The sequence below is a fragment of the Pseudoalteromonas sp. OANN1 genome (assembly GCF_024124685.1).
Classification (GTDB): Bacteria; Pseudomonadota; Gammaproteobacteria; order Enterobacterales; family Alteromonadaceae; genus Pseudoalteromonas; species Pseudoalteromonas piscicida.
This window is the reverse complement of record NZ_JAMXSE010000005.1, coordinates 173,015-230,685: the sequence shown is the minus strand read 5'-3', so window position 1 is coordinate 230,685 and position 57,671 is coordinate 173,015. Positions and strand designations below refer to the sequence as shown.

Genomic DNA, 57,671 nt, shown 5'->3' with positions numbered 1-57,671 from the left:
ACTCGCACTGGCTCAATTGCTGGTAAGGATCTACCACGCCTTGCTGATAAAATGCTTGAATTCTCGGGTCTTTCGACGTTTCTACCAAATGCTGAAAGCGATTTGGCCATGACATAATCTCGCCTTGCATATTACACCGCTACTTCATCATGGATTTGTTTTGATAGCGAAACTTTAAAAAGCTCTGTGCTTTGTCTAACACGCCAAAAGCTTCTTTAAGATTACGCTGTTCAAAATCAGAGAGTGTTTCAGGCGGCAAGCTGTTATCAGGCTTTTCGCCCTGCTCAATTTGCCATGCTTGATGGCGAATACGCATGATGGCAATATATTCAAGCGCAGCTTGCAAATCTAGCACCTTACCCTTTGGCAGTATATTTGCCTCATCAATATCTTCTAATCGCTCGAAGGAGTTTTGTTTTTTAGAACCAACGCCAAGGGCATGCACTCGAACCAAATCTGAAAGCGGTGCTGTGCCACGGCGCTTAATATTCATCGATCGTCTGTGCTCACCGTCTTGCTCAAGGACAAACCCATTAAAAAAGCCTAAAGGTGGCGTTCTTCTTAGCGCATTATGTGCCATCGCAGCCAAAAATTTAGGGGTGTTTTTGGCCTTTTTACTGATAAAAGCAGTGAGTTTCTCAGCCCATTTTGTTTCACCCCAGACGCCTTCCAGATCAAAGAAAATCGAACTATTCAGCAAAGCCTCAGGACTGGGGTTTTCTATCCAGTCTTCAAATTGTGCTAACCATTGACTGTAAGTTAGACGCCAAGCTGGGTTGCTTGCCATGATCCCACCATCGCAATATTTATAGCCGCAATTGGCTAGACCATCACACACAAACTTCGCCAACTTTTCGAAGTAAGGGCCATGCTCAGCGGGTTGATAACTGTCATCCAAGATCAGTGCATTATCCTGATCGGTCACAATTAATTGTTCATCCCGAGCCATTGAACCAAGGGCAATAAAGCAGTAAGGAATTGGTGGTGGACCTACTTTTGCTTCCGCAAGTTCGAGTAACTTGTGTTTAAACGTTTTACCTATAATCGACATCGCAGAACCAATCATGTGTGAATTGGCGTCTTCATTCACCATCCGAGTAAAAATTGCAGGAAGCTGTTTGGCGTAACTGCTCAAGTCTTCAACACTTTGCTGGTCCATTAGCCCTCTAACAAACAACAGGCTGCTTTGAGACTCATAGCGCAAAATATCGGATAGCGCGACCACTCCTATCGGTTTACGCTTATGAACAACGGGCAAATGATGCACATTGTCTCTTAGCATCAGCATCATGGCTTCGAAGACATAGGCATTGGAGTCAACGATAATAAGATCGGTCGACATAATCTCAGAGACTGGAGTTTGATAATTCAGCCCCTCTGCGACTACTTTTGTGCGAAGATCTCTGTCACTGATAAGGCCAACCACCTGACCATCATCTTCATCTGGATCTTCGACAACAGGTTTCTCGGGGTCATAGATAAGTAGTGATGACACATGCTCTTTTGCCATCACTTGAGCTGCCTGCTGTACCGTAGCGTTGCGTTCAACGTACACCACATCGCGTAGCAATAGTTTACGCACTTTGGCCGTGGTCAAATCATTGCTGTCGGCTTGCTCAGAAACCGTGATTTTTAGTCTAGCATTATCGTCAGCTTCAAAATAATCAGCAAACGCTTCATAAACGTCGCAATACTCATCAAAAATGCCAACGGGAATACAATACACCAGTGTATCTTCAAGGCTTTGAGCGCCAAAACGAACTTTACGATTCATCAATAACCCACGCTGGCCAAAGATCCCACCTGTGGAAATACGATTGTATAACTCACCTGAGCGCCGATAAAGCTCGACAGCACCAGATCGGATCACATACAGGTAAGTGATCTGCTCTCCATATTCCAAAATACCGCTGCCCTCTCGGTAGTAACCTACTTCGACTTGGCTTGCGAGTTTATGTAGTGCCTCTTGAGGCAAATCCGAAAACGGCGGGTAAGCTACTAAAAAATTGGCAATTTCCTGATGTTCAACTTCCATGGTTTTCCTTGATATAAAAAGGAATTTAACCCTATTGTGGGCAACGAGGGATAAATTTGCAATGAAAGTCGGTTTAACTAAGGCTGCAGCAATTGTTTTTTCCACTGCTCACCACTACGCTCATAAGACTCTCTAAGATGTAGCCGAGTCTCAGCAAAAGTGAGAAACTCTATGGAAATAGGGTTGATGCAATAGCCACCCCAATTTTCGGGTCTTGGAATTGGATTCGTGCTATATCTTAATTCCGCAATTCTTAATTTTTCAGTCAGATCACTTTGATCTCGCATAATTGCACTTTGGTTAAATGACGTTGTGGTTAGTTGAGCATCTCTAGAGCGCCCTTGCCAATATATATCCGCATCTCTATCTGAAATCTTCTTTGCTCTGCCAACAATACGGACCTGATACCCAACATGATCCCACCAAACTGTCATCGCGATGTTAGGAAGATTTTCTAAATGCTTGCCTTTCGCAGAATCGAAATATGAACAAAATACAAAGCCACCCTCATTAACCGCTTTCAAATCAACAAATCTACCTGTAGGAAACCCATTTTCATCAATTGTTGAGACACATACCGCATTGGGCTGATTTAATGGATTGTTTTTCAGAGCTTGCTGCCACCAAGATTCAAACTTTTCGAGTGGATTAATCATTATTATTATCCTGATTATTTTTCATCGGTTCCATAATGTCATTAATATCTACCACATTCCACGGCAAACCTTTTTGCCTGTAGATCCGCTTACCTTGCTTTGTATAATCACCAACATCATGCGGTAAGCGCTGACCAACTACAATACAACGTAATGTAACATCGCTATTGTTTACTAACTTATGAGGCTTACCACAGGCTCTGTATCCTATGAAATCGCCTTCACCAACACCAATTACCTCATCGCCAATGTACGCTTCAGCAGTGCCTTGCAATATATACACACATTCATCCTCGTGATAATGCATATGTGTTTCAGTCGAATCGAACCCCGGCTGGATTTCTATGATGTGAAAACCGAATCCTGTTATACCAGTTAAGTCTCCAAGTGATTTATTGAGCCTCTGCGCATTTGGGTTCAGAAAATGAACTCTTTTTTCCCCTTTTAATGCTTCGATTTCAGCTTTACTTACAATATATTTTTCCATTTCTTCAAACTCCTTATGTTGGGCTTAACCTAAAGGTATGTGTTTAAAGGATATTAGCTTAAATTACAGCAATTGAACTGCTTTCAATTACATCCATAATTTGACTTAGGTCACTTTAAAAACCAGCGAAACCGCCTCATACTAGTTATCTATAACTATTCGCAACAGGAACCGCACTCATGACTTATGAAGTCAATTTCGACGGCTTAGTAGGGCCAACACATAATTATGCCGGATTATCTTATGGTAATGTCGCGTCACTTTCTAACGCTACCAGCGTTTCTAATCCAAAAGAAGCGGCATTGCAAGGTCTTGAAAAGATGAAAGCAATGCATGATATCGGCCTAAAACAAGGGATATTTGCACCTCATGCACGCCCGAGTTTAGCTCCACTGCGCCGTGTTGGCTTTTCAGGCACCGATGCTCAAGTACTTGAAAAAGCGTATAAACACGATCCAATATTGCTTCGAGCTTGTTACTCTGCCTCTGCAATGTGGACGGCAAATGCGGCGACTGTGTCGCCTTCTGTTGATTCTAGCGATGGCAAAGTTCATTTCACAAGTGCCAATTTAAACTGCAAATTCCACCGTTCAATAGAGCCCGAAACCACCACGAATTTACTTCGTGCTATGTTCGCCAATGCGCAATATTTTGCACATCACCAGCATTTGCCTGAGCAGCCTTTTTTTGGCGATGAAGGTGCTGCGAACCACACTCGCCTCGCCGATAGCCATGGCAGTAAAGGTCTACAATTATTTGTGTACGGTTCAAGTGGCTTTAACAGCGATATAAAGGGTCCTACTAAATATCCTGCTCGGCAAACATTAGAAGCAAGTCAAGCGATTGCAAGGCTACATCAATTAGATGATAAGCAAGCAATTTTTATCCAGCAAAATCCAAATGTGATTGATCAAGGCGTGTTCCATAATGACGTCATTGCGGTGGGCAATGAGAATGTACTGTTTTGCCATGATCAAGCCTTTATTGATCAAACCTCCAGTCTAACTAAAATTAGACAAGCGTATATCGGCGAAAAGCCTTTGCATATTGTAGAAGTTCCGACGCATGCAGTGAGTGTTGAAGACGCAGTAAAAAGTTACCTATTTAATTCTCAATTGATCACTTTGCCATCAGGCGAGATAATGCTGGTTGCACCGGAGGAATGTGCGAAGAATGATAACGTTGCCGCGTATATCGAATATATGCTCGGTGCAAAAAATCCGATTTCGCAAGTACGCTTTTTTGACTTACGCCAAAGTATGCAAAATGGTGGTGGACCTGCATGTTTGCGATTACGTGTAGCACTCAATGAAGCTGAGCTAAAAGCGGTAAATCCAGAAGTGATGATGAGCGAAGACAAATTTATTCAACTAAGCGCGTGGGTCAATAAACATTATCGCGATAAAGTCACGGAGCAGGATTTAGCTGATCCGAGCCTACTGCAAGAGTCCTATGCTGCACTAGATGAACTCACCCAACTACTCAATCTTGGTAGCGTTTACGACTTCCAACGCGCCTAATTTCAAGTTTTGCTTGTCAAACTGCAATTAATCTGAGGTTTTAAGGGAGTGATTTCACTCCCTTACTTTTTAGCAAGTACATTAACCGCCCACGTCTCAAGCATACCGTCGCTATTTAGCGTTACTAAGGTGTCTGGGTTTGGGACATACATATCGACTACCGTTGCTCCCTCACTTTCAGTATGAATAGACCAAGTGCCTAATTCTTCCCCGCTCTCATAGCGCCAGATGGAGAGGTGAGATTTTGACGATGATGTCGCGAGTAAGCCTGAGTCAGAAATAAATTTAGCCTTTCTAAACATCTTAAAACGGGCCATATACTTTAGCTCACTGAGCTGTTTTCCAGACTCAAAGTCTAGTACATGTTGCGCATTCAACCCATCTGAGACGAATAAGTGCTTGCCATCATGACTCACTGTTAAACTGGTAACACGATGACTAAATTGATGCTCATATAAAGGTTCTGGTGAGGCAAATTGCCAAAGGGCAACCAACCCATCTTGCGCGCCTGTAACAAAATAGTCACCACTATTATCAAACGCCAAATGCTCTATCGGCCGAGTATGTGGCATAAAACGATTGTTTAACTTCGTGAATAGATCCGCCATATTGAGTGAGCCATCATCCATCGCAACAAGCAAACGCTGGTTGTTATGGGAAAGCGCTAAAGCAGAGATTGAAGCAAGTGGACTCACCCCTGCAAAAGGTACGTTCGTTATCAACTTTTGCTTTGGAACAGACCAAATTGAGATAAGGTTTTCACCTGCCACGATGAGCATTTCCTTATCATCTGACAATAAAACTTCTTTGACTGGTGTTTTTATTTTGTCTTTGGGTACTGAGAATATGACAGACTGATTGGCATTGTCATAAATATGGATTTCAGCATGACTGTCTAATGTTACGCTCCACTTTCCATCTTTAGAAAAGTGTCCAAGTATTATGCCATTTTGCGTCAACTGGCTTGTTACCCCTTTACTAATTTCAGGCTGCGATCCACACCCTACTAAAAATAAAGCGAACCAAGCTAGTGATATTAAACGAGACATCTTAAACCCTTAGCACATAATACATTTATTTCATTTACTGACTTTACATATCGGCCGTTAGCAGACAAACTTAACTTATTGTGAATAATTTTAGACTGCATATGATGTATTTTAGCATGACAAAGTCACTTATTAAGCAAACTTTCGTTGTCTTAGCCGCAATGATTTTACTCTCAGCGTGCGGCTCAGAGGATAATGTCAGTGGTGACAAGGACACTCCTGGATATGCCGCAACAATGTATTTTGACGCACTCTATAATAAAAAAGATCTAGACGCGGCAATGAAAATCGCCACTCCCCGTCACGCGCGTATCATGCGCTCTTACGGTACTGCGTCGCAATTCGCCAGAAATTTAGTGAATATGCAATACGATGAAGTCACCATAGAAGTTGATATGACCAATCAAAGTCTGCGCGAACAGTATGGCGACAGCGCAAAAATTAATTTAATTTTTACAGGTCAGCTCCACGGTGAGCAAGTAGACGACATGCGTAGTGTCAGTATGGTGCGCAAAAAAGGCAAATGGTACGTAGACAAGGTACTAGCCGACCCCTTTGCACGTTAACTCAAGAATAAGAAAGGAAAGCCCCGTTGTCGGGGCTTTTTTAACAAATTAGCCAATATCCTCTGTCACAACAAACTAGTTGGGCGCTTTCGCATCAACAGCAACAGCTTTTGCAACTAGCGTTTCAATACAAAAGATAGTTTCAGAACTCTTATCATCAATCACGTTGTCGTCCATTGCGATACTGAGTTTTTCATTCAATGTCTTACCCACCAGTTTCACGCTATTTTGTTTACACCACTTGCGATATTTTGCCATTAGTGGAGCATGCGCCTTTTCCAGTAAATAAGCATGCTCAACTGTATCTATCGCAGAGTGTTTTACCACGGCGCACAGATGGGAGATACGTTCACGGGTCGAGTTGTGATCAGAAACATTGCTACATACCTGCACCGCCAATTTATCGCTCGGCGCTTTGATCCAATTACCAACGGGAAACGCCAAACGTTTTAACAAAAATGCCAGAGGTGCTGCGGTAAAGTTATCGCAAAATGCATAAATAGCCTTACTTGCTTCGTTAAGACAGTGATCTAAGGCAAACTTTACCAGCGGTAAGTCCCCTTGTTGACGGCCATCATCTTCGTATTTTTTTAATGCACACGAGGCGATGTAAAGAAAGCTCAGGACATCTCCCAATTTTGCAGAGAGCATTTCTCTACGTTTTAGTGAACCGCCTAGCTTTAACATAGCAATATCACTATACACTGAGAGCGCTTGGCTCAACCATGTTAGACGTCGGTAATACGCCGCCACATCACCACTAACTGGCGCACGTTCGAAACGTGCTAGTGTGAAGCCATTAAAAAACGCCTTGAGCCCATTCACAGAGGTATGCTGCAAGTGTTTGCAAAGCACTTCATCAAACTCTTTCAAAGCGATTAATTGATCTTCTTGCTGTACGATACTCATTTCTTTCAGTATGAAAGGATGGCAACGCGTCGCACCTTGACCAAAAATCATCAAGCTTCGAGTTAAGATATTGGCGCCCTCAACGGTAATAGAAATCGGCATGCCCATGTAATTGTGAGCAAGATAGTTCATTTCCCCCATTTGAATGGCTTTACCGCCATGAATATCCATCGCATCATTCAATGCTACTCTTGCATGCTCTGTGAGGTGATACTTGGCAATCGCAGTGACTACCGAAGGGCTTTGCTTTAAATCAATTGCCAACGCAGTGGTTTGTCTCACCGCTTCAATTAGATAGCTATAGCCGTAAATTCTGGCTAACGCGCTTTGCACTCCTTCAAAGGCAGAGATGGGTACACCAAATTGACGACGGACACCGGCATAAGCCGAAGTCGTTCTGGCACTTAATTGAGCGGTTCCCGCGCTCAGTGCTGGCAAAGATATCCCCCGCCCAGCACTTAAACACGACACCAGCATGCGCCACCCTTTGCCGATACCCGCTTGTTCGCCTATCACCCAAGCCATTGGAATAAAAACATCTTCACCACTGGTTGTACCATTCATAAAGGCTTGCCCCAGCGGGTTATGTCGATCTCCTGTTTTTACGCCTTCATGTGTAGTCGGAATAAGTGCACAAGTGATCCCAAGCTCTACTTTATTTGAAAGCAATTGATCCGGGTCGTAAACCTTAAACGCAAGTCCTAATACATCAGCGACGGGCGCCAGCGTGATGTATCGTTTTTGCCAAGTTACCGCAAGTCCAATTTGCTTTTCTCCCTCAAATTCTCGCTCACACACAATCGCAAAGTCTTGAATGCTACCAGCATCGGATCCTGCCTCTGGCGAGGTCAATGCAAAACAAGGTAGCGCCTCACCCGAGGCAAGCTTTGGCAGCCAAGTATTCTGCTGATCATTGGTGCCGTAATGAAGCAGCAGCTCTGCAGGGCCTAAACTATTTGGCACCATCACGGTTACTGCAGTAGACAAACTACGGCTGGCTATTTTTGCAACGATGGTGGAGTTCGCCTGAGCACTAAATTCCCGACCACCAAAAGCCTTTGGAATAATAAAAGCAAAAAAACCCTTTTCTTTTAAAAATTGCCAAACTTCTTCAGGCAGGTCTTGAGCCTCAGATATTTTTTCTTCATCAAGCATTTTTAGCAGCGTATGTAATTCGTTATCTATAAATGCCTGTTCTTCATCGCTCAGCTTTGGCTTATCATTGCTCAACCACTTTCGCCAATTCGGCTTACCAGAAAACAACGCGCCATCCCACCAGATACTCCCTGCTTCCATCGCTTCTCGCTCGGTTTGGGAGAGTTCAGGTAATGACGTTTTGAAATAATTGAAGAGCGGTTTAGTGATCAACTTAACCCTGATATCACGGACACAAAATACCACCACAATTGCCAATATCACCAATAAAACTAAAGTCATATGCACTCCTTTTTGCAGGCTTCAAATACGGCCTTTTGATACAATTGACTGCCTTAATTATGGTTAATAATCACACTAACTCAACTTTTATCTACGCTCGCATCTCATTGTTTGTCCATCGCAAAATTGTCGTTTTAAAGTCGTCCTGCTATTATTCTTGCCACCACAGCAAAAAATGATGCTTTGCTGCGCATAAAAGCCGCGCTCAGTACGAATTAGTTGTTCATACAACTAATACTAATTGGATTAATTTACTTGCTGATTTTTAGCAATTAACCCAATTAGTGTAGCTGGCTATAGATACTAAAACGCCGTCTAGTGTTAAGTCGGCTCGTGTATTAATTAAAACAACAAGTGAACCCTATGAAACCAAGATTTAAGTTAAGTGTTGGCGCACTCATCGTTGCCAGTACTTTTGCACTCTCTGCCTGCAAATCCACTGAAACTACAAATAAAGCATTATCAGAAGCCGATGCAGTTGCATTTTTAGATAAGGCGTCAGAACAGCTGGTTGACCTTAACTTCCGCTCTAGCCGCTCAGCTTGGATTTATGCGAACTTTATTACTCACGACACAGCTTCACTTGCTGCAGACGTGAATGAGGAATACACCGCTGCGCTCGTGGAGCTTGCTAACCAAGCAGCACAATTTGATGGCTTGGCGTTAAGCGAAGATACCCGACGTAAGCTTGATAAATTGAAGTTAAACCTGACATTACCTGCACCAAAAGATGCTGACAAAACAGCGGAACTTGCAAAGCTCACTGCAGAGCTTGATGGTATGTACGGAAAGGGCAAATACTGTAAAGATGATGGCACTTGCCTAAGCCTTGGTGAAATGACGGCTAAGATGGCAAATAGTCGCGACTATGAAGAGCTTTTAGACATCTGGCAAGGTTGGCGTGAAGTGTCAAAGCCGATGCGTCCACTCTATGAAAAGCAAGTTGTACTTACCAACGAAGGTGCTAATGAGCTTGGCTACGCAGACACAGGCGCAATGTGGCGCAGTAAATACGACATGCCAGCGGACGACTTTGCAAAAGAACTTGACCGTACCTGGAACCAAGTAAAGCCGCTATACGATTCGCTTCACTGTCATGTTAGAGCTAAGCTTGGCGAGAAATACGGCGAAGATAAAGTACCTCAAGACCAGCCTATTCCAGCACACTTGCTTGGCAATATGTGGGCACAAAGCTGGGGCAATATCTATGACTTAGTCGCGCCAGAAAACGCAGATCCGGGTTATGATGTAACGGCGCTACTGGCTAAACACAATTACGACGAAATCAAAATGGTAAAAGGTGCAGAAAAGTTCTTCACCTCTATGGGTTTTGCTCCATTACCTGAGACTTTCTACGAACGTTCTTTATTTATTAAACCACAAGATCGCGACGTACAATGTCATGCATCAGCTTGGAATTTAGATGCCAAAGACGACCTACGCATCAAAATGTGTATCCAACGCACAGGTGAAGAATTCTCAGTTATCCACCATGAACTAGGCCATAACTTCTATCAACGCGCTTACAATCAGCAGCCTGTGTATTACCAAGAAAGTGCCAACGATGGCTTCCATGAAGCTATCGGCGACACCATCGCGCTATCTGTAACACCTGGCTACTTAAAGCAAATTGGTTTGTTAGATAACGTACCGGATGAGTCAAAAGATATCGGTCTATTGATGAAGATGGCACTCGATAAAGTTGCATTCATTCCATTTGGTCTACTTGTCGACCAATGGCGCTGGAAAGTATTCTCTGGTGAGATTTCTCCAGCAGAGTACAACCAAGCGTGGTGGGAATTAAGAGAAAAATATCAAGGTGTTAAAGCACCAATTTCACGTACTGAAAATGACTTTGACCCAGGTGCAAAATACCACGTACCTGGTAATGTCCCTTACACTCGTTACTTCTTAGCGCATATTTTGCAGTTCCAATTCCACAAATCACTTTGTGAAATAGCTGGCAGCAAAGAAGCCATTCACCGCTGTTCTGTTTACAACTCGAAAGCAGCTGGTGAGCGTTTAAATGCCATGCTTGAAATGGGCAGCAGCAAACCTTGGCAACAAGCACTTAAAACGCTAACAGGTAAAGATGAAATGGATGCAACAGCAGTACTTGACTACTTTGCACCATTGCAAAAATACCTAGATGAGCAAAATAAAGGCCGTAATTGCGGCTGGTAATTGCTAGCAAATTTAGACTAATAAACGGGCACACTCAATCGTGCCCGTTTTTCATTGGTTTAATTTTGTTACAGTTCAGTAACTTCCTTTTTTAGCGCCAATCATATACGCTCAAATCAAAGTCAGCCTACCGCTCTAGTAGTGAAAGTCTGTGTTGTCACTTGCAAGGATCCTTATGAATATAAAAAGAATTGGCCTAATTGCCATCTTTGAATTGCAACGCTTGTTTGCAACGAAACGCGGATGGATAGCCATCGCCGCATTTGTTTTAGTTTGGTATGCCATTTTGCGCTACGCCATTGCTGAAGCGGTATCCATTGTCAGCGACCCCAACTTCAAAAATATGATCCAGAGTTTTTCTGGCGTCGTTGGTATGCATCGTATTGCCCAATGGCCTGAAATGGAGCTTGCACTGTACTTAGTTTGGTCAATCTTTTTATTTCCTCTTTTTGTGATCTTTTCAAGCGCAGATCAAACTGTAGAAGATAGAAGCCGCGGCACACTCAGATTTCTAACCCTGCGCACATCTCGCGCGGAAATTGTTGTTGGTCGCTTTGTTGGACAGGTATTCAATACGTTGCTACTCATAGCGATTTCTGCTGTAGGCGCTTGGATATTAATGGTGGTGCGCGACCCAAGCTTATGGCTCACAGGGCTTACTCGGGCGACATTAATTGTCCTAGAGCTAACGCTTATTACTGCGCCATTTATTGCCCTGATGTCTGTGGCTAATCACTTTGCTAACTCTAGTAAAATGAGCATGATTTACGCGATTTTGACCTACTTAACGCTCGCCACTTTAGTCGCTTTTGCAGTTGAGTACAGCGCATACGCAGAGTACCTTTTTTATCTTTTTCCTGGGTTCCAAGGCTCAGAAACCATTGCACAGAATATCAACCTCACTCGCTTTGCCACACCGGTGCTGCATAGCTTCGTATTGATTGCAATTAGCTGTGAACTATTAAGAAGGCGCGCGCTATGACTAGCATTATTGAAGTTAATAATTTAGTGAAAAAATATGGACGAAAGCGCGCACTAGATAACGTATCTTTCACCCTAAACGCAGGTTCACCTATTGCGCTTGTCGGCCCCAATGGTGCGGGTAAAACCACCCTTTTTAGTACACTTTGCGGGTATCTAAATGCAGATGCTGGCAGTGTTAAAATTTTGGGCCATAAGCCTGGCAGCGCTGCACTTTTTGGCCGCCTTGCCGCACTTCCACAGGATGCTCAGCTTGATCCAAGGTTTTCTGTCAGTAATCAGCTACGTTTATACGGACAGCTTCAAGGTTTAGATGCGAAAGCGGCCGAGAGTGAAACGCATAGAGTGCTTGAGCTCGTCGACCTCAAAGACTGTTATCACGCTAAACCTCATGAGTTATCTCATGGCATGCGAAAACGTATCTGTATTGCCCAAACGCTACTTTCACAGCCTGAAATTGTACTGCTTGACGAAGCCACGGCTGGATTAGATCCCGTGAATGCTCGTGAGATCAGAAACCTAGTAAAAAGGCTTCAATCTGAAACGACCTTTATTTTGAGTTCACACGATTTAGTAGAACTCGATGATTTGTGCGATCAGGTATTACATTTACAGCATGGTAAATTAACCGCTGTTGACCGCATCCAAGAAGCGGAACTTGCCACGCTAACTGTAAAACTTAAAGAGTCTGGCACCAGTAGTCACATAGCGCTTTTGAGGACCTTACAAGGCGTTGAAGAGGTGACGGTAAATGCCAGTGGCGCCCTGCTTATTGAGTATCGTAGCGGCCAACAGGTTGATATTGATGTACTCAGGCTTTGCCGTGAACAGGGCTGGCGTTACAAGTCTTTAGTTAACGGTAAAACACTAGAAGATGAACTGTTCGGCTAGCACACGGTTAGTTTAGTAAATTAAAAAAGCCTGCATCTTACAGGCTTTCTTAAATGATTTATAACTTCGCCAGTAACAAAGAACCTGGTCGAGGTAAACGAGGTAATATTGCCGGCGTTTTCGCATAATGTGCTGGCAAACGCTGTTTCAGTTCGTTCACCTTTGTTTGGTTATTCAGTTTTTCGTATGCATAGTATCTTAGGATATCTTGATATGTTTGGTTTTCAGCACCGGTTACAACATCACTGTTTAATACAGCTAATGCTTTATCGTAGTCTGCCATTTCAATGTAGGCGCGTGCCAAATCAGTAGCGCTACCGATTTGAAAGCGACTTTGCATTTTTTCAGATAAACTCTCTAGTTGCTCTGCTGCCTGTTGATACCGCCCAAGGTGCATATAAGCTGATGCCAATCTGTTTTTTAAAAATGGCGGTTGAGTAGAGCCTTCAGGAAACCAATTAGTGTAAGCGGTCAAGATTGCTTCGTATTGACCTAGCTTATGATAGGTTTGGTCGAGCAAGGTAAAGCTTTTTACTTTTATATCCAGCTCTTCAAAATCATTTAACAAACCGCGGTTACTATGCCAATTTAAAATGTGTGAAACCGCTGCTTTAAGCTGTGTTTCATCATTCGATTTCGCGCCTTTCGCCCCAGCGAGTAGCTCCCTCAATTGCTGTTGATATCGCGCTGACTTTTCACTCTTTTGTTTACTAGCTCCTTGTGTTACCTGCTTTTCAGAGACGATTTGGTTAGCAGCTAAGGCACTACAAGACAGTGCTGCCGTGATAATCATTAAATGGGATAATTTCATTTTCTTTTCCTTGTTTAGTGTTTTAACTCTTTGAATATTGAAACTTTTCGAGTGAGATACGGCTAATACTGAATGACCTAATGACGCATGTTCATACCGGTATTGATGTTCGGACAACAGTAAGCTGGCCAAATCGTATCTATATTTATCACTCAGTTTTTCCATGCAGCTTTCATCGCAGCTGAGTTCGATTTGTTGTCGCGCCAAATTTGCTAACAACAAACAGAATGGATTCCAAAAGAATAGGCTTTCAGTTGCACATATTAGCCATAACCAATATGTGTCCTTATGCTTGATATGCGTTAACTCATGCTCAATCACGGATTCGAGTTCTGGTCGACCTTTCATCTTAAAGTCTAACCAAATGGTGTGCTGTAATGGGCCTGTCGTAATTGCAGGGGTACTCAATTCTGTAAATTTTACGGTGCAAAACGTGTGTAAATATTGATGCTCTTCACTGGTGTAGGCGCTTTCTTCTATGCCACTTAGTAACCTTTTATACGACCACACTCTCGCTAGAAATAGTCCTCCACCTACCACTATCAGAAATACAAACAAATTTGAAAACACCTGGTTTATGGTATCGCCGGAAAGCCAGTTTGATTCGGTTTGCAAAGTGGTTTGCTTGATGCTGTTCGATGGAGTTGACCCTGAGTCTGAAATAGAACTCACCTCAATAGTGTAAAGATCGAGATTTATTAAAAAAGGGGGTGGGGAAAGTTGCTGCCATGGAATTAGCCAACTCAATAACCCTACTACCAACACATAAAAGCGCGTTCGTGCAGGCGCAGTTTTCAGAAAATAGCAGCTAGTCAAACTAAACATGCTGAGCAAGCTTGCGGTGAGTAAGTAATCAAACATTAGTCGCTCTCTTTCTTCTGCTTTTTGCTCTTAAGTAGGTTTTGTAAATACTCAATATCATCATCGTCTAAACTCTCTTCTTTAATGAAATGAGCTATCAGGCTGCGTGAACTACCTTTAAAAAAGCGATCCATAAAGCGCGGTGTTGCCTGCTGTGAAAGCGCTTGCTGAGTCACTTTTGCTTGATAGACGATTGACCTCCCCTGCTGACCACAGCGCTCGACCGCACCTTTTTGCTCTAGTCGATCTACGATTGTTTTGACTGTGTTATAAGCCACTTTTTTTGCTCTTGTATCATCTGCAAGAAGATATTTATGAAGCTCACTGGCAGTACATGCATTTTGTTGCCAAAGTAGCTTCATCACGTCTAATTCAAATTCACTTAGTTTCACTTATCACCTCCATTACTACATTTGTAGTTTTTAACCACTACAAATGTAGTTGTTAGTACCCATGAAGTCAACTAGAAATTTTTGGTGAAAAAACAGAAAGTGAAGCTATACATGAAAGCTTCATTACCTTGGAGAAAAGTGAGGGTGTGCAACAAACCGCCAAATCGCTGACACCCACCACTAATTTGCACCTTCCTAAGATTCCGCCTACGCTTTAATTCTGCACTCAAAGGATTGAGGAAACCAAACTATGGCTACTGCCCGTAAAAAACAAATCAGTTTAACCGACACCAAATACTACCACTGTATCTCCCGTTGCGTAAGGCGTGCGTTTCTGTGCGGTGAAGATAAATTTACTGGAAAATCATACGAGCACCGCCGTGATTGGGTTGAAGAAAAGCTCCTGATGTTAGGTTCCGTGTTTTGTATTGATGTCTGTGCTTATGCCGTAATGAGTAATCACACCCACATTGTTTTATATGTTGATGATAAAAAGGCTAAGCGCCTGTCGGATGAAGCGATTGTGATACGATGGCACAAGCTGTTTAAAGGCAACTGGATAACCCATAAGCTCGTTGAGGGAGAACCGCTCAATGAATCTGAGCAATTGATACTCGATGAGCATGTCACCAAGTACAGAGAAAGACTAGCCGATATTAGCTGGTTTATGCGGGTACTTAACGAAGATATCGCCCGCCGAGCAAATAAAGAAGATAATTGCACAGGTCGGTTTTGGGAAGGACGATTCAAATCCCAAGCACTACTGGATGAAGCTGCACTGGCTGCCTGCCTCGCTTACGTAGATCTAAACCCCATTAGAGCCCAAATTACCGCAACGCCTGAAACATCAGACCACACAAGCATCAAAAAACGCATTGACCATGCTAAGCTGGGCAAGCAACCAAAAAGCCTACTGCGCTTTGCTGGCAGCCCACGAAAACATATGCCAAAAGGACTGCCTTTTGAACTCAAATCCTATATTGAATTAGTTGAACTCACAGGCCAATGTATCCGCGCCGACAAACGAGGCTATATCTTTGAGTCTCAACCCATTCTTACTCGACTCAATATAGAGCCTGAGAACTGGATAAAACTCACTACGCAGTTTTCTCGGGTATTCCACGGTGCAGTTGGTCGAGAACGAACAATAACCGCCTACTGTGAAACACTGCAAAAACGACGACGGACGAATCTGACAAACTGCGAGCGCTTGTTGGCTTAGCAAAACTCACATTCTCAATTTTAGAATTTCTTACTTCCGTATTTACAGCGCTTTGTCGTGCGCGATAACCCAGTTTTAGTGTAGCGATACGCTTATCAGCCAAAGGTCACCCTATCTAAGAACGCTTTTTTGTCCATATTCTTTAAGTGTTTCCGCACGTTTTAATCTCACTTTACCAGCTTAGATACAAATAACGGTGGGTGTCATCAATGATTTACTATCAATGATTTACTCTAAAGAAGTGGTGCTTACGCCTGTGAATACAAAACTGAGATTGGCAAGAGTACCCGCATGAGAAACGAATTAGAGTTGATGCATGGGATCAAGCATCGGGTGTGGCACAACCACCGACGGCGTTAGGATGGCAATGCGGCTAACGCTGCATTGAACCACGAACATAGACTGAAGACAGGTGCCACGACGAACTAAGTAAGGTCTGCTCTGTTACTAGAAATAGTAATAACCAACGAATATCAGCAAAATAACCGACGACATTACTTGCTTCATCCTATGTATTAACTCGCTCTAATTCGAGTTGAAATAGTTATGTCTTAAAAAGTTAGGCGGGATCAGTGCGTTTAACTTGACAGTGGGAGTCATACCAACGCTTTGCTAAGGGGAAATTGACTGTTGGCTAAACTTGCGCGAAGCGCCAAGCCAGCTGTTAATTGTCCCAGTGAGTTTACGAACGAACTTTAGCAACTTGTTAAGCCTCATTTGCCAACAAGTTCTTTGATGCTTTTTACTACCAGATCGCGGTCTGCGATATGCAGGTGGTGTTTTTCTGATTCCGAATAGATAACGCGGCTATTAGTGGATAGATTTTTGAAGTAGCCTTCTGCTCCAGCGTATAAGGAATCCATGGTATTTGCTATTTCATCGGGAACAAAAGGCGGATCGTATCGTTTACCTGTTTGCTTTGAGCGTACAACTATTACTGGTTTGTTTCCGTAATTTGAGGCGTTAGCTAATATTTTATAGCTTTTCATATGGTCTACATTTTCAGGCACTCTTTCAAACATTGGATCATGAACACTTTGCTCAAATTTATAAAAACGCTCTAAATTTTCATTATCTGTTTTAAAGTTTTTAGGCCATCTAGTACCCATTGTATAAAAATATCCAAGTGGTGGTGGATCAATAAGTACAGCTCCCATGACTTCTTGTGGATAAAGGTTGTTGTATGCTGCGACTATATAAGAAGCATATGAACTACCAGCAAAATAATACGGTGCTTTGATATTAGCATTTTGAAGCAAATTTCTGAGCCTACTTGCTATATCATTAACAGTGAAAGGAATTACACCTTTTTCACTTTTACCCAATCCAGCTCTGTCATATAAACAAATACTAAAATCGTTTTTTAATCGTTTTATGTTTTCTAACCAAACACCATCTGAACCAGAACGCCCAAAACCCTGCTCAAGTATTAATTGTGGCTTGTCATTTTCGTAACACTCAAGATAAAGCTTAAATCCACCAACATCATATAATCCTGATTTTGTTGGCTTCATTTCTAGCTCTGTAGCCAGCGCACCAAAACTAATAAAAATTGAACATAACAATATAATTGATTTCATTTAGACTCCATTCTCTCGATGAAGTTTAACATTTTAGTATTTATGCGACACGCAGTTTGTGTTGCATAATCGCTTGTTGGACTGAGCAGCTACCCGCTCGATGTGTCAGAGTTGGTGTTGTTTATGCTATAGCTTGCTTTTTAGAGGCTCTCACTTTCCTAGCTAGTGTAATCAGTTTAGCTAGTGTTATGTAAGCTTTCCCTGCATTGCTCAGCGCTTATTATGTATTCATTACACCTAAATTTTCCTTAATAAGCAATTATATTTTTTAGCGTACAGAGGCCGCTAGCCTGAGCAATTAAGCAGGTTAACTAATTGATTTTAAGCAACTATCGAGCTGCTAACTCGTTCGCTCTACTTTGGTCGTTATTACATCTAACTTGAATACGTCAATTAGCCGCAAGATACCTGCCTTACAATGCTGACAAGGCCAATGCGGTATCAGTGTCACGGTTTCTGTGTTTGTCCTCTTTGTTCAGCATGTGCATGACGCCTGCGACCTTATCAGAGCTAACTTTCACTTGCGACATGCATTGGCTAAAAAACCGTAATGTCGAATACGCATAAATCCTTTCGGTAATTAATACACGCTGCAAATGACGCCGTATGAATTCGTCATTACTCAGTGTCATCACTTTATCGCAGTTATCATCTGCGTAATCTCGGTATGTGAAGCTCACCGGTTGGGTATTTGCTAATACTAAACGTGCTTTGTTATACACGCAGCATTAGAAATGGCTGTCCTTCTTTCTACTCCATTTGCCAGCATAGGTACAAATAATAGTGGGCAAATAATAGTGAGTGTCATCAACAATTCGCTCAAAAAACAACCTCCGCTTTGGCAAGTTTACTGCATTTTTTTGCATCTACCTCCTCCCTTTACCCATCCCCATTTGTGATATCACTCGCTTGGCATTGTCGGCACACGCCATGTCACCCGGTTTGGCTTCTATATCATTAAGGATGGAGTTTAATTGTCGTTTGTTGTCTGCAAGCTTTTTCTCCATCAGTTCAATATCAACAAGTTTTTGACGTAAAGCGTTAAGTAACTGATCATGTTTCCAGTCACTTAGATCACTCGGAAGTAATTTACTCAACTCATCTAAACTAAAGCCTGCCTTTTGACCATTTGAAATTAAATGCAATACAGTTTCAGCTTCAGGGGGATAGGTCCTATAACCATTGGCAGCGCGCTTAACTAATTTAAGTAGGCCAATATCCTCATAGAATCGAATTTTCGACGTCGCTAAGCCTGTTCTTTTTGATAATTCACCAATTTTCATAAACTCGAGTTCCTACTGCACTCAGTCTGCTACCTTAAATGAAAAAGTCTGTGCTTATCCCATACAATAGCAGATAACAGAAATTAAGTATTGACCTTCAAGTTTACTTTAACCTTATGCTTGCATAAAACGGATACAAATTAAGGTAATTTTTATGCAGACAATACTTGGAGCAAACGGCCAAATTGGTAGTGAGCTCGCCCTAGCTTTAAAGAAAGACTTTACCGATAACATTCGTCTTGTCAGCCGAACACCAAAAAAGATAAACAACACGGACGAATTACTCAGCGCTAATTTACTTGACGGCAGTCAAACGCAAAAAGCAGTAGCAGGCTCTAAAATTGTTTACTTAACCGCAGGACTGCCGATTGACACAAACATGTGGGTTGAGCAATTTCCTATTATGATGCGAAATGTCATCGATGCGTGTGCAAAACATAATGCCAAATTAGTGTATTTTGATAACACTTATATGTATCCGCAAAGCAATGAACGTCTCACAGAAGAAACACCTTTTTTGCCATATGGCGAAAAAGGCAAAGTTAGAGGACTAGTAGCGAATATGCTGCTCGATGCGATGAGTACAAGCCAAGTCAATGCGATGATTTGCCGCGCGCCTGAGTTTTATGGACCGGGTAAAACGCAAAGTATCACCAATACAGCGGTTCTTGATAAGCTGCGAGCAGGTGATGCTGCGAAAGTATTTATAAGCGATAATACGTTACGTACCTTGATATACACGCCAGATGCTAGCAGAGCAATGGCGTTACTGGGCAATACCTCTGATACGTATGGCCAGACATGGCATCTACCATGTGATGACAATCGACTCACTTACAAGCAAATCGTTAACTTAGCGAGCGAAATACTCGGCATTCAAGGCAAGTATTCAATATTAAAGAAATGGCAGCTATCACTGCTAAGCATTTTTAGCAAACCTATAAGAGAAACACGAGAACTGTTACCTCGATATGCAGTCGACAACTTATTTGTATCAGATAAATTTAAGCAGCGCTTTACGGAATTTGAAATTACCGCTTACCGAGATGGACTAACAACAACTCTCAACGAATGACGACGTTATTTAATACCTAGATCATTAGGCGCTAAGTTAAGTGCTACAACTAACACACGCTTTGGCGAGGAACAAACACTTAAATTGCTAAACTTGGACTCTGTACGGGAAATTGCACCGCACAGAGTTGATGCTTTTTATCTCATCCCTTTAAGAATTTCGATAATTTCTAGGGTATTTTCGAGTACCCTGATGACTCTACCTTCAACGCTTATCGTTACCAAATCCCGATCTCTGTCGCGATAAATCACTTTACCATGGTCGTAGATATCTGGATCTAAGCGTTCTCCAACTTGGAGTTTTTTTTGCCAACCTGGCGGAAGTGGCTTGCCCTGCTTCAACTTTTTCTCAAGGCCCGGCGGTAACTTCTCCGGTTTAGCATTCGCCTGATTTAAACCTAAAGTCAGACTAAAGGTAAGTAGAGAAAGTACAATAACTTTAATCATAACAACCTCTCTATTAGAGCGCGGCGTCATGCGTTTTGTGAACACAACGCCGTCTATAAAGTATTGTTAATAGTTTGAAATAAAGTTTATTGACATAAACTGAACAACAATCACTAATATTTAGATTGATTTAGTTTTGTTAACGCTTTAACGGAGAAACGTTCAATGGCAAGCCCCAACTGAAGTCCAAACTTCTCAGCAACGCCTTTTTTAGCCTTATAAGCCACCTTATAGAGTTGGTGACTTTCATTTAGTGACATGAGTAAATCGTCACTAGTGGATATTTCATCGACTAGTTTAAGTTCTAACGCTTGTGTACCAAACCAATGTTCTCCAGTGGCCACTTTCGCAATATCAAGGTCAGTACGATTGTCAGAGACAAAGTGTTTGAACAGACCATGCGTTTCTTCGATCTCCTCTTTGAACTTTTCTCTGCCTTTATCCGTATTCTCACCAAACAGCGTGAGTGTACGCTTATACTCACCCGCGGTTACCATTTCAAAGTCAACGTTATTCTTTTTCAATAAACGATTGAAGTTGGGGATCTGCGCAATCACACCGATTGAACCAATAATTGCAAATGGTGCTGCAATAATCTTATCTGCAACACAGGCCATCATATATCCGCCACTTGCAGCAACCTTGTCCACACAGACCGTCAGTGGAATACCCGCTTGCTTGATGCGCGTAAGTTGCGATGCACCAAGTCCATAACCGTGAACAACCCCACCACCACTTTCTACAGACACAACAACCTGATCTTTTTCTTTATCTGCAATCGTTAAAATAGCGTTGATCTCTTCTCTTAAACCCGAGACTTCGTGAGCGTCCATACTCCCGTTAAATTCAAGATAAAAAACGTTTTTCACTGCTTCTTTATCTTTATTTTTTTGCGCTTTAGATTGCGACTTATTTAGGGCTTTTAGCGCCTTTTTATCAAGCGTTTGCTGCAAAAACTGCTGCTTAGATTGCGCCAAACTGTCACTTAAATCGATAACTTCAATCTCACCCTTTTTCGATTTTGGTTTTGAGCTTGCTCCCACCATCAAAATAATGACAACTGCGATACCAAAGATAATGGTTACTGTCTTGGCTAGAAATAACCCATATTCAAACAAAAATGCCAAGTCGTTCTCCTCATTTAGCTCATAAAGGGGCCCATTTTTTCAATATAAAATGGACATAAAAAAGGCCGCTAGTTGCGGCCTTTTATAGTCTCGAAAAATGTCTTAGTTTGCAACAACATCCGGGTTAGATACTTGTAAAACCAAACCCTTTGACTTCAAGAAGCTCGCAACTTGAGTTTGCATTTCGATTGACGCAGCTGCGTGTCCTGCAGCTGTGCCACCGGCTTTTTCATCAAAGCCTGTCGTCAAGATTGAACTATGGTGACCTTGAGAGAACTTCACCACATAACTTCCAGGTGTTCCGTCTTGACTCATTTGCGTTTCACTTGCAGGCATTAATCCCATGAAACCAGCAAGTGGTAAGCTACCTGACAAGAAGCTACGTTCTGTTGTTGGAGGGATAACCAAGTCAGCTGCATTGCCATCAACACCACCCGTAACAACGCTCATATATACTGGCGTTTGTAGCGCTTTCACGGAAGCTGCATAGTTAAGTGGATCGGCACTACCTAATGCGGTCTGTGCTGCAAAACCAAACTGCGTCACCGTACCATCAATCAGTGCTAATGTCGCGGTGTCTCCAGCCGCTTCTAAATTCGCTCTAAACGTTCCATATGCACAAGAAACATATTTGCTTTGATCCGCAGCAAACGTACCACAGTCAGTAATTGCGCCTTCTTGCAGATAGGCATTAAACGCTTGCGACGCTAGGTTACCTGCAGAGCTTAACACGGAGCCCTGAACAAACGGGCCAAATGATTTTGACTCAATCAAGAAATTAGCAATGCCCGAGCCACCACTTGCAAGTGCTGCTGACTCAACTTTAAAGAAACCATCAATTGCTGGATTTAATGGCGCATTGGTTTGAGCAAGGAAGCTTGGGCCTACAACCGAACCCAGTGAGTGACCTAAGTAACTAACTTGCTGGGTATTAAAGTTAACTTGACCGCCAGATGCTAGATTGATGAAGTTTAAGCCTAAACGTAAACCCATTAAATCTGCTGCTGATTGCTTTAAGTTATCACGCGCAACCAACAACGATGTTAGGTTCATGTAGGACAACACGCTGCCTGTCGAGGCATTGAAATCATCTGTGCCGTCACCATCGATATCTAAACCGCGAGCACCGTGCATTGGGTGATCAATCGCAACTGTGGCAAATCCAGCTTGTGTTAATGACAACGTCAAGCCAAGCATGTCTTCTTTTTTACTCGTGATACCATGTTGCAAGATAACAACAGGCCAGCCGCCCTCTGGGCGCTGAGACTCATCCGCAGGCATTGTGATTTGCACAGGAACATTAGCAAGCCACTGCTCTTTAGGGATTGGATTGTACTTAGTTAAGAACTTAGTACCGTCTAAGCCTAAATCTCTCAACTTTCCACCCGAAAGTGTATTACAAGCGATATCATTTGGTTCTGTAGGCTCTGGTAAACCACCAGCTTGCGCTGCATATCCAGCGACAGCCACCGCGCTGTCGCAACGTGCTTGCCAATAGGTATCAGCTAGCGCAGAGATATCTTTATTTTTTGGTTGTGATAAGTATTGAGGTAGTTGTATTTGACCTTGCAATAAACGCACGCTTCTAAAAGCTGGTAAAATAGCATCAGGCACTTTTCCTAGAAGGGCATCTGCAACGGTGATCACCGGTTGTGCAGGTACAGCGACAACAGGGTTAGCACCACCTTGTAATTTAGCGGCTAACAATTGCTTAGTCGCCGCCAATGCATGACCTGTCGACTGTGTCGTCATTGCAGCAGTATATATAATCTCTTCTTTACTCACCGAACCCGCTGCACTTACCGCCCCTTCATAGCTACGAATCACAGCCTGTAGAGACTTCTGAGCATCAGTTACCAATGGCGCGTCTTGGCGCAACAACGTATAAGTAGAAGAAGCATCTACACTTTGACCTTTTGAGTCTTTAAGACCTTTGGTCAAAACAGTAATATACGTAGTTTCAGGTTTGAATGGTTTAACTGGGATAATAACTAAACCGTTACCTGTGCTATTAGCCATGGTAACGAAATCGCCATCAGGGCCAAATTGTAATTCAGCAATTGGCTTACAAGCGATACCTGAAGGCACCTGAGCACAGTCTTCGTCGGTTTGTAATGGCCCACCCATTGCAACTTCAAAAATTCGTACAGAGCCCGGAGTCATAACGCTTTGCGCATCAAGCGTCAAACCATTCGGTGTCGTCATGTCGATAACGTAAGGCATTTGTGTCGACCAACCATCTAAGGCGCCAATCACAATACTTGGGTTTGCGTAGCTTGCACGCGTTACCAGAGGGTTACCTTCACCATCTTTCACTCCTAACATTTCGTCAGGTAGATTTAAGGTACCGTCTTGAGTGCCGGATAAAAGGATATCGTTTGGAACTGATATCACACCACCGGATGGATCAAATTTAACAGAAATCGTTGGAGAAACGGGTGTAGTATCATTTTTTACATCTTCTAACGTTTCACCGCCTCCACAGCCAGCGAGTGCTGCTGATACTGCGAGTGAGAGTAGCATTTTTTTCATTTTATAGGCTCCGACATAATCTTATTATTATTGTGATAATTCTCGTTAAATCTATGTAATAGCATTTTTAATAAGACATTAGACCAGTTAAACTTAACTCAAACTTTGTTATTTCGCCAGCCATATTTACAATAAATTCGCTAACTTGCTACTGCATTGTGATAAAATAGCCCAAACATCTTAATTGGAGTCCAGAATGCAGACTTATCAAGCTCCTGAAAACGCACTTGCAAATAAAACGATACTATTAACAGGTGCTGGCGACGGCATCGGCCGTGTTGCGGCAATTAATTACGCCAAATATGGTGCAACGGTTATTTTATTGGGCAAAACCACCAGTAAACTAGAAGCCGTTTATGATGAAATTGTTAACGCCGGTTACCCACAGCCTGCAATTGTACCTTTAGATTTACGTGGTGCAACCAAACAACACTTCCGAGACTTGGCTGCCACTATCGAGCAGCAATTTGGTAAGCTTGATGGCTTGCTAAATAATGCGTCTATTTTAGGCTCTTTAGGTCCAATGGAGCACTTTTGCGTTTCAACCTTTGAAAACATAATGAAGGTAAACGTAACAGCCCAAGCGGTGATCACTAAATCACTATTCCCAGTAATGAGAAAAGCACCTCACGCTTCTATCGTCTTTACTTCATCGGGTGTAGGACGTAAAGGTCGTGAGTTTTGGGGAGCATATGCAATTTCTAAATTCGCAACCGAAGGTATGATGCAAACTTGGGCCGAAGAAGTGGGTAAAACCAATATTCGCATCAACTGCATTAATCCTGGTGCGACAAGAACAAGTATGCGTGCATCAGCATTCCCAGGTGAAGATAAAGATAAACTAAAAACGCCTGAAGAATTAATGCCAACATACCTGTACTTGATGTCTGATGACTCAATCGGAGTTAATGGCCAATCTTTAGATGCCCAAACCTACTAACTAGTACTTTAAAGGCTGCAGATCCACAATTGCAGCCTTCTTTATTATTTAATCTCTCGGCAAGGTTTCAAACGCCAGCACTTGCTCTAATTTTTCATCCCACTTTGCTTTGCTCGCGATAAATAGGTGTGCGGTTGGCGTAAGGCTCGGTGCATCATCTAAGCTACCGGCAGGTACCACTAAACCAACAGGCTGCTGGTTTGGTAATGCAGAACCACAACAAGCGCAAAAGGCTTTAACGTGCTTAGTATTCGGTAAAGTAAAGCAGGTTATTAACTTTTCGCCCGCGAGCCAAGTTAGCATTGCATTTTGAAAAAATAAATTCGCAGCATGTGCAGAGCCTGTGTCTTTTTGACAATATTCACAATGACATAGATAAAAGCCCTGCACGTTGCCCTCTACAAGATATTTAACCTGACCACACAGACAACTACCAGCAAACATCTCTTTCATTTGCATCTCCTTATCAAATACAAAAACACCAGCTCACTAGGCTGGTGTTTAATACCAATTAGTCTTAATACTTGATCAATTTGAAGGAGCAAACCTGACGCTAACTACGTTAAAAACTTCTCATTTAGAACAACTAAATAGCAAAATTTTTGCCTTGTTATCGACAAGATTTTCTCGCCTCAAAATAGCTCACTTACATAAGCTAATTGGTATAAAAAGCTTAAATTACTTTCTTCTTGGGGTTTTAACCCTTTGATTGTGCTTTTTCACTGCTTTGCGGATCTTATTAATTTTCGCGCGCTTGTCTTTACGTTTTTCTGGCATGACCGACAACTTAGTTTGCTGCTCGGCTCTCATGCTTACCGATTTACGTAAGTAGTTAACATCTTCTAATTTTAATTCTTCCCATCCACCTTGTGGCAAACGCTTGTTAAGCTCCAATTTACCATAACGGATACGGATCAAACGCGACACTTCAACATCTTGCGACTGCCAAAGACGCCTAACTTCACGATTGCGCCCTTCTGTCAGCGTTACATTGAACCACTTATTCATACCTTCACCACCAAGAGGCTTAATCTTAAGGAATTTTGCAGGGCCGTCTTCTAGCTCAACGCCTTTGGTTAATGTACGCAACGTTTGGTTTGTTACTTCACCAAATACGCGAGCAGAATATTCACGTTCGACTTCGTATTTTGGATGCATCAAGCGATTAGCTAGCTCACCATCATTGGTAAAGAGCAACAGGCCTGATGTATTGATATCTAATCGCCCAATAGCTATCCAACGGTCACCATCTAACTTTGGTAGCCTATCGAATACAGTGCGACGACCTTGAGGGTCGCGACGAGTACACAGCTCACCTTCAGGCTTATGATACATAAGTACGCGACAGATACGCTCTTCTTGCTGCTCTATTTTAACAATATGTCCATCTACACGGATCACCGAAGTCTTTTCCACTCGGTCTCCTAGCTTGGCAACTTTTCCATCTACACTTACGCGGTTAGACTCAATATACTTTTCCATTTCGCGTCTTGAGCCAACGCCAGCTCTTGCCAATACTTTTTGTAGTTTTTCACTCATTCAGATGGTTCTCTCACAGAAGGATCGTTTAATAACTGTTCTATTTTCTCATTATGTTGTTCAGGTAATCGAGGTAATTCCCCAAGACCAGATAATGAGAAGTAATCTAAAAATTGTTTTGTCGTTGCATACAATGCAGGCTTACCCGGTACCTCTTTGTAACCCACCACTTTTATCCACTCGCGATCTATCAAGCTTTTGATAATATTAGAACTCACGGTAACCCCGCGAACTTGCTCTATTTCGCCTCGAGTGATTGGTTGTCGGTAAGCAATCAATGCCAAAGTCTCAAGTGTAGCACGTGAGTATTTTGGTGCTTTTTCCTGCCACAGTTTACTTAACCAAGGGCTCAAGCTCGGGCAAGCTTGAAAACGGTATCCGGTACCAACCTCAACCAGCCTTACACCGCGAGTTTGATAATGATTTACCAGTGTTTCCAGTGCCTGATCAATACGCGGTGATGACACGCTGATATCTTCCAGCACGGTTTCTTTTAAGCGCTTTTTAGATAACGGCTTATCTGAAACGAAAATCGCTGCTTCAACTAATTCAACCAGTTGTTCATCGCTAACGCGTCTTTTCATATTTTATGCTTGAAGATAAAAATGCGGAGTATAGCAGAGGCTGCAGCCATCCCCTAGCCTTTTAAATGCAGGTAAATCGACGCTGCGGTTGCTGACTGAATATAGTCAACCAATTGCTCCTTAATGAGTTCGAGCATGGCAATAAAAGTAACCACCACACCACTGCGCCCTTCGTCCAAGGTAAAGAATCGCGCAAATTCTACCGGCTTATCCTGTTCTCGTAGCAATTGCAATATAAAGCTCATACGCTCTCGAGTCGAAAGTGCTTCTGCGGATATATGATGGTGCTCAAAGGTCTTGGCTCTAGCCATCACTTCCGACAGCGCCAAAAGTAATTCCCTCAGTTCAATGTCTGGGAATTCTGGCTCATTGTCGGTACTACTGTCTACCAGCGCATGAGCGACAAAGATATCACGCTCAACACGAGGGATCTCATCTAAATTCTCAGCGGCTTGCTTAAATTGCTCGTATTCCTGCAAGCGTCTCACCAGCTCTGCTCTGGGGTCTTCCTCTTCCTCTAACTCTTCGTGTTTTGGTAGTAGCATTCTTGATTTTATTTGTGCCAGCAAAGCTGCCATCACTAAGTATTCACCCGCAAGTTCAAGCTGCATGTCCTTCATCATTTCAACGTACTGAACATACTGCTGAGTAATACTAAAAATCGGTAATTCTAGAATATCTAATTTATGTCTTTTAATAAGATAAAGCAGTAAGTCCAACGGACCTTCAAAGGTCTCTAAGATAACTTCTAGGGCTTCGGGAGGAATATAAAGATCTTCCGGCTTTTCAATTACCGCTTCACCGTGTAAAAAAGCTAGCGGTAATTTCTGTTGGAGTGCTTCTGTCATCTCAACATGCGTTATTCAAAAGGCGACGTATCACCACAGCCACGACGCAAAATTTCAATGGTGTCTTCAGACATATCAATAACAGTGGTTGCTTGTTCAATTAAATAGCCACCATGGATGATCAAGTCTACGTGCTTCTCAAGACGCATGCGGATATCATCGGGGTCAGACTCAGTAAACTGCTCTCCTGGCAAAATCAAAGAGCATGACATCAAAGGTTCACCTAGTGCTTCCAACAACGCGCAAGTAATTGGGTTATCAGTCACACGGATCCCGATGGTTTTTTTCTTCTCATTGAGCAAACGACGAGGAACTTCTTTCGTCCCTTTAAAAATAAACGTGTACGGACCGGGCGTATTATTTTTAATCATCCTAAACATTTGATTATCGACACGGGCATAGGTCGAAAGCTCCGACAGATCGCGGCATAAAAGAGTGAAGTTATGGTGTTTTTCAATGCCGCGGATCCGCTCTATCCGCTCCTTAGCTTGCTTATTACCGAGGTTGCAACCAATGGCATAGCCGGAGTCGGTTGGAAACACCACCACGCCACCTTGCTCAATAATATCAGCCGCTTGGCGAATTAAACGCGTTTGCGGGTTATCTGGGTGAATATGAAAAAATTGACTCATAAGCTTATTCCTCTTTGCCTCCCCAATGACGCCAAACTCCTTGACAATCTTTAGGTAAATACAAGTTACGACCAAGGTCGACCCAAGGCATTGGGAAGTGGAAATCTGACCCTTGGCTTGCTAACAATTCAAACTCTTGACTTAGTCGCCCCAAAAATTGGCGCTCAGTAGGCGCTTGCTGCGGCTGTGCAACTTCCATTGCAGCTCCCCCAACCGATTTAAATTCAGCAATTAACTTTCTCAACCACTTATTCGACATCTTATATCTGGCAGGATGCGCCAACACACTTACTCCACCCGCTGCATGAATAGCAGCAACGGCCGTTTGTATATCGCACCACTGACTTGGCACATACCCAGTCTTGCCACGTGCTAAAAATTTATTGAAAACGCTTTGCACGTTTTTGGCCACGCCCCGCTCAACCAGCACTTGAGCAAAATGCGCTCTGGTGATCTGCGCAGTTTGGGCAAGTGCAAGGGCATCTTCGTAGACATGCTCATAGCCCTTTTTGGCTAAGCGATCGCCGATTTCTTTCGCTCTGGCTTCTCGCTTTTGCTGCTGTTCGTGCAGCAGCTTTGTTAATGCTTCATGCTCAGGGTCAAAATTTAATCCAACGATATGGATCTCAAAGCTTTCCCATTTTGTGGAAATTTCAACGCCATTAATAAGTTCTAAAGTCAGATTATTTTGGTTAATGTAGTCACGGGCAGGCTGGATCGCATCTATCGTGTCATGATCGGTAATTGCAAGAATATCAACGCCTTTTTCCGTTGCTCGCTCAAGCAATTCATCAACAGCTAAGCGGCCATCGGAAAAAGTAGTATGGCTGTGGAGGTCATATTTAATCAAAATGTATTAACTATCTCTATGAATTATCAACGTTTTGATTATATCACAAGTTAACTGATACGACCTTAGGTTATTTTCTGATATTTGCCCTTGACACTTGTAGCAAGAATAGGGTTTACTGTAGCTAATTTAGATTAAACAACGAAATATTCACAAATGAACAAACAAATTCAAAAAAACATTTGGTGGTGGCACTCGAACTAAGCGGGTGTGTTTCGTTATATCTACGATTTATCAACCCGCGCAATGTCGCGGGTTTTTTTATACTTTTTAGAGGCTTATATGAACAACAATATCACAGTAAACACAATTTGGTGGTGGTGGATGCCCTAGCGGGACGGTATTGTTGTGTCTGAACAATAACCCCCGCAGAGCTCAGCTTTCGGGGGTTTTTTATTTTCTAAACAGAATATCTAGAAATTAAGAGGAATGAGGTTTGATTTTTAGTCACATAACGACCACACCAGGTGAGGTCACCAGCATAAGACAAAGGCGCGATTATATTGCCAGCCCACTGTCTTTATACGCAGGTTTAAACAAAGTAAACTCGTTACTACTCGAATCAGCTGAAATAGAGTCTAAAGACAATGTGAAAAGTATCGTGCTTGTGGATAGTGCAATTCGATTCGAATGTAACGGCGCCCAAGTAATTGCCAAAGCCTTGTCTAACAATGGTGCTCAGTTGCTACCGTACCTTGCGCAAAAGGTCACAAATTGTGACGTGGTCCTCAATGATAATACCTTGACGCTCACGTACAACGCATTGGAAAGTGACATTGATGAGCATACAAAACTAAAAGCGGATAACGCCTTTAGTGCGCTCAGAACCTGTATAAATGAAATTAAACGTAACTCAGATACGCCGTTTTCCGTCTTTTTAGGTGGTGTATTCGCCTATGATATGGTGGCAAACTTTGAGCAACTTCCCGAAGTACCAGATGGGGACAACGACTGTCCCGACTATGTTTTCTATCTCGCTGAAACCCTAGTTGTGATCGATCATCAAGCACAAACCACTGAGCTCATTGGTAATGTTTTCAATGGCCCTGAGGTTCACGCCAATTGTTTTGAAGTAGGCAAACAGCTAGAAGAGCTAAACAGTCAGTGTGACCAAATCACCGAATTTCAGTTTGAGCCACAAAGTGGCGGCGCAGATGTCAAAGTCAATGTGAGTGACGACGAATATTGTCAACACGTTGAAAAGTTGAAAACCAACATTATCAACGGTGACATCTTTCAAGTCGTTCCCTCTCGCACTTTTTCACTTCCTTGCCATAACTCACTCGCCGCCTATAAACAGCTCAAACTACAAAACCCTAGTCCTTACATGTTTTATATGAAGGATGAACGCTTTGTGCTATTTGGCGCATCTCCAGAGTCGGCTCTCAAATATTGTGAGCAGAGTAACCAGGTTGAAGTCTATCCCATTGCAGGAACGAGACCACGAGGTAAGTTTGCTGATGGTAGTATCAACCCAGATTTAGATAGCCGCATTGAACTTGAGCTGCGCAACGATCAAAAAGAGCGTGCAGAGCACCTTATGCTGGTTGACCTTGCCCGTAATGATGTCGCGCGGATCAGTATTGCAGGTACTCGACACGCAAAAGAATTATTGAAAGTGGACCGCTACTCACAAGTCATGCATTTAGTATCACGCGTCGTTGGCCAATTAAAGCCGGATTTAGATGCGCTTCACGCCTATCAGGCTTGTATGAATATGGGCACTCTCGTCGGCGCACCAAAAGTTAAAGCCGCAGAACTTGTTCGCCATACAGAAAAGCAGCGTCGTGGCAGCTACGGCGGTGCGGTAGGTTATTTGATGGGCAATGGCGCGATGGACAGCTGCATCGTAATTCGCTCCGCGTTTGTAAAAGATAACGTTGCATACGTGCAAGCGGGTGCGGGTGTTGTGTTTGATTCAAATCCACAAAGCGAAGCAAATGAAACCAAAGCTAAAGCCATGGCAGTGATTAAAGCAGTACAGTCCACGTATGAAGGAGCAAACCATGACTAAGGTATACTTTTTAGATAATTTTGATTCTTTCAGTTATAACCTTGTGGATGAGCTTAGTTTGCTAGGACTCGACTTGGTCGTTTATCGTAACAATATCTCTGCCGAAACCATTTTCAATAAAATGTGTGCAGAGGTTGATCCCGTGATCTTAGTTTTATCACCTGGACCTGGCGCGCCATCGGAAGCAGGTTGTTTGCTCGCGTTAATTGAGCTATGTAAAGGTAAATTCCCCATGCTTGGGATTTGCCTCGGTCAACAAGCCCTAACCCAAAGTTATGGTGGTGAAGTTGGCAAAGCGGGTGAGACGGTACATGGAAAATCTTCTATTATTGAAGCGGATGAGCATCCGGTATTTGCCGGACTTGGGACGCAATTCCCCGTGGCGCGTTATCATTCTCTGATGGCAACAAGCGTTCCACCAGCACTACAAGTGATCGCGAGATATCAGGCCATTCCGATGGCTATCTATCACAGTGAGCACAAAGTGATTGGCTATCAATTTCACCCAGAGTCAATATTGACCCCCAATGGCGCTCAGCTATTACAACAAAGTATCGCATACCTTAGCGCTTAGGAGAGCACGATGGAAAAGTTACAACCTCTATTACAGCAACAAGATTTATCGTTCGACGCCGCCAAATCCTTGTTTAGCGATATTATGGCTGGACAACTGAGCGACATCGAACTTACCGCAGCGCTGCTTGCGCTAAAGTTTAAAGGTGAAACAGCAGCGGAAATAGCCGGAGCAGCTCAGGCTATGCGTGATCATGCCACCGCATTTGACAAGCAAGACCTACTCGCAGCAGACAGCTGTGGTACGGGTGGCGATGGCACAAATACCATCAACGTGAGTACCACCGCCGCCATTGTCGCCGCAGCATGTGGTATTAATATGGTCAAACACGGTAATCGCAGCGTGAGCAGTAAATCAGGTTCCGCTGATTTACTAAAAGCGCTTGGGATCAACATTGATATGACTCCCGCACTTGCAGAAAAGTGCTTAGCAGAGACCGGCTTTACCTTTTTGTTTGCACCGCATTACCACGCAGGTGTAAAACATGCTATGCCGGTTCGCACGCAACTAAAAACACGTACGATATTTAATATTCTGGGACCATTGGCAAACCCAGCCAAGCCTGAAGTGCAATTACTCGGCGTTTACGACCCTGCCCTTGTTTTACCCATGGCTGAAACGTTAAACCGCTTAGGTACGAAACGAGCGATGGTAGTTCACGGTAGTGGCACAGATGAAATTGCCCTACACGGCGAAACGCTAGTCGCAGAAGTAAAGCATGGTGAAGTGACGCAATACACTGTTACCCCAAGCGATTTTGGACTAGAAAACTATTCACTTGAATCTATTGCTGGTGATACGCCAGAATATAACGCGAAAGCGAGCCTTGCGATTTTAAATGGTGAAGGCGAAGCAGCACACAATGCAGCGATTATTGCAAACGTTGCAGCCTTGTTGGTATTAACCGATAAGGCGTCAGATTTTAAAACCGCAAGCCAACAAGTACGCGAAGTGCTTGCAAGCAAGAAAGCCATGACAACCTTGGCCAACATTGTAGAGGTGAGTAATGGCTAATGTATTAGAAAAAATTGTTGCCGATAAAGTCGAAGAATTAAAAGCGCGTAAGGCGCAGCGTCCGTTAAGTGACTTTATCGACGAAGTAACCCCCACCACGCTTAACTTCACCGCTGCGTTGGCGCAAGCTGGAACACAATTTATTTTAGAGTGCAAAAAGGCGTCGCCTTCAAAAGGCCTTATTCGCTCACATTTTGATTTGACTGAAATTACCAGTGTTTATCGTAAGTACGCGACATGTATTAGTGTACTAACCGACGAAAAATACTTTCAAGGCAGTTATGAATACCTTGCCACGGTGAGAAAGCTGGTTGATCAGCCTCTGATCTGTAAAGACTTCTTTATTGATGAATACCAAGTTTATCTCGCCCGCTTACACGGTGGCGATGCCATTCTTTTGATGTTGTCTGTATTAAATGACGAAGAGTATTTGGCACTAGCGAGCGTGGCCAAATCACTTAATATGTCGATTTTAACGGAAGTAAGTAACGAAGAAGAAGTGACAAGAGCGCTTGCGTTAGATGCTGAACTTATCGGTATTAACAACCGTGATCTCAGAGACTTATCAACGGATTTAGCAACTACAGAGAAACTAAGAAAGTTAATCCCCGAAGACAAAGTCGTGATTTCAGAGTCTGGTATATACACACACCGCGATGTGAAACGCTTATCACCGATTTGTGACGGCTTTTTGGTTGGTAGTTCACTGATGGCTGTACAGGACTTAGAACTTGCTTGTAGACGCTTGATTTTGGGCGAAAACAAAGTGTGTGGTCTTACACGAAGCCAAGATGCGCAAGCAGCTTATGAAGCTGGCGCGGTATACGGCGGTCTTATCTTTTATCCAAAATCGCCTCGTTATGTCGACATTGATTGTGCGAAGGCTGTCGCCGATAGCGCACCACTCAAGTACGTTGGTGTGTTTGTTAACGCACCGCTTGAACAAGTTGCAGAGTATGCGCAAATATTAAAACTGAGCGCAGTGCAATTACATGGCAATGAAGATGAGCTGTACATCGATACCCTGCGAAAACAACTTCCAGTTACCTGTCAAATTTGGAAAGCACAAGGTGTGGACACAGCACTGCCAAGCCCCTTCGCTGGCGTAGACAAGCAATTGTACGATACCAAAACCGACACTGCATTTGGTGGCACGGGACAAGTGTTTGATTGGCAGCTATTAAATCGTAGTTCGAGCAATTATATGTTGGCTGGCGGCCTAAACCCCGACAATATTCACGGCGCCGTTAATATAGGTGCCGATGGTCTTGACCTAAATTCAGGCGTTGAGCAATCGCCTGGTAAAAAATGCGCTCAAAAAATCGCTAACGCGTTTACACAAATTCGAAAATATTGAGGTGGACATGAGTAATTCAGCTTATTTTGGTGACTTCGGAGGCATGTTTGTGCCCGAGTTACTCGTACCTGCGTTAAAGCAGTTAGAACAGGAATTTTATAAATCACAAAAAGACCCAGAATTTCAGCAGGAGTTTTATCAACTTTTGAATGAATTTGCGGGTCGCCCAACACCACTGACCAAGACACGCAACTTAGTTAAAAACCCTAAGGTCAAACTGTACTTAAAGCGTGAAGATTTACTTCACGGTGGTGCACACAAGACCAACCAAGTGTTAGGTCAAGCGCTCTTAACCAAACGTATGGGTAAAAAAGAAGTCATTGCTGAAACCGGCGCTGGACAACATGGTGTTGCAACCGCCCTAGCCTGCTCCTTACTCGGCTTAAAGTGCCGAGTATACATGGGGGCTAAAGATGTTGAGCGTCAGCAACCAAACGTATTTAGAATGCGTTTGATGGGTGCGGAAGTTATCCCAGTTACCGCTGGCTCAGGCACATTAAAAGACGCGGTAAATGAAGCATTACGTGACTGGTCTGCAAACTACAAAACGGCACATTATTTACTCGGCACGGCTGCAGGTCCTCACCCGTTCCCGACGATTGTCCGTGAGTTCCAAAAAATGATTGGTGAAGAGGCGAAACAACAAGTACTAAAAGCGGAAGGTCGTTTGCCTGATGCGGTTATCGCTTGTGTGGGCGGCGGCTCAAATGCTATTGGTATGTTCGCAGACTTTATTGACGAAAAAGACGTTAAATTAATCGGGGTGGAACCGGCTGGTAAAGGCCTAGATACCGATGAGCACGGCGCTGCACTATGTAAAGGAAGTAAAGGCATCTTGCACGGCGCCTATACCTATATCATGCAGAACAAAGATGGCCAAATTGAAGAATCTTACTCTGTGTCAGCGGGTCTTGACTACCCAGCGGTTGGTCCACAACACGCCTACCTTCATGAAACAGGCCGCGCGCAGTATGTTGGCATTACTGACACTGAAGCATTAAATGCCTTTCAAGCGCTTGCCAAACACGAAGGTATTATTCCAGCCTTAGAGTCGAGCCATGCTCTGGCATACGCATTAAAATATGCAGAAGCGCAAACTGAAGAAACGGTGATTGTTGTTAACTTAAGTGGTCGCGGAGACAAAGACTTAGCTCACGTCCACCAGGTACTGTCTGAGCGAGGTGAGCTATGAGACGTTATGACGCGATGTTCGCGCACTTAAATGAAAAAAGCCAAGGTGCATTCGTTCCTTTCGTAACGATTGGCGATCCCGATAAGGCACTCAGTATTGAGATCATCAAAAGCCTGATTGACGGTGGCGCTGATGCATTAGAGCTGGGTATTCCATTTTCCGATCCCATCGCCGATGGTCCGGTTATCCAAGCGGCTAACATCCGTGCATTAGAGCAAGATGTTAATACGCAAGACTGTCTTGAGATCATCGCTGAAATTCGTCGTTACAATAGCGATATTCCAATTGGCTTGTTGCTTTACTCAAACTTGATTTTTGCTCGGGGTATTGAGCAGTTTTATCAAGACGCCAAAACTGCGGGTGTGGATTCTATCTTAGTTGCTGATGTGCCACTGCACGAAGCCAAACCGTTTAGGCTCACTGCAATGGCAAATGACATCGCGCCAATTTTCATTGCCACACCGAATGCCTGCGATGATACGTTACGAGAATGCGCCACCCGAGGTCGTGGCTATACTTATTTACTTTCGCGCGCAGGCGTGACTGGCACAGAAACGTCGGCACAAATGCCGGCAACAGAGATGATCACCAAACTTATCGAGTATCATGCTGCGCCGCCACTGCTAGGGTTTGGTATTTCTGAACCGGAGCATGTAAAGCATGCGATTAGCTCAGGTGCGGCAGGTGCAATTAGTGGCTCGGCGGTGGTGAAAATCATCGAAAAACATTTGGATGATCCTAACACCATGTGCTTTGAGTTAAAAACCTTTGTTGAGCGAATGAAAGCTGCAACGCAGAAGTAATATTACTTTCAAGCCAGTGTTAGACACTGGCTTTTCTTAGCATTAACGCAAGTTATCTTTTAAGGCTTTAGCAGGCTTAAACAATACCTTGTTTTGTCCTTCAATGGTGATGGTCTCACCTGTTTGAGGATTACGTCCTTGCTTTGGGGGATGATAACTTAACGCGAATGTCCCAAGTCCATTAATTTGCATCTGATCGCCTTCTGACAAGCGCTTTTTAGTGGCCTGTAAAATGACATTTAACACCGCCTGTGAATCTTTCTTTGTTAATCCACTAATTTCCGCCATTTTTGTAACTAAATCGCTCTTATTCATGCAAATACCTCTGAACCATTGAATGAGCGCAGCAGGCTATGGGTTTCATCAAAGAAAGTCAATGTTGATGTTCTCGCCGTATCTTGGTAAAACCCTTACAACCAACTTTGTTAGGATAAAAAATGTCATTTTTAATTGAGTACTTACCGCTCATCTTATTTTTTGCGGTTTATAAGTTTGTCGATATTTTTTGGGCAACGGGAGTGCTAATCATCGCCTCTCTTATACAGGTCGCACACCAATACATCACTAAGCGCGAAGTCGCAAAACGTCATTGGGTATTCTTAGCGATTGCATTGATCCTTGGTGGGATGACGATTTTCTTCCATGATGAGCAGTTTATTAAATGGAAAGCCACGATTATTTATGCCATTTTAGGTGCGGCACTGCTCATATCCAGATACCTGTTTAATAAAAACTTGGTAAAAGGCGCACTCGAAGGCGTATTAAAGTCAGTTGCTGAAAAGGAAAAAAGCGAGATTGATATTGATTTACCAGCCAAAGACTGCGACCAATTAAATCTATTTTGGGCAGTATTACTTTTCTTCATCGCAGGCCTAAACCTTTACGTTGCGTACCACTTCTCTCTTGATTTTTGGGTGAACTTTAAAGTCTTTGGTTTAATTGGGATCACCTTCGTTGCACTCCTCTTTACCATGTTTAAAATTCAAAAATATTTACCTGAAGAGTAACCATTCAAGGTTCATCTGCAGCTGCTATAGTTAACGAGTGAGAGCTAACTATAGCGGCTTGTAGCCGCCAAATATTTTGGGGAACCAACCTTGAACGCAAGCCAATACCGGTGGTGTGAACTCGTATTTGTATTCTTTGTCCTGCCCATTGTCGCTTATCAATTCCGTGATCACCTCAACAATTGGCTTTTTCCAGCACTGATCATTTTAATGGCAGTCTGTACCCATTTACTACTAACCGACCCCCATTTCAAACGATTTAGGTTAACCAGTTTGGGAGAGTTTTCGTCCGTCAAAAAACGTTTATTCACCACGTTTTTCGCAGGTGCGATGTTTTCAGCCATGCTCTATGGTTTAGTTAGCCAAGGAAATTGGTTTTCCCTACCGCTCAATTCCCCCAGCGACTGGTTATTATTATTAGTTGCTTACCCTATTCTTTCCGTCTTACCACAAGAGTTAATTTTTAGGAGCTACTTCTTTCATCGCTATAAAAGGATTTTACCAAATAAAAACAATCGAGTTTTGCTAAGTGCATTAGTGTTTGCGCTTGCTCACTGCATCTATGACAACTGGATAGCCGTGGCGTTATCTTTTGTTGGCGGACTACTATTTTCTTATACTTACGCCCATAGTCGTTCACTTGCGGTGTGTGTGTTAGAGCATAGCCTATGGGGGCTGTGGATGTTTACAATAGGAATTGGGCAGTACTTAGATTCAGGCGTAAAATTTTAGTGGCTTAGTGTAGAATAAACATCGGCGCATTAATACGCCGATGTCATCGTGCCCAAAACGAATGTCCAGCTGCTAGAAGCCAAAGATACTGAATGCAAAATATTTAGTTGCAACGGTATTAATGAAAATAGCCAACAGGATCACTGGGATGAATGTAGAAAGAGAGAAATTAATATATTTCTCAGTAAAGCTACCTACGTACCCCTCAGCGCCTTGCGCAAGTTCTTCATTCAAACCAGATTTTTTCCAGCGATAAGTAACAAATAGACACAACAGCAAACCATTCAACGGTAAAATAGTGTCGTAAAACACGTCGTAGATTAGATCAAAGAAGCTCTTCTGAGCATCGCCATAACTTACAAAGCTTGTAAGCCAATCCACCATTCCAAAAGACATAGTAGATAACACAGTCAAAATTCCTGTGGTCAACGCTAAGATAATCAGGGCCTTTTTACGTGAAATACATTTTTCTTCCATCAAAGTCGCGGTAGGCACCTCTACAATTGACACAAGCGACGTTATCGCGGCAAAGAAAACCAATAAAAAGAAAGTACCAGCAACAATTGAGGCACCGACGTAGCCAATATCATCTTGTAAAGCCAATAACAATTTAGGCAAGTAATCGAAAATCATAGATACTGAAGAGTCCGATAACTTACTTGGATCTGTATTCGGATTAAAACTAAAGATAGCCGGAAGTACCATCAGACCGGCAATGAATGCCACTAATGAGTCTGTAATAGCAACCATTTTAGAGCTACCGACAATGTCGTCTTTCTTAGAGATATAGGAAGCATAAGTGATCAATATACCCATACCTAAAGACAGTGAAAAGAAAGCCTGTGATAGCGCACCATTTAGCACACTTGCATTCATTTTTTCGAAGTCAGGAACGATGTAATAGCGTACACCTGCCATTGCGTTATCAAGGGTTAGTACGTATGCGACAAGGCCAATTAACATGACAAATAACGCTGGCATGAGTAACTTAGCCGCTTTTTCGATTCCTTCTTTTACACCGCCAACCAAGATAAGATTAACGATCACACCCACTATCAACATATAGATGAAAACATTGGTATCGTTGATAAAAGTGCCAAAGTACTTCGGAGAGGCGAGTACATCTAAGTTACCTAAAGCTGTTTGCGCTAAGAAGCCAAAGATCCAAACGGTAATAACCATGTAGAAGACGGCAATCATAAACGGCGTGAGTACAGCCAAAAATCCAGCTATTGACCACTTTTTATCGTGATTCGATAGCAGCTTATATGCGCCAAACGGGTCCTTTTGGGCTTTCCTACCCATTGCCATTTCGGCCATCATGACAGGTAAACAGATAAACACTACAAATAGTGCATAGATTAGTAAAAATGCCCCACCACCATTTTTTGCGGCGGAAACAGGAAAGCCGACTAAGTTACCAATACCAACAGCAGAACCTGCAGCGGCAAGGATAAACCCTAATCGGGAGCTAAAATGCTCACGGTTTGCACTCATTGCAATCAACCTTATTATTATTTTCTATAAATATCCGAAGGACTCTACCAGTCAAGCTGAGTGTTTTTCAAGTTTAAATGTCTAATCACTGAAAAACTCTGTGTACATTTACTTTTGCACTGAGGGCGTTTTATCATAGTATTGATAAACGGCCCTGAAAAGCCGACAAGATACGTAAAAATAACAATAATAACCTAGAAACCAATCCGGAACTAATACTTATGCTTTACATGATCTATTCAACCGACGCTGAAAACTCATTAGCAAAACGTCTTGCTGCGCGCCCTGCTCACTTAGCTCGTTTAGAAGAATTAAAACAACAAGGTCGATTGTTTGCAGCAGGCCCGTTACCAGCTATTGACTCGGAAGATCCTGGTGAAGCGGGTTTTACGGGTTCTTTGGTTATTGCTGAGTTTGAAAACTTAGAAAGTGCGCAGCAATGGGCGAGCGTCGATCCCTATATTGATGCTGGTGTCTATACTGCTAGTATTGTAAAACCGTACAAGCGAGTTCTGCCATAAAAGTTTACTGAACGTTAAGTTCAGCAAAGGTTAATTACAAAAGCACTAAATTTGTTTGAGATTTATGAAGTTTAGACACTTAGTATCTATGAAACTGTGGAGCTTAAAATGCGATTGCAACTCACTCTCTTAGCGTTGATCTTGGCGTTCGCTTCGAGTGTAGCAGACGCCAATAGCCGCAATGATAAGAATGTAAAGACGATTACAAAAAAAGAAGCTGTGTCTCTGGCGCTTGATAAGTACGCTGGGAAGACGCTTAAGATTTCTGAAGAAAATCAGTTTTTTGTGGTAAGAATTCTCCAACCAGATGGTCGAATTGTTGACTTAAAAGTCAACAAGAAGACAGGTGAAGTAAATAAGGACTAAGGATGCGTATTTTAGTTATCGAAGACGATATTCAACTAGCAGAAAACCTGCGAAATGCATTAGAGAAAGAAAAATATAGCGTTGACTTGTGTCATGATGGTGAGTCTGGATTATTTCACCTTGAAGAATATCCGTTAGATATGGCAGTGATCGATCTCGGCTTGCCAAAACTTGACGGTATTGAAATTATCCGTAGAGCACGTGCTAACGGCGTTAAGATCCCTATTTTAATCTTAACGGCACGCGACCGTTGGCAAGACAAGGTAGAAGGCCTTGATGCTGGAGCTGATGACTACCTCACTAAACCGTTTCATGTTGAAGAGCTGATTGCGCGCTGTAATGCACTTATTAGACGTAGCGCTGGACAAGCAAATCCAGAGATTTGTATTGGTCCAATCAAAATCCACACTCGCTCACAGCAAGTCTGGGTTAATGATAACGAGCTATCACTAACGGCCTATGAATATAAAGTTTTAGAATACCTAATGGTTAACCCACAAAAAGTTATTTCTAAATCTGAACTCACAGAGCACATATACGATCAGGACTTTGACTTAGACTCTAACGTCATTGAAGTGTTTGTCTTAAGACTGCGTAAAAAGCTAGACCCTGATGGCACTCTGAACCCTGTTGAAACCCTTAGAGGACGTGGATATAGGTTCAAAAATCAGTGGTAAACAGCTCTCAAATTTCGCTTAAAATAAGACAAGGATTTATCCTTGTCTTTGTGCTTATTATTGCCCTTCCCGCGCTGTTTTTCTCCGTGGGCAGGGCTTATTATTCTTCTTTAGTCGATGCGACTGAAAAAACATTGGAAGCCCACCTCTACTCACTTATCTCTGAAGTCGAATTTGTCTCTAACGGACTCGAAATGCCTCGCAGTATTCTTGCACCTGAGTTAAACAGACTGAATTCTGATACTTATGCTCTGGTCTATCAAGATAACTCCCTCGTTTGGTATTCCGAGTCGGCTGTAAATCTCTCAATTTCACCTGACTTTTCAGAAAACCAAGCTGGAGCATCTGAGTTTAAACGAGTTGAATATAATGGTGTACTGTTTTGGCAACTTAGCCTAACTGTTATTCTCGGAAATGCAGAGCAATCGCAGCAAGCCCGCTTTGTGCTTTTAAAGAAAAATGACGCGCTGATGGAGTTAATGTCAGGGTTTAGAAACACCTTGGTCAACTGGATGCTGGTTATGGGTGTGGTGATAGCAGGATTGATGGCATTTGGGTTTGTATGGAATGCAAGGCCGTTACAGCGATTGGATAAAGAAATTAAAGAGATTGAGGCTGGCGAGCGCGATAAGATCACGGGTCTTTACCCCGTCGAACTCCTAACAATCAAATCCGACTTAAACCTACTATTGGAATCTCAAAAGCGTCAAAAAGAGAGATATAGAGCGTCACTTAGCGACCTTGCGCACGCGTTAAAAACGCCCCTTGCGGTGATTAAATCCAGTCCACTGGCAAAAGATGCAGACGCTCAGGAGCAACTAGACAGAATCAATGCGATGATCGAACATCAATTGAAACGTGCTGCAACGGGTGCATCCGATACATGGAAGAAGCAAACATCAGTAAAACCCGTACTAGACTCAATACTCAACGCCATGACTAAAGTGTATCACGACAAGCACATTCAATTTTCCTCCGAATGTGGTGAGGAGGTTGCATTTCTTGGCGATAAAACGGACTTAATGGAAATTCTTGGTAATATTATAGATAACGCCTGTAAAGCATGTGGTTCCTTGGTCGATATAAAAGTAAGTGCACCTAAAAAGCGCCTACTAATCATAGAAGTAGAAGATGATGGCCCAGGCATTCCAGAGCATCGCCGCTCAGAGCTGCTGACCAGAGGTGCAAGATTAGACACCTATGAAGCTGGCCACGGCGTAGGAATGGCTATCGTATCTGATTTAGTTAAGTCATATCACGGCTTGATGCAAATCGGTACTTCCCAACATGGTGGCGCAAAATTTACGATAGAGTTTAACCATGAAAAGAATAATTAGCAGTCTACTGGTATCGGGATTAACCTTTTTTGTGATTGCAGACGACGATGTCACACTACAAGACTGTACGAAGTATGAGTCAACGCATCCGGAAAAAGCAAAAAAATTCCTCATGTGCCTGGATGGCAATATCAACTTACTTGAACGTCATCGTCAAACCTGGATCACTAAGTTATTGCTTGATACTAAAAAGTATCAAGCGGACACGGGTAATACTCAGATCTTGCCAATTATGGAACGTGCCCTTCGCAATCAGGAGGAATATATGGAAGATAGCTGCCGGTGGCGATACTTACTAGATATGCCAAACGCGACGCGCTCAGCGACGGCTTATAAAAATTGCAAAATTGCATTCTTAAAAGCCCACATCATTGAGCTGAAAAGCAGTAAAGTATTGAAAGAAGATTTGAATCTCTAGCCGCATTTTTGATTAGATTATTAGGTGGCAAGCCTTAATAACCTAAGCTTCAGCTAATAACGAGTAAAACGCTTAGAAAAGGAGCTGTTTGTAGCTCCTTTTTACTTGCGAGTCTCAGCGTTGTTAAGATGTTTTATTATCGGGTTGTTCTGAACCGAGAAGGATTGCAAGCCATTTACCTTCTTCACTGGTTTCAAGGGCAATTTTCACAACCATGGTAAGCGGCACGGAAAGCAGCATTCCCACAGTTCCTAGTAACCAGCCCCAAAAGATTAACGAGAGAAACACGACTAAAGTCGATAAACCTAACCCTCGACCCATAAACCTCGGCTCGATAATATTGCCCATTAAGGTATTAATACAAATGTAACCCACCGCGACAATACCACTCACCAATGGTCCTTGTGTCACTAAGGCCAATAAAACAGGCGGCACAGCCGCAATGATTGAACCTATGTTTGGAATATAGTTAAGCAAAAATGCAACTACGCCCCAAAGCACGAAGTAATCAACACCTAACGCCCATAAAAAAACAGCCGCTACGACACCTGTCGCCAATGACACAAGCGTTTTAATCGCCAAATAGCTATTGATAGAATCTAAAAATCTATCAATTTGCTGCATTTTCATCTCTGGATCGTCTAAGGCAAGATGCACTTTGTGGCCCAAGGAAGGCGCTTCAAAAAGCATGAAAACGACGATAAGCAGAATTAAAAAGCTATTTGCCATCACACCACCAAAGCCAGTTAACATATTGGTGGCCACATCGATTAGCTTATTTGGGTCTAGCATGCTAATAAGTTGCTGTTTATCCAATAAGATATTGTAGTTCGCGGCAGTACTGACCAACCAAACGAACTTTTCTTGTAAATCTTCTTTATAAGTTGGCAGCTGCTTGGAGAAATCATTGACTGATTGCCCAACAAGCCCACCAATACTTGCACCAATTAAAATCACTAGTGCAATAATCACCAGAATGGCCAGCCCTTTTGGTATTTTAAAACGGGCTAAAAATTTGAGCATAGGATTACAGATAATCGCAATAAATGCAGCTAATATAAACGGCACGACAATCTCAGACGCGAGCTTGATACCACCTAACACTAAAAATAGCGAGGCCAAAACCACCAGCGTTTTGTTAATTCCAGTCAGTGAAGACACAGTTCACTCCTTTTGCTTTTTTACCATTCTAAAACAAACCACCTATAATGAAAATGAGTGATCTAACTCCTTGCTAAAACGTAGGTTTATTTGATTACAATAAAGAGTATTGAGAATGAATATATTTATAACAGGCGCAACAGGATTAATTGGTAAAAAGCTATGCCAATTTTTAGTACACAGACATAATCTGATTGTACTGACCCGTTCGCCTTCAAAAGCTGCAAACCTATTACCAAGTGGGGTTAATTGCGTCACCGATACCGATGATGTCGACTTTAATGAGCTTGATGCGGTCATTAATCTTGCGGGTGAACCAATCGCCAGTGGCCGGTGGAGCAAAGAGAAAAAACAAGAGATCTACAATAGCCGGATAAAAATCACTGAGCAAATCGTTGCAGCGATAAATACTGCGACGTCAACGCCCAAGGTGTTTATTTCAGGTAGTGCAATAGGTTTTTATGGACGCCAACCGGATAACTTGACCATCACTGAAGATTTCAAGGATTACCATGATGAATTCTCTCATAGGCTGTGCAAAGATTGGGAAGATACCGCCTTTAGAGCCGAGTCAAGCCATACTAGAGTCTGCATCTTAAGAACAGGCATTGTGCTTTCAAAATCGGGAGGGGCTTTGGCAAAAATGTTGCCGCCTTTTCGGTTTGGCGTTGGCGGTCCGATTGGTTCTGGAAGACAGGTGATGTCTTGGATCCATATCGACGATATGATTCAGGCAATAATGTATCTACTTAAACATGACGAGATCTGCGGTGTTATTAATGCAACAGCCCCTAACCCAGTATCAAATAAGCAATTTTCTCAAGCCTTAGCACGCGCTATCTCACGCCCTTGCCTATTTACCGTACCACCGTTTGTCCTCAAATTGGCATATGGTGAAATGTCAGAATTGCTATTGTACGGCCAATGCGTCGTACCAAAAAAACTTCTCGATGCAGGTTATCGATTCCGCCACGATCACATTGAAGGTGCCTTGAGCGCGCTTAACTTATAACTTTTGTGCAATACTTTCTTCTGGCGCTATATAGAGCTTTTCTCGCGTTAAGACTTTGTCCAGATAATGTTTGGTTTCATCATAAGGTAAACTTTTGTCTAGCGCCGCTAGTACGTTTTCTGGTGAGAGTGAATTAATGATCTTTGCCGCTTTTGTGATTGATCTTGAGTCATCAGCATTAAACACACGGGCAACATTGCCAGCACCCGTATTGTAAGCCGCAATGATGCAATACTTACGACTAAGTGGGTTATGTATTTTACTCAGGTAGCGTTTATCGAGAATATTCAGGTAAGCGGTCCCCGCTTCAATATTATTGTCCGTCACATATAAATAAGGCGCCGACATCGGTTCATCGCGATTGTACAACATACGATTCACATCAACACCCGCACTCGTCGGTACAATCTGCATCAAACCAAACGCAGGAATATGTGACTTTGCCATTGGGTTAAAGTGGCTTTCGGTATGCATAACCGCAAAAATTAAACTTGGCTCAATGTCAAAGCGCTTCGCTTGTGCATTCACTTGGCTAACATAACGTTCTGCTCGATGCTTGGAAAGTTCAGTCTGTTTGGGTAGCTTAAGCACGATTTCAGATACGACTGTTGCTTCACTTTTACCGGTATTACTTGCAGTTTCTAATAGCTTTTTAAGACGTTTTTGTTTTAACAGTTCAAGCTTTTTCTGTTGCGCTTGTTGTTGGGCCTCTGCTAATTTTGTATCTTCGCCGTCAATGATGGCCTCATCTGTCTGGCGTTCTATATAACGTTGCTGTTGTTCAAATTGGCTCTCTATTTGCTTTTTCGCTGCGATCAACGCTTTTGCACGAGCAGCGTTATCCACTTCACGTTTTGTTGTTTCACTTTGGTTTACCGCGAGCGTATCAGCATTAAATACATCAATTACTGCACGGTCTTTCGCGATAAATTCTTTATATAGGGCTTGAAGTTGAGCCTGCGATACCTTTTCATCTGCCGCATGCCTAATGCTTACGACCAGCTCATTGGCTTCAAAGTCGACAACCATTCTGGATGATAAATCATCACTGTAGGTGACAAATGCGGCTTGATCAGAAACAGTTATATCTCCCCACTGTTGGATCACGTTATCACGAAAGGCATCGTACTCTTCAAAATGCTCTTCGACATAATCAGCAAACTCACTTAATTGTTGGCGTTTATATTGCTCAAACTCGCTCAGCTCTTCATCACTAGGCTCGGAGGTTTGCCAACGTGACATTTTCTCTGACAGCTCTTCAAAAAGCTGGGCTTGACTCGCCACCGCACTTGGAATGGCACTTAACGCCATGACTAAAAATGAGTATACCGATTTGCGCATAGAGCGTTCCTTTCAAAAAATTAAAGCGTGAAACTCACGCTTTAATTAGTTAGCCTTGCAATTTCCTTCTCAAGATCTTTTTCCGCTTTGTAAGCTTTAAATTCTTGATATAAAAACTTTTCATCCTGAGGGTTTACACTACGCTTACTTTCTTTGATCAAATCTTTGAAAAGCTCTTTAGTCTGATCAGGTGATAACGTCGTCAATGCACAGAAATAGTCTTTACCAGAAATATCGATAACATCGGCCTTAACGATACGGGAGCCATTTAATGTTTGTTTAGTAAGTTGTTTGGATACAGAGCTAAAGGTTGCGCCTACCGTTGTATCATCGTTTGCATCTGTACGGTTCGCGAATGTCTTATCAAGGCCTTCGATGCGTGTTTCAATCTGTTGAGCAAGAGCAAGACGTGCATTTGCAACTGCCATTTTTTGATCGATTGAAATATTGCCCGAGTATTTCACACAATCTGCTGCCGCTATACCATCTTCGATTGTTGGATTGAGAACCCATTCTGGAATATTAACTCTTGGACTTGAAGCCGCATCGTCTTTACTTGAACTACAAGCCGATAGTATCCCTATAACGGCCATTGATATAAGTAGTTGTTTTGCTTTCATGTTGGGTTCCTTAATTGCCCTGATTACGGAATAAAATTTATCAAAAAAATCATTGATTAACAGTAATAAATTGTAAAAACGATTTTTAACAATTTAGCACTTTCAATTCAATTTTTTACTATTTAATTTATTGTTATATGATTGAACACAACAACACTGCCATTATAAGAACAAGTATGCAAGGAATGCGATTCCAAATTGATTTATATAACTTCATGATAAAACTCTTGATCTTTACGGGTTGCTTGATGCTGAGCGGCTGTAACTTGACCCCTAAAGCCAACAAGCAGGCCATAGAATACGCGGAGCAAGGAGATTTTATCTCAGCCCAACAGCGTATTGACTATGCCTATAAAAACTCATCTCGTGACGAGCTATTATATTATCTTGAATCCGGTATGTTAGCTCATTTACAACACCATTATGAATTAAGTAATCAACATCTTTCTCACGCCAAGGAAATCATTGAAGCCGCCTACACTGTCAGTATCAGCGACCAGCTTTTTTCCACTTTTACTGGTGCAAGTTACAAAAAATATACTGGCCGCGCTTTTCATAAACCCATGATCCATACATTAATGGCGCTTAATTATGTGTCGTTGGCAAACGCGTCGAAGGTAAACCGTGTTGCTTTGTATGACTCTGCACTGACAGAAATGCGCCAACTGGACTTATATCTCTCTCAATTACAGCAACAAACCGGAGGCTATGTAAGTCAACAAAAAGCTGGAAGTGATATTGAGCAAATTTTTAAAGCTATTTTTAATCAACCATTTATCAGCGGTGAACTTGAGTATAAAGACGATGCATTTGCACAGTATTTAAGTGGCGTTTTATATGAGCAACAAGGCGAGCTAGATAGTGCTCGGATCCAATATGAGCGAGCGGTGAGCGCATACAAAAATGGCTTTAGTAAACAATACAAACTAGGTCAATATGCAGGCCAACAAGCACAGCAAGATCTCAACAGAATGGTTGCAGACAAGGAAGAAAACTACTTCACATTAGTTCAAAGCTTAGGTGTATCACCGCAGCGCAAAGAGTTTAACCTTTATCTTAGACCTGATGAAGAGGCACAAGCGATAGTGATTACGCCGATTTATTGGGGGACAAAAGAAGAACGCCAAGCCCAGTTCGCATGGTTTAATTTAATGTTTGCTGATACCAGCTTGTTTGATCTCATTCAAAACTATGCAACAGGTGACTTTAGTGATGTTGTATTAGGCACTGTCACAAAACGCTTACCCCTTGGGGATAAATTATGGCAAAAAGCCGTAGACGAAGGGGTGATTGATGCACTCAAGTATGGCAGTAGAATCTCGGTTACTTACTTACAACCTCATAAAAACGATATCCAACGTGTTGCGCTTTTCGCTAACGGACAAAAACTTACAGAATTACACCCCTTTTATTCGGTAAACTTACTCACACTGTATGACGCGCTAGGTAATGCCAATATGGAAATTTACACCGCTATTTCTCGAGAAGTGTTAAAAGCAGTCACAGCAAGTAAAGCGATAAAGCAAGTTGGCATCCAGCAGAACTCGCTGTTGGCAGGGCTTGCTCAGCTAACATCATCTGTCACCAACGCCATTACAGCAGCGGCAGATACTAGACAATGGCAATCTTTACCAGGTGAAATTAGAGTGGCTCGAGTGAAATTACCCGAAAATACCACCCACCTGCAATTGCAAACCCAATTAAGGACTGGCAGAGTGATTAAACAGGATATACGGCTGAATCAAACAGCACCGTTGCTTAGCCACATTCGCACCTTCACCGGTGCAGCTGAACCAGAAAAACAAAATTATTTATCATCTTTAACTAACATGGACTGAATACATGAAGCCTAAATTTGCAGTTAAATTAGTTGTCCCAATGCTCATCGCGTCTAGCGCAGCGATGACGGGTTGTTCTTCAACAACCAAAGTGAGTCGCGTGGACACCAATGAAGAAATAGCGCTTTCAGATAAATGGAATGCCAAAGACTCTCAGTTAGTTGCTGAAGCAATGATAAGCGATATGCTCGGCTTCCCTTGGGTACGTGAACACCGTGCCAAAGAAGGCACTCGACCCGCTATCATTATTCAATCTGTTCGTAACAAGTCGCATCAGCATATTGCAGTTGACACTTTTTTGAATGACCTCAAGCGCGCCATATTGCGAAGCGGGCAAGCTGACTTCGTCGCAAACCGCTATGTACGAGATGAAATTCGTGAGGAAAGGCGAGACCAAGAGCTTAATTCAAGCCTCGAAACTCGTAATGAGATCGGCCAAGAGCAAGGTGCTGATTATGCACTATCCGGCACAATTAACTCATTTGTTGATGAACAAGGTGGAAGTCGAGTCACTTTCTACCAAGTAGATCTTCGATTAATAGACATGACGACTAACCGAGAGGTTTGGAATGGACAGAAGAAGATTCAAAAACTTCAAGAGCGCAGCGGGTATGGTTTCTAAACGTCTAGTATTACCTCTGTGTATTCTACTTAGTTTATCGGCCTGTCAGTCTACTAAGCAGGCTGTTGCAAAGGAAGAAAGCTTACCCACGTGGGCTACGCAGCAGCCGAGCTCCGATTATCTAGTGTATGGCGTTGGTTCAGCGAGTCATATTGTAGATAGGACGGAAGCCAAACTTGCTGCCCAAGAAGCAGCTAGATTGGCGATTGCCAAACAATTAAATGTGGAAATTGAAGGAACGACACAAGTTGCTCAAAGCCAGGCTAATGGCGATTTTTCGTATCGAGTGGATGAGATTTTATATTCTCGAGTCCCAAGCATACAATTACAGGGGATCAATATTGAGCAGGAGTTTTACTCCTCAGAGCAAAAAACGGCCTATGCCCTTGCCTCATTTAACAAGATTGAGTCGAGGATGCACGCTGAGCTTGATATTAGACAACTTGACGAAGAGATCAGTAACGCGACTATTTCGGCACTAACCAATTCAGAAAAACTAAAAGAAGCGATGGCAATTAAGCGACTAATCGCCAAAAGACGCAAAGCAAACGAATATCACAGGCAATTAGGTGGCGGCAGCATTGCCATACCAACCTCAGTGAGCAACAAAAACAAAATGCTGAATGATTTTATTCAGTCATTAACTTTTAGTATTTCATCAAAGTTTTGGGGACAGGAGTCTATCCGCAACCAGTTAGCCGAAAGCTTGACTAAGCAAGGTCTTACTGTTGTGGGTGAAAAACAAAGTGCAGACTTTCAAATTGACTTTCGCGTAGATTTCGAAGACGTAAAGAAAAACAGCACTTATTATGTTTTTGCCAACTCGAGTTTAACACTCATGGAAAACGATAAAGAAAAGGCGCATGTTTCTGCACAAATAAAAGCAGCGTCTAGTTTTGAAAACATGGCTAAGTCTAATGCTGAAGAAAAGTCAGCAAAGATGCTAAGCAAAAAGCTGACGATGTTAATCATTGATAGCAAAATCTAAAGTAAGGCCCTTTTTTATAGGGCCTTACTTATCTCTTCCTAAAATGACTTCACCACTTTAACGCTGCTATCTGCGGCTCCCGAAGACACAAACCCAATTAGGTTAGGGTTACTCGCAACGAGTTTAAGTACCTCAGCATCATCGGCGGCTTCTTTTGGCGGTGTCCCTTTTCCAGTAAATACTAATTTTGACCAATAAGCTTTAAGTTGACTTGATGACTTATTAAGTACCTTTTCATTAAACTCATCGGTTACCGTTGAGCCATCAGCCTGAGTTATCGGAAGTGCTTTAGAGCCATCGGAGAATGATTTTGATTTACCGATAAAAATTTGCTTAATTTCATTCTCATCAAGTGTAGAAGTATTGGCAGGGTTGACAATGACATCCACGGCTAGACAACTAAAAGCGCTGCAAAGTAGAGTAAGTAAAAACAATTTTTTCATGCTTCTCTCCTTAAAATACCATGTCGATGCCAATTGTAATGGCTTTACTATCACCCGCGACCGCTAAACCAACGGAGTTATCCTCCACCTCATCATACTGAATCTTGAAAGCAGCGGAGGAATGAAAATCCCAACGTACTCCAAACGAAGTCGTTTCATGGCTTTCGGCATCCTCGCCCTCGCCTTCAAAATCTGCGTAAGATACAAATGGCGTGATATTGTCAAAACGATAGCCCAATGTCAGCATCTTGGTATCTAGATTACCGTCCAAGTCCAACCGATTTAGCTCAGATAAAATAAAGAAATTTCCCCAGTCTGCATTTACTGCTAAACCATAAAACTTACCATCTCGCTCATCACTTCCCTCCCATAAGACAGGCTCTCCAGAACGATATCGCTGGTTGGTGTAGCGCATATGGGTTAAACGTACTTCAAGCCAGTCATTACTGGTTTGAATTACGCCGCCTAGTATGTCTTTCCAGATTTCTCTAGTTGGTTCTTGAAAGAAAAACTCGCTCAACAGCTTATTGTCATCATCGTCTTCTTTACCCGCGTAAATATTCCCGCTTAATGACCAATCGCCTATACTGCCGCTGTAGAGCATATTGACGCCATTATAATTAAAAATTTGCCAGGTGTAGTTGTCCGCGGGTGCACGCATCCAAATATAGGCGTAACCCACATCATAAAAGTCGGAATAATAGAATAGTGGTAAGCGTTTTTTACCTGCTTGGAAAGTCCAATTCTCATTAATCTCATAGGACAAATAAGCCCACTCAAACTTTGCATCAAAATCATCTGCGCCGCGCGCAACAATCTGACCAGTAACGCTTAAACCTTCGGTTAGATCAGCACTGAATTGAAGACCCATCAGTGTTTCAGGTTCAAATGAGATATCCTCGTCGTAAACACTGACGATAGGATAATCGGCGAGAAATATTGGATCGTTTATTCCAAATTGTGGAACACCACTTCCGCTCAACACCTTACCAGCATTGATACTTGCGAATCCGGAAAAGTTAACCTCTGCATGCCCTGAAAAACAGGCAAGGCAAAGGGTACAACCTAAAGCTAGTTTCATCTTCATTGTGATTCATCCCAATTGCTTGTTCTACAAGTACTACATTGCAAGTATAGTTAAATTTAAAAAAATGCTAGCAAAAGCAGCAAATTGATAAAAATATTTGCAGAAAAAGGGATGAAATAGGAACAAAAAGCAGCTTACGCTGCTTTTTAACAACTAAGATTCATCGTTATAATAACGTTCAATTTGGTCCTTCAAGTTAGGCGGTACACCTTTAATCGTAAGCGTATCAGTCGCAGCATCATAAATAACCCGCTCACCCAAATGCTTCCGTTCAAAGCCAACGCTTACTCCACCGCCAAGCCCAGAAAATTTCACCATACTTGTTACTGTCTTTTTATCGACAGGAAAGCTTTCTTCCAGCTCATAGCCCTGCTCTTTATAAAAGTCTTCAAACTTCACGTCTGCAGACTTCGAAAGCGTCTCGGACAGTGTATTAACATCTGCGTCCTCACCGCTTGAAACACAGTCGTTACAGTAATCAAAAATTTCCTTGCGGATGTCGTCTTTTTCAGACTTTTCAAATTGCTGTGTAGACAAATAATCCTCAACCGCGTGTAACATAGTTTGCGATTGCTGCTTTGGATCGATCCCCTCTTCACAACCAAGAAAATCTAAAAAGAAATCAGCAACTTTTCGACCCGCACGCCCCTTAATGAAGGAAATATAACGGTTTTCTTCTGCGGCCGTATCCCAAGCATCTAAATCGATTCTCGCAGCCAATTGCATACGTGAAATATCTAAGTGTTTTGCTGCGGATAAGTCTAAGTCTGAGGTAATTGTGTAATGTTCTTTAATATTAATCAGTGCAATCATAATAAAATTGCTGGCAACATACTGATAATGACAAAACACTAAATACCCAGTTTCATGAAATGCATATTTATTAAGCTCTTCTTTAAGCACATTGGTTGCTTCTTGGGTTAAATTCCAAAAGTTAAGCTCATTATTTCTATAACTCTGCATCGCAGACGCGACCAGACTGCTTTTTTCGCCGCTAAAAGCACAGAACCCTTTACCCGGTTTGCCATTGTAGGCATGATGCAATTGTTCAATGAAAACATTAACTTTGTCATTGATTTGCATTTCATCGTCACGTAGATGTATTTCGGTATCTTCGTCTTGTTTGTCTACATAGTGAACAACTAGTTTTTTTACCTCAACGCTCATCTTTGTTTTTCACGCCTCTAATGTTAAAATGTAAAAATTATTGCTTTTATAAATTGAACCAACTGATGCCTATCCAATCAAAGTATTCCAATAAACAAGTAGAAGAAATTGTTGACCAATTAGTTAATGTATTAAGCTCGCAAAACGCACCAGTTGATCTCAGCTTAATGTGTTTGGGTAATTCTATCACGCACATTCTAAAAGAACATGTTCCAGAGAGTAAGAGACAATCTGTTGCCGAAAATTTTGCCAAAGCACTTACACAATCAGTAAAGTAACGGAATGAATCTTACACCGCACAGCCCTTTTTCATCAAAAGCAAGTCAATTACTCAGCTGGGGACACTGGTTTACCTTTGCTAACATTGGCTTGGTTTTACTGATTAGCTCAGTTTATTTGTTCGCCGACAAAGCACCAAGTACCTTTGTCGGTTGGTTTTATATGCTGATCACGTGGATAAGCCATACCAGCTTTATCACTTTTTGTGCGTTTGTATTAACTATCTTTCCGCTTAGTTTAATATTCCCATACCCGCGACATATTCGCGGCATGGCTGCAATTATTGCCTCGGTTGGTATTGTGGTATTAACTGTGGATGCCTTTGTTTACCTACAACTTGGCTACCATATCAACCCAGCTTCGCTTTCCGATATTTTCGTTTTATTGTGGGAAACCTTAGTCGGATCATCCCTAGTTAATCTCATCATTACCATTGCAATGCTTGGACTGGTGCTGACTTTTGAACTACTTGCAGGCAATTATGCTTGGCGTCATTTAGCCGAGCTAAAATCCTATAAATTCCCGCGCTATGCGACTGGCACTATTGTTACCTGCTTTGCGCTCAGTCACAGCTTGCATATTTGGGCCGATGCGAATGCCTTTTTCGATATCACTAAGCAAGATAATGTATTACCTCTATCTTATCCAACAACCGCAAAGAGCTTACTCGCCAGACACGATTTACTTGATATCGAGCAGTATGAAGAAGCGCACTCACTAAGCATTGGTGATACGCATTCAAAATACAAAGCCCCTGTGATTTCGGCGGTATGCAAAGAAAAGAAAGATACCACAGAGCAACCTATCAACGTTTATGCTTACACAGATGAGGCGCTATTCCAAAAAACAGCAGCAGCACTTCAGAGCAACGGGAAAAATAACGTGTTCCGAATAGATTCTGTTTTACGCGCAGGAAATAGCAGCGATGCGCTATTCAGCCTGATTTACGGTCTACCGAGTTATTATAAAGAGTCTGTCCTGCTGCAGCAGCAAGTTCCGGTATGGTCAATTAATAATGACTTAATGAGTGTTAATACTAACGGCGAGTTCTCTTTTGTGCCTTCTCATCAAGCAAGTAAATTAACAATCATTGAAGTAAGTGACGAAATTGACATTGATAGCTCAAAGCCGTTCGTGGCAATTGATATTAGTGCACAGCAAGCGACGGTATTAACCAGTTCTGCGGTAACGAACATTGAGCTGTTTGCTCAGGCTTCTGGTCTTGTACAGCCCAATGACATCACCTACACCCTGTTAAGCTCTTATCTTGGCTGCGACCCCCTTGCTCAACAAAGTATGCTGGCATCGAACATAAAAACTCGCTCTCATGCAGAAGGCGTTAACTTTACCCAAGGTGTCTTAGTTGCCTTCAAAAAAGACAAAATCACCTTAGTCAATCAAGATGGCAGCTTCAAGCAGATGTCAGCAAAGGAAGGCTTTGTGTTAAACGGTAGTCTAGATATTCCATTTTTAATACAAAGTATTAAGACATTAAAAAAATTCACAGCCCCTGAAGCACAATAACCTTGAACAAAGTGGGATGTCATCTATGGTTAAGTAGATATTAACTGTTACAGCAAGGATGCCATATGCAATTGTATCTAAAACTACTTGTACTTATTTTTGTCTCTACTCATTGTTTCGCCACAACAACGGTAAAATACTTCAAATGCACGACCGACAGAGGCATCGTTTTTAGCCAATTTCCCTGCTCGGCCAATGCGACCCAGCATACGATAACTACATCCGATCCTAAAGCCTCAGCTCCCTCAAAACAGCACTATAAAACGCTAAATAATTTGGAACGTAACCAAATTGCGAAAAGGACAAAGCGTGCGCTCAGAGCCAAACACCATGAAAAAGCCGTGCTCAATCGCAAAAGAGATACCGCGGTTAGAGAGCAACAAGATAAGTTAACTAAACTGATGAATGAAGACAGGCGTAAAAAGGTCGTCAGACAAGTTAAAAAGGAAATAAAGGCCATTAATAAGGCACATGCTAAAGCGATTAAAAGCCTAGAGAAAGAGATTTCAAAATTAGAAAAGCAACTCAAAGAATATGAGTGATATAGCCGCTCAATTGCATGGATTGCCTTTTTGAGAATCGCACTTTAGCCAATGAGCATTCGCTATAATTATGCAAATGCCTTGACTGGTATTACCAGATGACTTTTCGAACATTACCTTGTAAAGTGAAACCACTCCGCGTGGATAATTTATGAGGGATGTAGATGCAAGCACAGCAGTTAGCAGAGCGAATTTTATCAGGTTTCCAAAACCACTATCACGCATTTGTAAAAATTACCAAACTGGCACCCATCGCTTTTGCTGCTCAAAATTGGGGAGAGATAGAACGAATAAGTAAAGCGAGGATCAGCCAATACGATAGCAAAGTTGATGAAACCGCACACAAGTTAATACAACTCTATGGCTCGACGCAACTGGATGAATCGCTATGGTATCAAGTAAAACAGGCTTACCTTGAGCGTCTTACCTTTCATCCTCAACCAGAGCTTGCTGAAACTTTCTATAATTCAGTTTTTTGTCGCCTCTTTCACCGCCGATATTACAATAGCGATTTCATTTTTGTTGAAACCCAGCTAGCTAACGCCACGTCACTCCCTGTAGAAGCTGAGTATCGAAGTTATTTCCCAGTCGTCAATGGCCTCAAGCCCACCATAAAAAGAATTATTGAACACATTGACTTTCATTGTGAATTTGAAGATTTAGATAGAGATATTCGACTACTCGTTAAGGCGTTTCTTAAACAAGCACCTAACACGCATCATCAAGCGCATTTAATGCGCTTCGATATCCTCAGCGCACCTTTCTATCGTAATAAAGGTGCCTATATTGTCGGCCGAGTGGTATCTAAATCTGGTGTACAGCCGTTTATCATTTCGGTATTACATGCACAAACTGGGGGCTTACTGATCGATGCGCTGCTTACCAATAGCTCACAAATGCGGGTGATTTTTGGTTTTGCGCGTGCTTACTTTTTAGTAGAGACCCATGCCCCATCTGCGCTAGTTAAGTTTTTAAATCAACTCATGCCAAATAAAACAAAAGCTGAACTTTATAACGCCATCGGCTTTCATAAGCAGGGGAAAACCGAATTTTATCGTGAGTTTTTACACCACTTAGCTAATTCCGAAGAACAATTTGAAGTCGCTCCAGGTACACCCGGTATGGTGATGATGGTATTCACTCTGCCAAGCTTTCCCTATGTTTTTAAAGTGATCCGTGACCAATTTCCAGAAAGTAAGCCATTTACAAAGACAACCGTTTTAGAGCGCTATCAACTGGTAAAACGCCACGATCGCGTAGGTAGAATGGCAGATACGATTGAATATTCCGATGTAGTGATCCCACTTGCACGTATTTCACCTGCCCTTTATCAGCTGTTGCTGGATTCTATCTCTCAAAGTATACGTATTGAGGGAGACAATATGGTGATAAAGCACTTGTATATTGAGCGCCGCATGACACCGCTCAACCTCTTTGTACAGCAAGCCGATGAAGAAACGTGCGAGCAAGTCATTAGAGATTATGGCTATGCGCTCAAAGAGATGCTCGCTGTAAACATTTTTCCAGGTGACATGCTGTTAAAAAACTTTGGCGTGAGTAAACACCATAGAGTTATCTTCTATGACTATGATGAGGTGCAATATCTCACGGAAATGAACTTTAGAGCGCTGCCAAAACAAGGGCTCGATAATATGTACGACTCTGGCGATATTTCCAGTGCACCGCAAGACGTCTTTCCTGAACAGTTGTGTACATTTGTTCTGACAAATCCTACACTAAAGGAAATGTTTCTGCGCCATCATGCTGATTTGGCTGAGGTGTTGTTTTGGCAGCAAGCACAACGAGATATTCGTGAGAAAGTCGTAAGACATATTTACCCTTATCCACATGATAATCGCTTTCTCCAAGATGCCAAAAAAGAAGAATAATATAAAGGAAAACTGAGTGAACATTAGTAAAATTGACCTTAACCTGCTGGTTTACCTCGATACCTTACTTCGAGAATGCAATGTAACACGCGCCGCAAATCAATTAAGTATTACCCAACCAGCAATGAGTAATGGTCTTAAGCGTCTCAGAAACCTCTTTAATGACCCTATTTTAGTACGCACCAGTGAAGGCATGGTGCCAACAGAGCGCG

General features: G+C 42.5%; 57 protein-coding genes and 1 pseudogene (2 of these 58 running past the window's edge). 30 read left to right on the top strand and 28 right to left on the bottom strand.

The genetic code is table 11. The features are described 5' to 3' along the window. The 4 genes from NH462_RS07040 to NH462_RS07025 all read right to left on the bottom strand — a co-directional run. Positions 1 to 130, bottom strand: partial view of a 3'-5' exonuclease gene (locus tag NH462_RS07040; RefSeq protein WP_010604944.1) — the 5' portion only. 572 nt of this gene lie to the left of the window's left edge; only the first 130 of its 702 coding nucleotides appear in the window; the start codon lies at positions 128 to 130; the stop codon falls past the left edge of the window. A gap of 9 nt (positions 131 to 139) precedes the next feature. Next, positions 140 to 2,035 carry a DUF294 nucleotidyltransferase-like domain-containing protein gene (locus NH462_RS07035; protein WP_253105083.1) on the bottom strand — a complete coding sequence of 632 codons (1,896 nt, stop codon included), beginning with the start codon at positions 2,033 to 2,035 and terminating at the stop codon, positions 140 to 142. Between the two features lie 77 nt (positions 2,036 to 2,112). Beyond that, positions 2,113 to 2,691 (bottom strand): pyridoxal 5'-phosphate synthase, encoded by a 579-nt coding sequence (locus tag NH462_RS07030; RefSeq protein ID WP_017219499.1) that lies wholly within the window; start codon positions 2,689 to 2,691, stop codon positions 2,113 to 2,115. After that, the gene (locus tag NH462_RS07025) at positions 2,684 to 3,178 is read right to left on the bottom strand and encodes a cupin domain-containing protein (RefSeq protein ID WP_017219500.1); all 495 of its coding nucleotides are present in this window, start codon (positions 3,176 to 3,178) and stop codon (positions 2,684 to 2,686) included. The genes NH462_RS07030 and NH462_RS07025 overlap by 8 nt, the downstream gene beginning before the upstream one ends. A 179-nt stretch (positions 3,179 to 3,357) precedes the next feature. On the opposite strand from NH462_RS07025, the gene astB reads away from it, so the two are divergent. Next, positions 3,358 to 4,698, top strand: a complete 1,341-nt coding sequence (gene astB, locus NH462_RS07020) for an N-succinylarginine dihydrolase (protein ID WP_253105080.1) — start codon at positions 3,358 to 3,360, stop codon at positions 4,696 to 4,698. A 62-nt stretch (positions 4,699 to 4,760) separates the two neighbouring features. On the opposite strand, the gene NH462_RS07015 is transcribed toward astB, so the two are convergent. Continuing rightward, positions 4,761 to 5,747: a hypothetical protein gene (locus NH462_RS07015; RefSeq protein WP_253105078.1), complete on the bottom strand. Its 987-nt coding sequence runs from the start codon at positions 5,745 to 5,747 to the stop codon at positions 4,761 to 4,763. 116 nt (positions 5,748 to 5,863) lie between these two features. Here NH462_RS07015 and NH462_RS07010 point away from each other — a divergent pair, with 116 nt between their 5' ends. Next, positions 5,864 to 6,313 carry a hypothetical protein gene (locus NH462_RS07010; protein ID WP_010378604.1) on the top strand — a complete coding sequence of 150 codons (450 nt, stop codon included), beginning with the start codon at positions 5,864 to 5,866 and terminating at the stop codon, positions 6,311 to 6,313. Positions 6,314 to 6,388: 75 nt separating this feature from the next. On the opposite strand, the gene NH462_RS07005 is transcribed toward NH462_RS07010, so the two are convergent. Further along, on the bottom strand, positions 6,389 to 8,659 hold the full coding sequence (locus NH462_RS07005) for an acyl-CoA dehydrogenase (RefSeq protein WP_253105076.1): 2,271 nt from the start codon (positions 8,657 to 8,659) through the stop codon (positions 6,389 to 6,391). A 363-nt stretch (positions 8,660 to 9,022) separates the two neighbouring features. Here NH462_RS07005 and NH462_RS07000 point away from each other — a divergent pair, with 363 nt between their 5' ends. The 3 genes from NH462_RS07000 (at position 9,023) to NH462_RS06990 (ending at position 12,715) form a co-directional block, all read left to right on the top strand. Beyond that, positions 9,023 to 10,843, top strand: a complete 1,821-nt coding sequence (locus tag NH462_RS07000; RefSeq protein WP_045965750.1) for a M2 family metallopeptidase — start codon at positions 9,023 to 9,025, stop codon at positions 10,841 to 10,843. Between the two features lie 175 nt (positions 10,844 to 11,018). Then, complete coding sequence (locus tag NH462_RS06995) at positions 11,019 to 11,825, top strand: ABC transporter permease subunit (protein WP_253105074.1); 807 nt, start codon at positions 11,019 to 11,021, stop codon at positions 11,823 to 11,825. Next, complete coding sequence (locus NH462_RS06990; protein WP_253105072.1) at positions 11,822 to 12,715, top strand: ABC transporter ATP-binding protein; 894 nt, start codon at positions 11,822 to 11,824, stop codon at positions 12,713 to 12,715. Before NH462_RS06995 ends, NH462_RS06990 begins: the two co-directional genes overlap by 4 nt. A 58-nt stretch (positions 12,716 to 12,773) precedes the next feature. On the opposite strand, the gene NH462_RS06985 is transcribed toward NH462_RS06990, so the two are convergent. Beyond that, on the bottom strand, positions 12,774 to 14,387 hold the full coding sequence (locus tag NH462_RS06985; RefSeq protein ID WP_253105070.1) for a M56 family metallopeptidase: 1,614 nt from the start codon (positions 14,385 to 14,387) through the stop codon (positions 12,774 to 12,776). After that, positions 14,387 to 14,779: a BlaI/MecI/CopY family transcriptional regulator gene (locus NH462_RS06980; RefSeq protein WP_017219509.1), complete on the bottom strand. Its 393-nt coding sequence runs from the start codon at positions 14,777 to 14,779 to the stop codon at positions 14,387 to 14,389. Before NH462_RS06980 ends, NH462_RS06985 begins: the two co-directional genes overlap by 1 nt. Before the next feature lie 250 nt (positions 14,780 to 15,029). Between NH462_RS06980 and NH462_RS06975 the strand changes: the two genes are divergently transcribed. Beyond that, on the top strand, positions 15,030 to 16,001 hold the full coding sequence (locus NH462_RS06975; RefSeq protein ID WP_253105069.1) for a transposase: 972 nt from the start codon (positions 15,030 to 15,032) through the stop codon (positions 15,999 to 16,001). Positions 16,002 to 16,714: 713 nt separating this feature from the next. Here NH462_RS06975 and NH462_RS06970 read toward each other — a convergent pair. The 3 genes and pseudogenes from NH462_RS06970 to NH462_RS06960 form a co-directional block, all read right to left on the bottom strand. Continuing rightward, positions 16,715 to 17,581 carry an alpha/beta hydrolase gene (locus NH462_RS06970; protein ID WP_010378593.1) on the bottom strand — a complete coding sequence of 289 codons (867 nt, stop codon included), beginning with the start codon at positions 17,579 to 17,581 and terminating at the stop codon, positions 16,715 to 16,717. Positions 17,582 to 18,101: 520 nt separating this feature from the next. Further along, positions 18,102 to 18,261: pseudogene (locus NH462_RS06965) on the bottom strand (transposase); the annotation flags it as partial. A 186-nt stretch (positions 18,262 to 18,447) separates the two neighbouring features. Next, the gene (locus tag NH462_RS06960) at positions 18,448 to 18,864 is read right to left on the bottom strand and encodes a MerR family transcriptional regulator (RefSeq protein WP_253105066.1); all 417 of its coding nucleotides are present in this window, start codon (positions 18,862 to 18,864) and stop codon (positions 18,448 to 18,450) included. Positions 18,865 to 19,018: 154 nt separating this feature from the next. Between NH462_RS06960 and NH462_RS06955 the strand changes: the two genes are divergently transcribed. Further along, positions 19,019 to 19,939: an NAD-dependent epimerase/dehydratase family protein gene (locus NH462_RS06955; RefSeq protein WP_253105063.1), complete on the top strand. Its 921-nt coding sequence runs from the start codon at positions 19,019 to 19,021 to the stop codon at positions 19,937 to 19,939. Positions 19,940 to 20,076: 137 nt separating this feature from the next. On the opposite strand, the gene NH462_RS06950 is transcribed toward NH462_RS06955, so the two are convergent. The 3 genes from NH462_RS06950 to NH462_RS06940 form a co-directional block, all read right to left on the bottom strand. Then, positions 20,077 to 20,385: a hypothetical protein gene (locus NH462_RS06950; protein WP_253105060.1), complete on the bottom strand. Its 309-nt coding sequence runs from the start codon at positions 20,383 to 20,385 to the stop codon at positions 20,077 to 20,079. 113 nt (positions 20,386 to 20,498) lie between these two features. Then, positions 20,499 to 21,512, bottom strand: coding sequence for a protease SohB (gene sohB / locus NH462_RS06945; protein WP_253105057.1), 1,014 nt, complete (start codon positions 21,510 to 21,512; stop codon positions 20,499 to 20,501). Between the two features lie 102 nt (positions 21,513 to 21,614). After that, on the bottom strand, positions 21,615 to 24,044 hold the full coding sequence (locus NH462_RS06940; RefSeq protein ID WP_253105054.1) for a VolA/Pla-1 family phospholipase: 2,430 nt from the start codon (positions 24,042 to 24,044) through the stop codon (positions 21,615 to 21,617). Positions 24,045 to 24,240: 196 nt separating this feature from the next. On the opposite strand from NH462_RS06940, the gene NH462_RS06935 reads away from it, so the two are divergent. After that, a complete protein-coding gene (locus NH462_RS06935) occupies positions 24,241 to 24,984 on the top strand; it encodes a YciK family oxidoreductase (protein ID WP_253105053.1) in 744 nt (247 codons plus the stop codon). Between the two features lie 48 nt (positions 24,985 to 25,032). On the opposite strand, the gene NH462_RS06930 is transcribed toward NH462_RS06935, so the two are convergent. The 6 genes from NH462_RS06930 to NH462_RS06905 form a co-directional block, all read right to left on the bottom strand. After that, positions 25,033 to 25,437, bottom strand: coding sequence for a GFA family protein (locus tag NH462_RS06930; RefSeq protein WP_253105050.1), 405 nt, complete (start codon positions 25,435 to 25,437; stop codon positions 25,033 to 25,035). 225 nt (positions 25,438 to 25,662) lie between these two features. Further along, positions 25,663 to 26,523, bottom strand: coding sequence for a 23S rRNA pseudouridine(2605) synthase RluB (gene rluB / locus NH462_RS06925; RefSeq protein WP_253105046.1), 861 nt, complete (start codon positions 26,521 to 26,523; stop codon positions 25,663 to 25,665). Beyond that, positions 26,520 to 27,107, bottom strand: coding sequence for an SMC-Scp complex subunit ScpB (scpB, locus tag NH462_RS06920; RefSeq protein ID WP_010378581.1), 588 nt, complete (start codon positions 27,105 to 27,107; stop codon positions 26,520 to 26,522). Before scpB ends, rluB begins: the two co-directional genes overlap by 4 nt. 53 nt (positions 27,108 to 27,160) lie before the next feature. Continuing rightward, on the bottom strand, positions 27,161 to 27,955 hold the full coding sequence (locus NH462_RS06915; RefSeq protein WP_010378579.1) for a segregation/condensation protein A: 795 nt from the start codon (positions 27,953 to 27,955) through the stop codon (positions 27,161 to 27,163). Positions 27,956 to 27,966: 11 nt separating this feature from the next. Further along, positions 27,967 to 28,587: an L-threonylcarbamoyladenylate synthase gene (locus tag NH462_RS06910; protein ID WP_010378577.1), complete on the bottom strand. Its 621-nt coding sequence runs from the start codon at positions 28,585 to 28,587 to the stop codon at positions 27,967 to 27,969. Positions 28,588 to 28,591: 4 nt separating this feature from the next. Beyond that, positions 28,592 to 29,437 carry a PHP domain-containing protein gene (locus NH462_RS06905; protein WP_010378575.1) on the bottom strand — a complete coding sequence of 282 codons (846 nt, stop codon included), beginning with the start codon at positions 29,435 to 29,437 and terminating at the stop codon, positions 28,592 to 28,594. A gap of 436 nt (positions 29,438 to 29,873) precedes the next feature. Here NH462_RS06905 and NH462_RS06900 point away from each other — a divergent pair, with 436 nt between their 5' ends. The 6 genes from NH462_RS06900 to trpA are packed head-to-tail and all read left to right on the top strand — an operon-like array spanning position 29,874 to position 36,391. After that, a complete protein-coding gene (locus NH462_RS06900; RefSeq protein WP_253105044.1) occupies positions 29,874 to 31,451 on the top strand; it encodes an anthranilate synthase component 1 in 1,578 nt (525 codons plus the stop codon). Further along, positions 31,444 to 32,025, top strand: a complete 582-nt coding sequence (locus NH462_RS06895; protein WP_010378569.1) for an aminodeoxychorismate/anthranilate synthase component II — start codon at positions 31,444 to 31,446, stop codon at positions 32,023 to 32,025. Before NH462_RS06900 ends, NH462_RS06895 begins: the two co-directional genes overlap by 8 nt. A gap of 9 nt (positions 32,026 to 32,034) precedes the next feature. Continuing rightward, positions 32,035 to 33,039: an anthranilate phosphoribosyltransferase gene (trpD, locus tag NH462_RS06890; RefSeq protein WP_253105042.1), complete on the top strand. Its 1,005-nt coding sequence runs from the start codon at positions 32,035 to 32,037 to the stop codon at positions 33,037 to 33,039. Continuing rightward, positions 33,032 to 34,396, top strand: a complete 1,365-nt coding sequence (gene trpCF, locus NH462_RS06885) for a bifunctional indole-3-glycerol-phosphate synthase TrpC/phosphoribosylanthranilate isomerase TrpF (protein ID WP_253105040.1) — start codon at positions 33,032 to 33,034, stop codon at positions 34,394 to 34,396. Before trpD ends, trpCF begins: the two co-directional genes overlap by 8 nt. Before the next feature lie 7 nt (positions 34,397 to 34,403). After that, positions 34,404 to 35,588, top strand: coding sequence for a tryptophan synthase subunit beta (trpB, locus tag NH462_RS06880; RefSeq protein WP_017219145.1), 1,185 nt, complete (start codon positions 34,404 to 34,406; stop codon positions 35,586 to 35,588). Next, positions 35,585 to 36,391: a tryptophan synthase subunit alpha gene (gene trpA, locus NH462_RS06875; RefSeq protein ID WP_253105038.1), complete on the top strand. Its 807-nt coding sequence runs from the start codon at positions 35,585 to 35,587 to the stop codon at positions 36,389 to 36,391. Before trpB ends, trpA begins: the two co-directional genes overlap by 4 nt. A gap of 42 nt (positions 36,392 to 36,433) precedes the next feature. On the opposite strand, the gene NH462_RS06870 is transcribed toward trpA, so the two are convergent. Further along, entirely contained in the window at positions 36,434 to 36,706 is a 273-nt protein-coding gene (locus NH462_RS06870) for an HU family DNA-binding protein (RefSeq protein ID WP_010374071.1), read from the bottom strand. Positions 36,707 to 36,828: 122 nt separating this feature from the next. On the opposite strand from NH462_RS06870, the gene NH462_RS06865 reads away from it, so the two are divergent. Together NH462_RS06865 and NH462_RS06860 are read left to right on the top strand one after the other, a co-directional pair. Beyond that, positions 36,829 to 37,398, top strand: coding sequence for an inner membrane-spanning protein YciB (locus NH462_RS06865; RefSeq protein WP_010374069.1), 570 nt, complete (start codon positions 36,829 to 36,831; stop codon positions 37,396 to 37,398). A gap of 90 nt (positions 37,399 to 37,488) precedes the next feature. After that, on the top strand, positions 37,489 to 38,130 hold the full coding sequence (locus NH462_RS06860) for a CPBP family intramembrane glutamic endopeptidase (protein ID WP_039497574.1): 642 nt from the start codon (positions 37,489 to 37,491) through the stop codon (positions 38,128 to 38,130). Between the two features lie 72 nt (positions 38,131 to 38,202). Here the strand turns inward: NH462_RS06860 and NH462_RS06855 are convergent, their stop codons facing one another. Further along, positions 38,203 to 39,627: a sodium-dependent transporter gene (locus tag NH462_RS06855; protein ID WP_010604974.1), complete on the bottom strand. Its 1,425-nt coding sequence runs from the start codon at positions 39,625 to 39,627 to the stop codon at positions 38,203 to 38,205. A 221-nt stretch (positions 39,628 to 39,848) separates the two neighbouring features. On the opposite strand from NH462_RS06855, the gene NH462_RS06850 reads away from it, so the two are divergent. The 5 genes from NH462_RS06850 to NH462_RS06830 all read left to right on the top strand — a co-directional run bounded on the left by NH462_RS06850 (position 39,849) and on the right by NH462_RS06830 (position 42,946). Next, the gene (locus NH462_RS06850) at positions 39,849 to 40,148 is read left to right on the top strand and encodes a YciI family protein (protein ID WP_045989641.1); all 300 of its coding nucleotides are present in this window, start codon (positions 39,849 to 39,851) and stop codon (positions 40,146 to 40,148) included. 108 nt (positions 40,149 to 40,256) lie between these two features. Next, on the top strand, positions 40,257 to 40,514 hold the full coding sequence (locus NH462_RS06845) for a PepSY domain-containing protein (RefSeq protein WP_010374059.1): 258 nt from the start codon (positions 40,257 to 40,259) through the stop codon (positions 40,512 to 40,514). A 2-nt stretch (positions 40,515 to 40,516) separates the two neighbouring features. After that, positions 40,517 to 41,191: a response regulator transcription factor gene (locus NH462_RS06840; protein ID WP_010374057.1), complete on the top strand. Its 675-nt coding sequence runs from the start codon at positions 40,517 to 40,519 to the stop codon at positions 41,189 to 41,191. Then, entirely contained in the window at positions 41,185 to 42,528 is a 1,344-nt protein-coding gene (locus NH462_RS06835; RefSeq protein WP_010374055.1) for an ATP-binding protein, read from the top strand. Before NH462_RS06840 ends, NH462_RS06835 begins: the two co-directional genes overlap by 7 nt. Further along, on the top strand, positions 42,512 to 42,946 hold the full coding sequence (locus NH462_RS06830) for a hypothetical protein (protein WP_010374053.1): 435 nt from the start codon (positions 42,512 to 42,514) through the stop codon (positions 42,944 to 42,946). The genes NH462_RS06835 and NH462_RS06830 overlap by 17 nt, the downstream gene beginning before the upstream one ends. Before the next feature lie 123 nt (positions 42,947 to 43,069). On the opposite strand, the gene NH462_RS06825 is transcribed toward NH462_RS06830, so the two are convergent. Beyond that, positions 43,070 to 44,107 carry an AI-2E family transporter gene (locus NH462_RS06825; RefSeq protein ID WP_017219139.1) on the bottom strand — a complete coding sequence of 346 codons (1,038 nt, stop codon included), beginning with the start codon at positions 44,105 to 44,107 and terminating at the stop codon, positions 43,070 to 43,072. Positions 44,108 to 44,222: 115 nt separating this feature from the next. Between NH462_RS06825 and NH462_RS06820 the strand changes: the two genes are divergently transcribed. Continuing rightward, a complete protein-coding gene (locus tag NH462_RS06820; protein WP_253105036.1) occupies positions 44,223 to 45,119 on the top strand; it encodes a TIGR01777 family oxidoreductase in 897 nt (298 codons plus the stop codon). Here NH462_RS06820 and NH462_RS06815 read toward each other — a convergent pair. Beyond that, positions 45,114 to 46,460, bottom strand: coding sequence for a murein transglycosylase domain-containing protein (locus NH462_RS06815; protein ID WP_253105034.1), 1,347 nt, complete (start codon positions 46,458 to 46,460; stop codon positions 45,114 to 45,116). The genes NH462_RS06820 and NH462_RS06815 overlap by 6 nt on opposite strands. A gap of 41 nt (positions 46,461 to 46,501) precedes the next feature. Next, a complete protein-coding gene (locus NH462_RS06810) occupies positions 46,502 to 47,080 on the bottom strand; it encodes an LPP20 family lipoprotein (protein WP_253105033.1) in 579 nt (192 codons plus the stop codon). A 176-nt stretch (positions 47,081 to 47,256) separates the two neighbouring features. On the opposite strand from NH462_RS06810, the gene NH462_RS06805 reads away from it, so the two are divergent. From NH462_RS06805 to NH462_RS06795, 3 genes are read left to right on the top strand one after another with little or no spacing between them, the layout of a single operon-like run. After that, positions 47,257 to 48,918, top strand: coding sequence for a hypothetical protein (locus NH462_RS06805; RefSeq protein WP_253105030.1), 1,662 nt, complete (start codon positions 47,257 to 47,259; stop codon positions 48,916 to 48,918). 4 nt (positions 48,919 to 48,922) lie between these two features. Further along, complete coding sequence (locus NH462_RS06800) at positions 48,923 to 49,540, top strand: penicillin-binding protein activator LpoB (protein ID WP_017219134.1); 618 nt, start codon at positions 48,923 to 48,925, stop codon at positions 49,538 to 49,540. Further along, a complete protein-coding gene (locus tag NH462_RS06795) occupies positions 49,488 to 50,528 on the top strand; it encodes a hypothetical protein (RefSeq protein ID WP_248694158.1) in 1,041 nt (346 codons plus the stop codon). Before NH462_RS06800 ends, NH462_RS06795 begins: the two co-directional genes overlap by 53 nt. Positions 50,529 to 50,566: 38 nt before the next feature. On the opposite strand, the gene NH462_RS06790 is transcribed toward NH462_RS06795, so the two are convergent. The 3 genes from NH462_RS06790 to yejK all read right to left on the bottom strand — a co-directional run bounded on the left by NH462_RS06790 (position 50,567) and on the right by yejK (position 53,225). Further along, entirely contained in the window at positions 50,567 to 50,971 is a 405-nt protein-coding gene (locus NH462_RS06790; RefSeq protein ID WP_010374038.1) for a phosphate ABC transporter substrate-binding protein, read from the bottom strand. A 10-nt stretch (positions 50,972 to 50,981) separates the two neighbouring features. Continuing rightward, the gene (locus tag NH462_RS06785) at positions 50,982 to 52,058 is read right to left on the bottom strand and encodes a porin (RefSeq protein ID WP_010374037.1); all 1,077 of its coding nucleotides are present in this window, start codon (positions 52,056 to 52,058) and stop codon (positions 50,982 to 50,984) included. Between the two features lie 153 nt (positions 52,059 to 52,211). Beyond that, positions 52,212 to 53,225 carry a nucleoid-associated protein YejK gene (gene yejK / locus NH462_RS06780; RefSeq protein ID WP_253105029.1) on the bottom strand — a complete coding sequence of 338 codons (1,014 nt, stop codon included), beginning with the start codon at positions 53,223 to 53,225 and terminating at the stop codon, positions 52,212 to 52,214. Between the two features lie 65 nt (positions 53,226 to 53,290). On the opposite strand from yejK, the gene NH462_RS06775 reads away from it, so the two are divergent. The 5 genes from NH462_RS06775 to NH462_RS06755 all read left to right on the top strand — a co-directional run. After that, positions 53,291 to 53,503, top strand: coding sequence for a DUF1414 domain-containing protein (locus NH462_RS06775; protein ID WP_010374035.1), 213 nt, complete (start codon positions 53,291 to 53,293; stop codon positions 53,501 to 53,503). Between the two features lie 4 nt (positions 53,504 to 53,507). Continuing rightward, entirely contained in the window at positions 53,508 to 55,028 is a 1,521-nt protein-coding gene (locus NH462_RS06770; RefSeq protein WP_253105027.1) for a DUF3413 domain-containing protein, read from the top strand. A gap of 65 nt (positions 55,029 to 55,093) precedes the next feature. Next, complete coding sequence (locus NH462_RS06765; protein ID WP_253105025.1) at positions 55,094 to 55,570, top strand: DUF4094 domain-containing protein; 477 nt, start codon at positions 55,094 to 55,096, stop codon at positions 55,568 to 55,570. Between the two features lie 164 nt (positions 55,571 to 55,734). Then, positions 55,735 to 57,459, top strand: a complete 1,725-nt coding sequence (gene aceK, locus NH462_RS06760; protein ID WP_253105023.1) for a bifunctional isocitrate dehydrogenase kinase/phosphatase — start codon at positions 55,735 to 55,737, stop codon at positions 57,457 to 57,459. A gap of 16 nt (positions 57,460 to 57,475) precedes the next feature. Further along, positions 57,476 to 57,671 carry the 5' end (the start) of a LysR family transcriptional regulator gene (locus NH462_RS06755; RefSeq protein WP_010374031.1) on the top strand. The gene runs 743 nt beyond the window's last position, so the window shows 196 of its 939 coding nt (coding positions 1-196); it begins with the start codon at positions 57,476 to 57,478; the stop codon falls past the right edge of the window.

Excerpts from the sequence above, each read along its gene's own strand:
- NH462_RS06810 (WP_253105033.1), bottom strand. The coding sequence starts at position 47,080 with ATGAAAGCAAAACAACTACTTATATCAATGGCCGTTATAGGGATACTA.
- NH462_RS06915 (WP_010378579.1), bottom strand. The coding sequence starts at position 27,955 with ATGACAGAAGCACTCCAACAGAAATTACCGCTAGCTTTTTTACACGGT.
- NH462_RS07035 (WP_253105083.1), bottom strand. The coding sequence starts at position 2,035 with ATGGAAGTTGAACATCAGGAAATTGCCAATTTTTTAGTAGCTTACCCG.
- NH462_RS06990 (WP_253105072.1), top strand. The coding sequence starts at position 11,822 with ATGACTAGCATTATTGAAGTTAATAATTTAGTGAAAAAATATGGACGA.
- yejK (WP_253105029.1), bottom strand. The coding sequence starts at position 53,225 with ATGAGCGTTGAGGTAAAAAAACTAGTTGTTCACTATGTAGACAAACAA.
- trpA (WP_253105038.1), top strand. The coding sequence starts at position 35,585 with ATGAGACGTTATGACGCGATGTTCGCGCACTTAAATGAAAAAAGCCAA.
- NH462_RS06960 (WP_253105066.1), bottom strand. The coding sequence starts at position 18,864 with ATGAAAATTGGTGAATTATCAAAAAGAACAGGCTTAGCGACGTCGAAA.
- NH462_RS06955 (WP_253105063.1), top strand. The coding sequence starts at position 19,019 with ATGCAGACAATACTTGGAGCAAACGGCCAAATTGGTAGTGAGCTCGCC.
- NH462_RS06865 (WP_010374069.1), top strand. The coding sequence starts at position 36,829 with ATGTCATTTTTAATTGAGTACTTACCGCTCATCTTATTTTTTGCGGTT.
- NH462_RS07005 (WP_253105076.1), bottom strand. The coding sequence starts at position 8,659 with ATGACTTTAGTTTTATTGGTGATATTGGCAATTGTGGTGGTATTTTGT.
- NH462_RS06995 (WP_253105074.1), top strand. The coding sequence starts at position 11,019 with ATGAATATAAAAAGAATTGGCCTAATTGCCATCTTTGAATTGCAACGC.
- NH462_RS06840 (WP_010374057.1), top strand. The coding sequence starts at position 40,517 with ATGCGTATTTTAGTTATCGAAGACGATATTCAACTAGCAGAAAACCTG.
- NH462_RS06830 (WP_010374053.1), top strand. The coding sequence starts at position 42,512 with ATGAAAAGAATAATTAGCAGTCTACTGGTATCGGGATTAACCTTTTTT.
- NH462_RS06970 (WP_010378593.1), bottom strand. The coding sequence starts at position 17,581 with ATGAAATCAATTATATTGTTATGTTCAATTTTTATTAGTTTTGGTGCG.
- NH462_RS06795 (WP_248694158.1), top strand. The coding sequence starts at position 49,488 with ATGGACAGAAGAAGATTCAAAAACTTCAAGAGCGCAGCGGGTATGGTT.
- NH462_RS06805 (WP_253105030.1), top strand. The coding sequence starts at position 47,257 with ATGCAAGGAATGCGATTCCAAATTGATTTATATAACTTCATGATAAAA.
- rluB (WP_253105046.1), bottom strand. The coding sequence starts at position 26,523 with ATGAGTGAAAAACTACAAAAAGTATTGGCAAGAGCTGGCGTTGGCTCA.
- NH462_RS06975 (WP_253105069.1), top strand. The coding sequence starts at position 15,030 with ATGGCTACTGCCCGTAAAAAACAAATCAGTTTAACCGACACCAAATAC.
- NH462_RS07000 (WP_045965750.1), top strand. The coding sequence starts at position 9,023 with ATGAAACCAAGATTTAAGTTAAGTGTTGGCGCACTCATCGTTGCCAGT.
- NH462_RS06790 (WP_010374038.1), bottom strand. The coding sequence starts at position 50,971 with ATGAAAAAATTGTTTTTACTTACTCTACTTTGCAGCGCTTTTAGTTGT.
- NH462_RS06770 (WP_253105027.1), top strand. The coding sequence starts at position 53,508 with ATGAATCTTACACCGCACAGCCCTTTTTCATCAAAAGCAAGTCAATTA.
- NH462_RS07030 (WP_017219499.1), bottom strand. The coding sequence starts at position 2,691 with ATGATTAATCCACTCGAAAAGTTTGAATCTTGGTGGCAGCAAGCTCTG.
- NH462_RS06775 (WP_010374035.1), top strand. The coding sequence starts at position 53,291 with ATGCCTATCCAATCAAAGTATTCCAATAAACAAGTAGAAGAAATTGTT.
- NH462_RS06855 (WP_010604974.1), bottom strand. The coding sequence starts at position 39,627 with ATGAGTGCAAACCGTGAGCATTTTAGCTCCCGATTAGGGTTTATCCTT.
- NH462_RS06870 (WP_010374071.1), bottom strand. The coding sequence starts at position 36,706 with ATGAATAAGAGCGATTTAGTTACAAAAATGGCGGAAATTAGTGGATTA.
- NH462_RS06895 (WP_010378569.1), top strand. The coding sequence starts at position 31,444 with ATGACTAAGGTATACTTTTTAGATAATTTTGATTCTTTCAGTTATAAC.
- astB (WP_253105080.1), top strand. The coding sequence starts at position 3,358 with ATGACTTATGAAGTCAATTTCGACGGCTTAGTAGGGCCAACACATAAT.
- NH462_RS06815 (WP_253105034.1), bottom strand. The coding sequence starts at position 46,460 with ATGCGCAAATCGGTATACTCATTTTTAGTCATGGCGTTAAGTGCCATT.
- scpB (WP_010378581.1), bottom strand. The coding sequence starts at position 27,107 with ATGAAAAGACGCGTTAGCGATGAACAACTGGTTGAATTAGTTGAAGCA.
- NH462_RS07025 (WP_017219500.1), bottom strand. The coding sequence starts at position 3,178 with ATGGAAAAATATATTGTAAGTAAAGCTGAAATCGAAGCATTAAAAGGG.
- trpD (WP_253105042.1), top strand. The coding sequence starts at position 32,035 with ATGGAAAAGTTACAACCTCTATTACAGCAACAAGATTTATCGTTCGAC.
- NH462_RS06785 (WP_010374037.1), bottom strand. The coding sequence starts at position 52,058 with ATGAAGATGAAACTAGCTTTAGGTTGTACCCTTTGCCTTGCCTGTTTT.
- NH462_RS06765 (WP_253105025.1), top strand. The coding sequence starts at position 55,094 with ATGCAATTGTATCTAAAACTACTTGTACTTATTTTTGTCTCTACTCAT.
- NH462_RS06845 (WP_010374059.1), top strand. The coding sequence starts at position 40,257 with ATGCGATTGCAACTCACTCTCTTAGCGTTGATCTTGGCGTTCGCTTCG.
- NH462_RS06940 (WP_253105054.1), bottom strand. The coding sequence starts at position 24,044 with ATGAAAAAAATGCTACTCTCACTCGCAGTATCAGCAGCACTCGCTGGC.
- trpB (WP_017219145.1), top strand. The coding sequence starts at position 34,404 with ATGAGTAATTCAGCTTATTTTGGTGACTTCGGAGGCATGTTTGTGCCC.
- aceK (WP_253105023.1), top strand. The coding sequence starts at position 55,735 with ATGCAAGCACAGCAGTTAGCAGAGCGAATTTTATCAGGTTTCCAAAAC.
- NH462_RS07010 (WP_010378604.1), top strand. The coding sequence starts at position 5,864 with ATGACAAAGTCACTTATTAAGCAAACTTTCGTTGTCTTAGCCGCAATG.
- NH462_RS06850 (WP_045989641.1), top strand. The coding sequence starts at position 39,849 with ATGCTTTACATGATCTATTCAACCGACGCTGAAAACTCATTAGCAAAA.
- NH462_RS06985 (WP_253105070.1), bottom strand. The coding sequence starts at position 14,387 with ATGTTTGATTACTTACTCACCGCAAGCTTGCTCAGCATGTTTAGTTTG.
- NH462_RS06910 (WP_010378577.1), bottom strand. The coding sequence starts at position 28,587 with ATGAGTCAATTTTTTCATATTCACCCAGATAACCCGCAAACGCGTTTA.
- NH462_RS06935 (WP_253105053.1), top strand. The coding sequence starts at position 24,241 with ATGCAGACTTATCAAGCTCCTGAAAACGCACTTGCAAATAAAACGATA.
- trpCF (WP_253105040.1), top strand. The coding sequence starts at position 33,032 with ATGGCTAATGTATTAGAAAAAATTGTTGCCGATAAAGTCGAAGAATTA.
- NH462_RS06950 (WP_253105060.1), bottom strand. The coding sequence starts at position 20,385 with ATGATTAAAGTTATTGTACTTTCTCTACTTACCTTTAGTCTGACTTTA.
- NH462_RS07015 (WP_253105078.1), bottom strand. The coding sequence starts at position 5,747 with ATGTCTCGTTTAATATCACTAGCTTGGTTCGCTTTATTTTTAGTAGGG.
- NH462_RS06820 (WP_253105036.1), top strand. The coding sequence starts at position 44,223 with ATGAATATATTTATAACAGGCGCAACAGGATTAATTGGTAAAAAGCTA.
- NH462_RS06800 (WP_017219134.1), top strand. The coding sequence starts at position 48,923 with ATGAAGCCTAAATTTGCAGTTAAATTAGTTGTCCCAATGCTCATCGCG.
- NH462_RS06930 (WP_253105050.1), bottom strand. The coding sequence starts at position 25,437 with ATGAAAGAGATGTTTGCTGGTAGTTGTCTGTGTGGTCAGGTTAAATAT.